At 65.8% G+C, this 57671-nt stretch carries 52 protein-coding genes and 5 pseudogenes (1 of these 57 running past the window's edge); 18 read left to right on the top strand and 39 right to left on the bottom strand.

All coding sequences use genetic code 11. The features are described from left to right. The first annotated feature begins 172 nt into the window (after positions 1–172). Positions 173–595, top strand: a complete 423-nt coding sequence (locus CFB82_RS33225; protein WP_089486753.1) for a type II toxin-antitoxin system HicB family antitoxin — start codon at positions 173–175, stop codon at positions 593–595. Positions 596–790: 195 nt separating this feature from the next. Here the strand turns inward: CFB82_RS33225 and CFB82_RS33230 are convergent, their stop codons facing one another. From CFB82_RS33230 to istA, 6 genes and pseudogenes are all read right to left on the bottom strand, one after another. After that, positions 791–1000 (bottom strand): hypothetical protein, encoded by a 210-nt coding sequence (locus CFB82_RS33230; protein ID WP_226217510.1) that lies wholly within the window; start codon positions 998–1000, stop codon positions 791–793. 230 nt (positions 1001–1230) lie between these two features. Then, positions 1231–1962: a Crp/Fnr family transcriptional regulator gene (locus CFB82_RS33235; protein WP_089486742.1), complete on the bottom strand. Its 732-nt coding sequence runs from the start codon at positions 1960–1962 to the stop codon at positions 1231–1233. Positions 1963–2329: 367 nt separating this feature from the next. Beyond that, complete coding sequence (locus CFB82_RS33240; protein WP_089486743.1) at positions 2330–3928, bottom strand: SagB/ThcOx family dehydrogenase; 1599 nt, start codon at positions 3926–3928, stop codon at positions 2330–2332. 91 nt (positions 3929–4019) lie between these two features. Further along, positions 4020–4286, bottom strand: a complete 267-nt coding sequence (locus CFB82_RS33245) for a DUF1488 domain-containing protein (RefSeq protein ID WP_089486744.1) — start codon at positions 4284–4286, stop codon at positions 4020–4022. Positions 4287–4441: 155 nt separating this feature from the next. After that, a pseudogene (gene istB / locus CFB82_RS33250) lies at positions 4442–5239 on the bottom strand (IS21-like element helper ATPase IstB). Then, positions 5232–6710, bottom strand: coding sequence for an IS21 family transposase (gene istA, locus CFB82_RS33255; protein WP_373558879.1), 1479 nt, complete (start codon positions 6708–6710; stop codon positions 5232–5234). The pseudogene istB and the gene istA overlap by 8 nt, the downstream one beginning before the upstream one ends. 492 nt (positions 6711–7202) lie before the next feature. Here istA and CFB82_RS33265 point away from each other — a divergent pair, with 492 nt between their 5' ends. Then, entirely contained in the window at positions 7203–7385 is a 183-nt protein-coding gene (locus CFB82_RS33265) for a hypothetical protein (RefSeq protein ID WP_089486745.1), read from the top strand. Between the two features lie 68 nt (positions 7386–7453). Here the strand turns inward: CFB82_RS33265 and CFB82_RS33270 are convergent. Then, positions 7454–8098, bottom strand: a pseudogene (locus CFB82_RS33270) (AMP-binding enzyme); the annotation flags it as partial. A 64-nt stretch (positions 8099–8162) separates the two neighbouring features. Between CFB82_RS33270 and CFB82_RS33275 the strand changes: the two are divergent. After that, on the top strand, positions 8163–9323 hold the full coding sequence (locus CFB82_RS33275; protein ID WP_089486746.1) for an IS30 family transposase: 1161 nt from the start codon (positions 8163–8165) through the stop codon (positions 9321–9323). 7 nt (positions 9324–9330) lie between these two features. On the opposite strand, the pseudogene CFB82_RS33280 reads toward CFB82_RS33275, so the two are convergent. Continuing rightward, positions 9331–10352 (bottom strand): annotated as a pseudogene (locus tag CFB82_RS33280) (AMP-binding protein); the annotation flags it as partial. A gap of 357 nt (positions 10353–10709) precedes the next feature. Here CFB82_RS33280 and hchA point away from each other — a divergent pair. Further along, positions 10710–11591: a glyoxalase III HchA gene (gene hchA, locus CFB82_RS33285; RefSeq protein ID WP_069250425.1), complete on the top strand. Its 882-nt coding sequence runs from the start codon at positions 10710–10712 to the stop codon at positions 11589–11591. 72 nt (positions 11592–11663) lie between these two features. On the opposite strand, the gene CFB82_RS33290 is transcribed toward hchA, so the two are convergent. From CFB82_RS33290 to CFB82_RS33385, 20 genes and pseudogenes are all read right to left on the bottom strand, one after another. After that, a complete protein-coding gene (locus tag CFB82_RS33290) occupies positions 11664–12953 on the bottom strand; it encodes an acyl-CoA dehydrogenase family protein (protein WP_069250424.1) in 1290 nt (429 codons plus the stop codon). 180 nt (positions 12954–13133) lie between these two features. Beyond that, positions 13134–13808: a TetR/AcrR family transcriptional regulator gene (locus CFB82_RS33295; RefSeq protein ID WP_179255484.1), complete on the bottom strand. Its 675-nt coding sequence runs from the start codon at positions 13806–13808 to the stop codon at positions 13134–13136. A 154-nt stretch (positions 13809–13962) separates the two neighbouring features. Next, entirely contained in the window at positions 13963–15459 is a 1497-nt protein-coding gene (locus CFB82_RS33300) for an NAD(P)/FAD-dependent oxidoreductase (protein WP_069252810.1), read from the bottom strand. Between the two features lie 11 nt (positions 15460–15470). Then, on the bottom strand, positions 15471–16712 hold the full coding sequence (locus CFB82_RS33305) for a thiolase family protein (RefSeq protein WP_069250422.1): 1242 nt from the start codon (positions 16710–16712) through the stop codon (positions 15471–15473). Between the two features lie 25 nt (positions 16713–16737). Further along, positions 16738–18291, bottom strand: coding sequence for an AMP-binding protein (locus CFB82_RS33310; RefSeq protein WP_069250421.1), 1554 nt, complete (start codon positions 18289–18291; stop codon positions 16738–16740). Positions 18292–18333: 42 nt separating this feature from the next. Beyond that, on the bottom strand, positions 18334–19464 hold the full coding sequence (locus tag CFB82_RS33315; protein ID WP_069250420.1) for a saccharopine dehydrogenase family protein: 1131 nt from the start codon (positions 19462–19464) through the stop codon (positions 18334–18336). 172 nt (positions 19465–19636) lie between these two features. Beyond that, positions 19637–20326: a c-type cytochrome gene (locus CFB82_RS33320; protein ID WP_069250419.1), complete on the bottom strand. Its 690-nt coding sequence runs from the start codon at positions 20324–20326 to the stop codon at positions 19637–19639. After that, on the bottom strand, positions 20327–21805 hold the full coding sequence (locus CFB82_RS33325; protein WP_069250418.1) for a flavin monoamine oxidase family protein: 1479 nt from the start codon (positions 21803–21805) through the stop codon (positions 20327–20329). A gap of 41 nt (positions 21806–21846) precedes the next feature. Further along, complete coding sequence (locus CFB82_RS33330; RefSeq protein ID WP_069250417.1) at positions 21847–22815, bottom strand: WD40/YVTN/BNR-like repeat-containing protein; 969 nt, start codon at positions 22813–22815, stop codon at positions 21847–21849. A gap of 32 nt (positions 22816–22847) precedes the next feature. Continuing rightward, positions 22848–25208, bottom strand: coding sequence for an efflux RND transporter permease subunit (locus tag CFB82_RS33335; RefSeq protein ID WP_069250416.1), 2361 nt, complete (start codon positions 25206–25208; stop codon positions 22848–22850). A 62-nt stretch (positions 25209–25270) separates the two neighbouring features. Continuing rightward, a complete protein-coding gene (locus CFB82_RS33340; protein WP_069250415.1) occupies positions 25271–27115 on the bottom strand; it encodes a DUF1302 domain-containing protein in 1845 nt (614 codons plus the stop codon). Positions 27116–27193: 78 nt separating this feature from the next. Beyond that, on the bottom strand, positions 27194–28561 hold the full coding sequence (locus CFB82_RS33345; RefSeq protein WP_069250414.1) for a DUF1329 domain-containing protein: 1368 nt from the start codon (positions 28559–28561) through the stop codon (positions 27194–27196). A gap of 215 nt (positions 28562–28776) precedes the next feature. Next, positions 28777–29190, bottom strand: coding sequence for a RidA family protein (locus CFB82_RS33350; RefSeq protein ID WP_069250413.1), 414 nt, complete (start codon positions 29188–29190; stop codon positions 28777–28779). Positions 29191–29207: 17 nt separating this feature from the next. Then, the gene (locus CFB82_RS33355; protein ID WP_069250412.1) at positions 29208–30041 is read right to left on the bottom strand and encodes a phytanoyl-CoA dioxygenase family protein; all 834 of its coding nucleotides are present in this window, start codon (positions 30039–30041) and stop codon (positions 29208–29210) included. A gap of 244 nt (positions 30042–30285) precedes the next feature. Beyond that, entirely contained in the window at positions 30286–30909 is a 624-nt protein-coding gene (locus CFB82_RS33360) for a TetR/AcrR family transcriptional regulator (protein ID WP_069250411.1), read from the bottom strand. A gap of 73 nt (positions 30910–30982) precedes the next feature. Further along, complete coding sequence (locus CFB82_RS33365) at positions 30983–31657, bottom strand: hypothetical protein (RefSeq protein WP_069250410.1); 675 nt, start codon at positions 31655–31657, stop codon at positions 30983–30985. Positions 31658–31692: 35 nt separating this feature from the next. After that, on the bottom strand, positions 31693–32352 hold the full coding sequence (locus CFB82_RS33370; protein WP_089486747.1) for a c-type cytochrome: 660 nt from the start codon (positions 32350–32352) through the stop codon (positions 31693–31695). Between the two features lie 10 nt (positions 32353–32362). Next, complete coding sequence (locus CFB82_RS33375; RefSeq protein WP_069250408.1) at positions 32363–33838, bottom strand: flavin monoamine oxidase family protein; 1476 nt, start codon at positions 33836–33838, stop codon at positions 32363–32365. A gap of 461 nt (positions 33839–34299) precedes the next feature. Next, positions 34300–34653, bottom strand: a pseudogene (locus CFB82_RS33380) (IS21 family transposase); the annotation flags it as partial. Positions 34654–34817: 164 nt separating this feature from the next. Then, entirely contained in the window at positions 34818–35111 is a 294-nt protein-coding gene (locus CFB82_RS33385) for a hypothetical protein (RefSeq protein ID WP_089486748.1), read from the bottom strand. 569 nt (positions 35112–35680) lie between these two features. Here CFB82_RS33385 and CFB82_RS33390 point away from each other — a divergent pair. Further along, positions 35681–36295: a LysE family translocator gene (locus CFB82_RS33390; protein WP_069250406.1), complete on the top strand. Its 615-nt coding sequence runs from the start codon at positions 35681–35683 to the stop codon at positions 36293–36295. Positions 36296–36405: 110 nt separating this feature from the next. After that, the gene (locus CFB82_RS33395) at positions 36406–36654 is read left to right on the top strand and encodes a hypothetical protein (protein WP_069250405.1); all 249 of its coding nucleotides are present in this window, start codon (positions 36406–36408) and stop codon (positions 36652–36654) included. A gap of 60 nt (positions 36655–36714) precedes the next feature. Here CFB82_RS33395 and CFB82_RS33400 read toward each other — a convergent pair whose 3' ends face one another. The 7 genes from CFB82_RS33400 to pobA all read right to left on the bottom strand — a co-directional run bounded on the left by CFB82_RS33400 (position 36715) and on the right by pobA (position 43657). Then, positions 36715–38073 carry an MFS transporter gene (locus CFB82_RS33400; protein ID WP_089446782.1) on the bottom strand — a complete coding sequence of 453 codons (1359 nt, stop codon included), beginning with the start codon at positions 38071–38073 and terminating at the stop codon, positions 36715–36717. 172 nt (positions 38074–38245) lie between these two features. After that, on the bottom strand, positions 38246–38632 hold the full coding sequence (pcaC, locus tag CFB82_RS33405; protein WP_034206288.1) for a 4-carboxymuconolactone decarboxylase: 387 nt from the start codon (positions 38630–38632) through the stop codon (positions 38246–38248). Positions 38633–38642: 10 nt separating this feature from the next. Beyond that, on the bottom strand, positions 38643–39428 hold the full coding sequence (gene pcaD / locus CFB82_RS33410) for a 3-oxoadipate enol-lactonase (protein WP_039344475.1): 786 nt from the start codon (positions 39426–39428) through the stop codon (positions 38643–38645). Beyond that, positions 39428–40801: a 3-carboxy-cis,cis-muconate cycloisomerase gene (locus CFB82_RS33415; protein ID WP_089486749.1), complete on the bottom strand. Its 1374-nt coding sequence runs from the start codon at positions 40799–40801 to the stop codon at positions 39428–39430. Before CFB82_RS33415 ends, pcaD begins: the two co-directional genes overlap by 1 nt. An 88-nt stretch (positions 40802–40889) precedes the next feature. Then, positions 40890–41546 (bottom strand): CoA transferase subunit B, encoded by a 657-nt coding sequence (locus tag CFB82_RS33420; protein WP_069250402.1) that lies wholly within the window; start codon positions 41544–41546, stop codon positions 40890–40892. A gap of 19 nt (positions 41547–41565) precedes the next feature. Further along, positions 41566–42282 (bottom strand): 3-oxoacid CoA-transferase subunit A, encoded by a 717-nt coding sequence (locus CFB82_RS33425; RefSeq protein WP_069250401.1) that lies wholly within the window; start codon positions 42280–42282, stop codon positions 41566–41568. A gap of 142 nt (positions 42283–42424) precedes the next feature. Then, entirely contained in the window at positions 42425–43657 is a 1233-nt protein-coding gene (gene pobA / locus CFB82_RS33430) for a 4-hydroxybenzoate 3-monooxygenase (RefSeq protein ID WP_069250400.1), read from the bottom strand. A 116-nt stretch (positions 43658–43773) separates the two neighbouring features. Here pobA and CFB82_RS33435 point away from each other — a divergent pair, with 116 nt between their 5' ends. The 3 genes from CFB82_RS33435 to CFB82_RS33445 all read left to right on the top strand — a co-directional run bounded on the left by CFB82_RS33435 (position 43774) and on the right by CFB82_RS33445 (position 46230). Further along, positions 43774–44700, top strand: coding sequence for a LysR family transcriptional regulator (locus CFB82_RS33435; protein WP_069250399.1), 927 nt, complete (start codon positions 43774–43776; stop codon positions 44698–44700). A 94-nt stretch (positions 44701–44794) separates the two neighbouring features. After that, a complete protein-coding gene (gene folE, locus CFB82_RS33440) occupies positions 44795–45427 on the top strand; it encodes a GTP cyclohydrolase I FolE (protein WP_069250398.1) in 633 nt (210 codons plus the stop codon). Then, a complete protein-coding gene (locus CFB82_RS33445) occupies positions 45427–46230 on the top strand; it encodes an SDR family oxidoreductase (RefSeq protein WP_069250397.1) in 804 nt (267 codons plus the stop codon). The genes folE and CFB82_RS33445 overlap by 1 nt, the downstream gene beginning before the upstream one ends. A gap of 38 nt (positions 46231–46268) precedes the next feature. Here the strand turns inward: CFB82_RS33445 and epsC are convergent, their stop codons facing one another. Beyond that, on the bottom strand, positions 46269–47189 hold the full coding sequence (gene epsC / locus CFB82_RS33450) for a serine O-acetyltransferase EpsC (protein WP_069250396.1): 921 nt from the start codon (positions 47187–47189) through the stop codon (positions 46269–46271). 137 nt (positions 47190–47326) lie between these two features. After that, entirely contained in the window at positions 47327–47560 is a 234-nt protein-coding gene (locus tag CFB82_RS33455; RefSeq protein ID WP_069250395.1) for a hypothetical protein, read from the bottom strand. Positions 47561–47838: 278 nt separating this feature from the next. On the opposite strand from CFB82_RS33455, the gene CFB82_RS33460 reads away from it, so the two are divergent. From CFB82_RS33460 to fnr, 3 genes are all read left to right on the top strand, one after another. Then, positions 47839–48249, top strand: a complete 411-nt coding sequence (locus CFB82_RS33460) for a DUF3005 domain-containing protein (RefSeq protein WP_069250394.1) — start codon at positions 47839–47841, stop codon at positions 48247–48249. 570 nt (positions 48250–48819) lie between these two features. Continuing rightward, complete coding sequence (locus tag CFB82_RS33465) at positions 48820–49287, top strand: universal stress protein (protein WP_069250393.1); 468 nt, start codon at positions 48820–48822, stop codon at positions 49285–49287. A 103-nt stretch (positions 49288–49390) separates the two neighbouring features. Then, positions 49391–50137 carry a fumarate/nitrate reduction transcriptional regulator Fnr gene (fnr, locus tag CFB82_RS33470; RefSeq protein WP_069250392.1) on the top strand — a complete coding sequence of 249 codons (747 nt, stop codon included), beginning with the start codon at positions 49391–49393 and terminating at the stop codon, positions 50135–50137. Between the two features lie 53 nt (positions 50138–50190). On the opposite strand, the gene CFB82_RS33475 is transcribed toward fnr, so the two are convergent. After that, positions 50191–51084 carry a LysR family transcriptional regulator ArgP gene (locus CFB82_RS33475; RefSeq protein WP_069250391.1) on the bottom strand — a complete coding sequence of 298 codons (894 nt, stop codon included), beginning with the start codon at positions 51082–51084 and terminating at the stop codon, positions 50191–50193. A 110-nt stretch (positions 51085–51194) separates the two neighbouring features. Between CFB82_RS33475 and CFB82_RS33480 the strand changes: the two genes are divergently transcribed. The 3 genes and pseudogenes from CFB82_RS33480 to CFB82_RS33495 all read left to right on the top strand — a co-directional run. Beyond that, complete coding sequence (locus tag CFB82_RS33480) at positions 51195–51815, top strand: LysE/ArgO family amino acid transporter (RefSeq protein WP_089428680.1); 621 nt, start codon at positions 51195–51197, stop codon at positions 51813–51815. 384 nt (positions 51816–52199) lie between these two features. Then, entirely contained in the window at positions 52200–53147 is a 948-nt protein-coding gene (locus tag CFB82_RS33490; protein ID WP_089486751.1) for an aldo/keto reductase, read from the top strand. Between the two features lie 38 nt (positions 53148–53185). After that, a pseudogene (locus CFB82_RS33495) lies at positions 53186–53749 on the top strand (GMC family oxidoreductase); the annotation flags it as partial. Between the two features lie 82 nt (positions 53750–53831). Here the strand turns inward: CFB82_RS33495 and CFB82_RS33500 are convergent. Further along, the gene (locus CFB82_RS33500) at positions 53832–54812 is read right to left on the bottom strand and encodes a helix-turn-helix domain-containing protein (RefSeq protein WP_089446776.1); all 981 of its coding nucleotides are present in this window, start codon (positions 54810–54812) and stop codon (positions 53832–53834) included. Positions 54813–54990: 178 nt separating this feature from the next. Here CFB82_RS33500 and CFB82_RS33505 point away from each other — a divergent pair, with 178 nt between their 5' ends. The 3 genes in view from CFB82_RS33505 to CFB82_RS33515 are tightly spaced (at most 18 nt apart) and all read left to right on the top strand, a layout consistent with a single transcriptional unit that may run on beyond the window. After that, a complete protein-coding gene (locus tag CFB82_RS33505; protein ID WP_043186175.1) occupies positions 54991–55524 on the top strand; it encodes a 2,4'-dihydroxyacetophenone dioxygenase family protein in 534 nt (177 codons plus the stop codon). An 18-nt stretch (positions 55525–55542) separates the two neighbouring features. Then, positions 55543–56847, top strand: a complete 1305-nt coding sequence (locus CFB82_RS33510; protein WP_089446775.1) for an MFS transporter — start codon at positions 55543–55545, stop codon at positions 56845–56847. 1 nt (position 56848) lies between these two features. Further along, positions 56849–57671, top strand: partial view of a 2,3-butanediol dehydrogenase gene (locus CFB82_RS33515; RefSeq protein ID WP_089486752.1) — the 5' portion only. 299 nt of this gene lie beyond the right edge of the window; 823 of the gene's 1122 nt are visible here — the first part of the coding sequence; it begins with the start codon at positions 56849–56851; the stop codon falls past the right edge of the window.

Genomic DNA, 57671 nt, shown 5'->3' on the forward strand with positions numbered 1-57671 from the left:
ACAACCAGGCACTCATCGCGCTGGCACGGCGACGCTGCGACGTCCTGTTCGCCATGCTGCGCGACGGCACCATTTACCAACCCAAGTCAGCCCCTAACGCTTGACGAAAGACATAGGGGCACCCCCCTGGGAGCGACAATGATCGACGTCACACAGGAATCCGGAGTTGATCGTGGAATACCCCATCTTTATCACCCGACAGGAAGGCTCAGGCTATCGCGGATGGCTGCCGGATTTTCCCGGCGCGCACGTGGAGGGCCACACATACAGCGAGTTGGCAAACACCGCAAACGACCGGGTCAATGAACTGTATGACCAATGTGCGCGCCTAATTCCGTCCCCGACAACGGACATGGCGGCATTGCATGCGTCGTGCATCGACGATGGCGAGGGAATCTGGAGGTTCATTGATATCGCCCGGCCGACGTCGTGTTCGGTGCTGGTCTTGCTATGCCTCCCCAAGCAGCTCGTCGAAAAGATCGATGCAGTGGCGAAATCGCGCCATATGAGCCGCGAAGCGTTGGTGGCCGAGTGTACGGAAGGAATTGGCCACCCAGCGTTGCGGTCCTCCTGCCACGAACTTGTCTTGGCGTAGCTGCCGAACGCGACTCAGCGAATTCAACTGCCCGGGTTGCGTCGCTTCACCGATGCGAGAAAGTGATGCATGCGCCATTTGTCGTCACAAGCGACGCGCCAAAGTAAAAAGCCGGCGCTTGGCCGGCTTCGAGTTCCGCCTTGCTGGGGCGGCTCCACGTTCTGTTTGAGAGCGAGGAGTTTTGCTACACATGCGCTATAGGTTCGGCAGAAAACCCATGCCCAGACGTTTCCTTGCATCGGAAATACGTTGCTTGGGTGTAACGGCTTTCCACGAATGGGCATGGCTTCTCTGCCGCTCCGGGTGAACCACGGGCATTCCATCGTCGGTCGCGCGTGCCTCCGCCTGTTCTTGTTGCTCGTCCTTCACATTTTTTTCCCATTTCGGGTAATCGTTCATCAACATGCTCCCTCCACAACCCCAGTTTCGTCATTGATTGGCTCGCGCCGCCCGAGTCGAGATAAAACTGCGCAAGCGATACGGATCGCGACGGCCCACTTCGATCACGGCGTTTACATCTCGATGAAGTCTGCGGCCGATCTGCAGTCTGTGCGTCATGTGTCAGCCTGCTCGTGCGAGCGTCTGAAGTCGGTACGCTGCCGTACGGGCGGGATGGCATGGATGCGGGTCTGGCATCAGCGCCGTTTCTCAAGGCGCTTCAAATCAGGGAGCAGGCGGTCGAATTCTCGCCTTACAACGCCGTAGCATTCGCACACGCGCTTCTCAAGCCCGGAGCGATCCAATACCTCGATGTGCCCATAGTTGTACCGGATCAACCCGGCATCCTGAAGTTTCAGCGCAGCTTCCGTCACGCCCGACCGGCGGACACCGAGCATGTTGGCGATCAGTTCCTGCGTCATTTTCAGTTCGCTCGATGGCAGGCGATCGAGGCTGAGCAGGAGCCACCGACAGAGCTGCTGATCGATCGAGTGATGTCGATTGCATACGGCTGTTTGCGCCATCTGTGTGATGAGCGCCTGGGTGTAGCGTAGCAACAGCCGCTGCATCGAACCGCCTCGACAGAACTCGTCTTTCAGGATGCGCGCATCGAGTCGGTAAGCGTGTCCCGCGCTTTGGACGATCGCGCGGCTCGGGGTTGTTTCGCCCCCCATGAATAGCGCGATGCCGATCAACCCATCGTTGCCGACGATGGCAATTTCGGCTGAGGAACCGTCTTCCATCACGTACAACAGCGACACGATGGACGTCGTCGGAAAATAGACGTGACTGAGCGCACCACCCGACTCGTACAGCACCTTTCCCAACGGCATGTCGATCAGCACGAGCTGCGGCGAAATATGCGCCAGATCTTCTACCGGTAATGCTGCCAGCAGATGATTTTCGATCATGGATGGCTGACCCGACATATGTCACTCCTCCAGTGGCTGCAGCCTCTACCCAAGACGCCCCAACGACACGAAGCGTCATCGGCTTGAGACTCGAACTCGCGAAGCAGACCTTGCGCGAGAATCCTGGCGTCTTCGAGCGCGAGACCGTACTGCTCTCGATGCGATATCGTCCAGAATGACTTTCTGCGTGTATTCGATCATCCTAGCACTCCGGGTGAAATCGAACGGATGCGGTCGACTCCGGACAGGTCGACGGAAAGCTGGCAAGGACGATCCGGCGACATCGGACCAATATGCCCCGTCGATTACTACTACACGCGATGTTCGGGCAGCGAGCGATCCTTTCGGATATTCCCCCGCCAGGATCGATGCCTGGGCTTTCGCGTCAAGGCTGATTCTCGTACGGCGGAAATGCCGACAGGCGTGGATCGTCCACCGCGCCACCGACGGTGAAATGATACAGGGATTGCCAAGCATGATCCTTCGCGCCGAGCAATGCGTGCATTTCATCATCGAAAAAACAGCCGATCCCCGTCGCGCGTACTCCGGCGGCTTCTGCTTCGAGATAGAGCGCCTGGCCAAGCATGCCGCATTCCCAGAACAGATGGCGATAACGCCATGGTTGCTTCAACGCGATTTCGAATCTCGCGATCATCCCAAGCGCAAAGCAGGAATCAGCACCGATATCCTGGTGGCAGCAAATCAACTTTGCCGCCACGCGCAAATCGTAAGGCAGCAGAAAATAGAGCGGCAGATGGTCCGGCCCGATCTTTTGCCACAGCCATTCCGGACGCAGAGACCGCTTGAGATCCGGCAGTGCGCCCGGCGTTCTCACGAGCATATAGAGGCCCGGCTCCAGGCCGTCGACGCGGTGCACCAATAGCGCCACATGCACTGCGGCCGGAGACATCAGCGCATTCCACGGCGGCGTGTCGGGATGTGTCAGCAGGCACGCCAGCATGCTGAAAAGAGCCGCGTCGCTGATGCGCGTCGTGCCATCGAAATTCACGGCGCTGCGACGCTGTCTGGCGATTCGGGCGAAGCTGAGATCGAGGGCTGGCGTCGCCGGCGCTGCACACTGCTCCGGGTTCGGCGAGGGTGATTCGCGAGTATGGGTCTTGTGTGTGGCGCGATGAATCGAATCGATGTCCAGCCACGTCACATGTCCCGAACTCAGTTGATTGGCGCGTCCGTGCCACTGTGCCCTGTCCAGAGCGATCAGCATGCGCTCGAGATCGGGCCGCGTGTCAGGGTTGCCGATCCAGAGCAAAAGATCCGGCGCCTCCGTTTCGGCATCCTTGAAATCTTCGCGGCGGTCCACTCCAAGCAAGCCGGCCACTGCATCATCCGCAGCCGACTCCATCAACCGCGTCTGCCAGCCGAGCGCCGCGGCTGCGTAACTCATCGCAGCGATGACATGACCGCAATCCTGCTGGCAGTAGCGCCATGCGCGCATGCCGTATTTCCACGCCTCGCGCCAATGGATCGAGCTTATGCCGACCAGGACACCACTTTCCGAAAACGCCTCGGTCCATTGTGGCTCGTCCACCGCAGCGCGATGTTCAAGCGCATGATCCCGGCTCAGGTAGTGGTAGACGCCTGCGGACAAGCCGGGCAGAGCCGGACATAGAAGATAGCCCTCGGTCGGATGCAGATTTCCACTCGAAGGGTTGCAGCGCAGTGCCCACCGCTGGGCGCCATAGGATTTCCACGCCGACAGGCCGAGTGAGAGTTCGAACAGGATTGCCAGATGGGACAGATCGAATCCCTGCGCGGGCGGCAAGGTGCCGCAGCGTAACGCGTTGTAGCGCGTGGCCAGGGTGTCCGCGGCTAACGGCAGAGCAACGCGCGGTGCGCCGTGAAATACCCGAAACGGATCCGGCTGGGTTGTCCAGTCGAGCCCCCCAGGGCCAGGAGCGTAGAAGTTGAGACGGTGCTTGCTGCGTTCGTGATAATCAAGCAGCGCATGCTTTGACCGATCCATGCCCCCTCTCACCCCGGAATACCCGCACACGCGGCTAGTGCAGGTCAGAATGAAGGCGCACGTGGAGTGCGGGCGCAAACGAGGGCCACTCTCACGAGATCGTGTACCAGTTCTGGGAACCACCCTTGTAAAGGTCTCTGGCAAGTCCCAGAATCCGGTCGCGATTACGGTCGAAGGCCGCAAGCAAGGCGAGCTCGCCAGAACCCATGTCGGAGTTCAGTTTCGCCAGCATCGCATCGTCGACCAGAAAGGTAATCTCGCGAGAATTGTCGTAGCCCCAAAAGCATACACAGTGCCTGGAAGCGTCGTAGGTGCGACTGGGATTGGGAAAGTTGAGTGTCACGGCGCTATTCCCCATCTAACCCTCCTGACAGATATAACGCCACTTGCTCGCGTTGACATTGATGCGAGCGTCATTTTCGCGCCGCTTCTCGGCACGCTTGTTGATTTCCACCGAGTCTTAACCCACCGATTTCATCTAAATCTGACCCACCCCGAGACAGCGTAGTACATCTATTCCGGTGTGGATAACTCTTCGTTACCCGCTGGTTTTGCTGCTCTCTTTCTTGTCGTCTTCGCCTTGGCAGAACTGGTCCTGAAGCGCCACGATTCATTGCCCGTTTCAACGATGTGGCAGTGATGGGTGACGCGGTCCAGCAGCGCTGTCGTCATCTTTGCATCCCCGAACACGCTCGCCCACTCGCCGAAGCTGAGATTGGTCGTGATCGCGACGCTCGTGTGCTCGTAAAGCTTTGAGAGCATATGGAACAGCAATGCACCACCGGTCTGGCTGAACGGCAGATAGCCCAGCTCATCGAGAATCACCAGATCGACGTACATCAGCTTGTGGGCGATCTGGCCTTGTTTGCCGATGGACTTCTCCTGCTCCAGGGCGTTGGTCAGCTCGACGGTCGAGAAGTAGCGCACACGCTTGCCGTGGCGCTGTACGGCTTCGATTCCGATCGCTGAGGCGAGGTGCGTCTTGCCAGTGCCCGGACCACCGATGAACACGACGTTGTGCGCGCTTTCGAGGAACGACAGCTCGCTCAGTTCGCGCACCAGCGCTTCGTCGACGTGTGCCTGCGCGAAGTCGAAGCCCTTCAGGTCGCGGTGGGCCGGGAAGCGCGCAGCGGTCATTTGATAGGCGATCGAGCGCACCTGCCGTTCGGCGGTTTCAGCCATCAACAGCTGCTTCATGAAGCGCTCCGGCTCGAAGTCCGTGTGGCGCGACTGCGCGAGCAGCTCCGGTCACGTGCTCGCCATGCCGTGCAGTTTAAGACCGTTGAGCTGGGCCGCGATATCGTTAGACATGACGATCCTCCGGTGGGTTGGCGCGCAGCGTCTCGTAACGGCTCATGTCGGCCGCGGGCTCTTCCTTGAGCTGGAGTTTCGTCGTGGCGAGGCTGCCATTCGTGACGGGCGCCTTCAGCCGGCTCAGCACGTTCAGGACGTGCTCTGCGCTGGGGCGTCCTGAATCCAGCGCAGCCTGTACGGCGAGCAGCACCGCATCGAGCCCGTGTTCGCGCACCGCAGCGAGCACCTGCGTCATGACGCGATCGCCGCCCGGGTGTTTCAGCAGATGCCGCTGCAGCAGTTGCAGCGGCTGCGGCATCGTGATGAACGGCGCGCCGTTGCGCAGTGCGCCGGGTTTGCGCTCGACCAACGTGACGTAGTGGCGCCAATCGTAGAAGGTCATGTGCCGCTCGAAGCTGCGTTCGTGGCGTGCGATCTCCTGGGCGTTGGCGACGACGCTGAGATATGCCGGATAGCAGCGCACGCTCACCAGCTGGTTCGTGTACTCGGTGGGCACGCTGTAGCGGTTGCGCTGGAAGTGAATCAGGCTGGTCGACGAGACTCGCAGGGTCTGCTCGATGTAGCCGTCAAACGGCCGTGGATTGGGCATCAGCCGGGTACGCTCGTCCTGCAGCACATCCTCGACCGTCAGCTCAGGCCACTGCGGGTGCCGCATGTGCCACGCCTCACGACACTGACCAGCGACCCATTCGTTCAGGATCTCCAGCGTTTCCCAGCGCCGTAGCGCTGCTTCGTGCCAGATCTGATGTCGCCGGTCCTGAACGTTCTTCTCGACGATGCCTTTCTCCCAGCCTGCAGCCCGGTTGCAGAACTCCGGCTCGAACAGGTAGTGACTGCACATCGCTTCGAAGCGCGCGTTGACCGCACGCTCCTTGCCGCGGCCAACCTTGTCCACGGCGGTCTTCATGTTGTCGTAGATGCCGCGCCGCGGCACGCCGCCGAACGCGGCGAACGCGCGGGCGTGCGCATCGAACAGCATCTCGTGACTCTGTGTGGGATAGGCGACGAGCCAGAACGCGCGGCTGGAGTTAAGTTTGACGTGGGCGACCTCCAGGCGTCGCCGCAGCCCGCCAATAAAAGCGTATTCGCAGCTCCAGTCAAACTGGAAGGCTTCGCCGGGTTCGAAGGCGAGCGGCACGAAGGCCTGCCTGCGAGGCGCCTCAGCCTGCTCCTCGTGCCAACGCCTCACGAACGCGCTCACCCGGCCGTAGCTGCCGGCGTAACCCTCGGCGCGGATCGCCTCGAACATGAACCGGGCGGTGCGCCGGTCACGCTTCGGGCGATGACTGTCGGCACGCAGCCAACCTGTCAGCTGTGCGGCCCAGTCGTCGATGACGCTCGGGCTGACGCGCTTCGGATACTTCGGCTCGACGGCATCAGTCTGCCGCAGCCAGCGGCGCACCGTGTTTCGGGACAGGCCCGTACGCCGCGCAATCTCGCGCAACGGGACCTTCTCGCGGAAATACATCCGCCTGATCTTGGCCAATATACCCACCGTGATCACCTTTGTATCCCCTGCTCAAAGATTGAGCAGAGCATTCAATCACGTGGGTCAAAATTCGATGAAAATTTCCAGCTCTAGTGGGTCAGTTCTGCGCGGACATCAACAGCCCTACCCGGCTGCCTTGGCTCTAATGTACTGGCGACCGGATCTGCGAGGAAACGTCGACGCAGGCGATATACGGTGGTGCAGTGAACGCACGGACGCAATCTTCGCTGCTCGAGCGGCCCGCTCTTCGATCGAAGCCATATGGATCCCTATCAATCCACGCGACACGTGCGCTAGCAGTATTAAAGAACACGTGCAACGTGCTAGCAACGTTAGTGAACATTGGCCAAGTTTCTGTTGCAGAAACGCAACGGCTAAGCAGCCGCCAGAAAACTTCAAAAAGTCCCTGTTCGCCGAGGCTTCTTTGAGAATTTCCGCTTGCAACGTTTCTGAACACGGCTAGCGCTAATAATGAACGCCTACAGCGGCACCCAGATGCGGGAATTCGCCGGCATCCAGAACCGCGGGCGCGCGTTCTCGCTCCGGCATGCGTTCGTGTTCGAGTTCGATGCCCACGGCCGCATCGTGCGGCTCGCCGCCTACTGGGACAATGTGCGCCTGTTCGAGGATCTCGGCAAGACGACGCTCGGATGAGGCCCTTCGGATGGCGCCCTTCAGCGCGGCGCCCGCCGGGTGGTGCGACAGGCCGCCGGCGCCGCCGCTCAGTCCGGCTGGTAGCGCTCGCGCAGTGCGCGCTTGTTGATCTTGCCGACGCTGGTCTTCTCGATCGAGTCGACGATCAGCAGGCGTTCCGGCACCGCATAGCGGGAAATCAACCCGCGATCGGCTACCTGCTTCACATGCGCCAGCAGCTCCGCCGGTTCGACGCGGCCGACATGCTCGTCGGCCAGCACGACGAGCGCGAGCGGCCGCTCGCCCCAGCGCGCGTCCCGCACGCCGATCACCGCCAATTCCCGCACGGCCGGATGGCGCGACAGGATGTCCTCGAGCTCGAGCGACGACACCCATTCGCCGCCCGTCTTGATCACGTCCTTGATCCGGTCGGTGATCTGCAGCCGGCCGTCGGGATCGATGACGCCGATGTCGTTCGTATGCAGGTAGCCGCCCGCCCACAGCGCGGCCGACGCCTGCGCATCGCCGAGATAGCCTTGCGTCGCCCACGGCATCCGCACGACGACCTCGCCCGCCGATCGCCCGTCGTGCGGCACGTCGCGAAACTGCGCGTCGACGATGCGCAGGTCGACGAGCGGCAGCGGCAACCCGGCCTTCGTCCGGCGCGCGATATCGTCGCCCGGTGCGTCGGCGGCCGCGCGAGGCGGATCGATCTGCGCGATCGTCATCAACGGGCGGCGGATTCAACCGGTCAATGCAACACACTAGACGCTGCGTAAGCAGTGGAGGGTGTTGCAAATGAAACAGCGGCGCAGGATTTACTACACCGAGACTCAAAAGGCACTGATGTGGGAGCGGTGGCGCAAGGGTGACACGCTTCATCAGATTGCCCAACTGTTCGATCGCCACCATTCCTCTGTTCAGGGGATTCTCGCCAGGACTGGCGGAATACAGCCAGCGCCTCGACACCGCTCCAAGCTTGCCTTGACGCTTGCCGAACGCGAGGAAATATCGCGCGCAGTCGTCGCAGGCCAGTCGATTCGATCGATAGCGGCGCGGTTAGGACGTGCGCCATCTACTATCAGCCGCGAGGTGCGGCGAAATGGCGGAAGGCAGTACTATCGAGCGAGCCAGGCCGACGAGCTCGCCTGGGACCGCGCACGGCGCCCAAAGACATGTAAGCTGGTCAGGAATCGGATACTCGCCCAGGTTGTGGCAAGCAAGCTCCGATTACAGTGGTCGCCGGAGCAGATTGCGGGTTGGCTCAAGCACGTGTATGCGGTCAACAAGGACTATCAGGTGTCGCACGAGACTATCTATCGGAGCCTCTATATCCAGGCCCGTGGTGCGCTGAAAAGAGAACTGCTGGAACACCTGCGCCGTTCTCGGGCCATGCGTCGATCGCGTCAACACACACTGAAGACTGAGGACCGCACGAACATCCGCGATGCCATATCAATCAGTGAGCGCCCGGGCACAGCCGAGGATCGAGCAATTCCCGGACACTGGGAAGGCGATCTGCTGTTCGGCAACGCCAACAGCCAGATTGCAACACTCGTCGAACGCCAGACCCGGTTCGTGATGCTGGTGAAGATTGCCAGCAAGGACTCTGAGGCTGTCGTCAATGCTCTGATAAGACACGCCGGCAAGCTTCCGCAGGAATTGTATAAATCGCTGACGTGGGATCGGGGCACGGAGATGGCCGGCCACAAGCGCTTCACTGTTGCGACGGACATCAAGGTCTACTTCTGCGATCCCCAGCATCCCTGGCAACGCGGCACGAACGAAAACACGAATGGGCTTCTGAGACAGTACCTCCCAAAAGGAACGGACCTCTCTGCCTACTCGCAAGCCAAGCTTAACGCTATTGCACGACGGCTCAACGAACGTCCACGCAAGACACTAAACTTCGATACACTGGCTGAACGATTCCATCGAGCTGTTGCATCGACCGGTTGAATCCGCAGCACGTTTCCGACATTCCGTATCCGGTGTGCAGACCTCGATGCCGCGCGCGAGCGCCGCCCGTGCCAGTCCTTCCGGCAACGGCGAGCCGCCGACGATCACTTTCCACGACGACAGGTCCGTCGCAGCCGACGCCCGGCTGTCGAGAATCATCGCGAGCAGCGTCGGCACGCAGTGCGAATACGTCACCGCTTCGCGCGCGATCAGCGCGAGCAAGCCTTCCGGCGAATAGCGCCCCGGATAGACCTGCTTGAGGCCGAGCGCAGTCGCGATATACGGCATGCCCCACGCATGCACGTGGAACATCGGCGTGATCGGCATGTAGACGTCGTCGCGATGCACGCGCCCGCGATCGCGAGCGCTCGACAACGCGGCCATGCCGGCCAGCGTGTGCAGCACCAGCTGGCGATGCGTGAACGCGACCGCCTTCGGTAGCCCGGTGGTGCCCGTCGTATAGAACGTCGTCACGCGGGTCTGCTCGTCGAAATCGGGAAACTAGAAATCGGGCGAGCCGGCCGCGACGAGCCGCTCGTATTCGTCGGCGAAGCCATCGGGCAGGTCGACGTCGTCGCCGTCGGCGATCAGCACGAAGTGCGTCACCGCGGTCAACCGGTCGCGCATGCCCGCCAGCAGCGGCAGGAAATCGCGGTGCACGAACAGAACACGCGCGCCCGAATGGTTGAGCGTGTACAGCAACTGATCGGAAGACAGCCGCACGTTGGCCGTCATCAGCACCGCGCCCATCATCGGAATCGCGTGATAGCACTCGAGGTAGCGATGGCTGTCCCAGTCCATCATGGCCACGACGTCGCCGGTATCCACACCGAGCGCCGTGAGTCCGCTCGCGAGCTGACCGATGCGATGGCGAAACGTCCAGTAGTCGTGCCGGACCCGGTCGCCGTACACGATCTCCTGCTCGGGCCGCGTCGCGAGCGGCGCATGTAGCAGTTGCTTGATCAGCAGCGGATACGCATGCGCGGCCGGAGCCGCCTCATCGTCCGGAAGCGGGTATGACGAATTCATGAATGCCTCCATAAGCGACCTGGCCGGTCGTCGCGATTGCGGTCACGATACCGGACGGGTCGGGTTTCGCGCCCCCCCTGTTCAGGGGGAGGGACGCCGGCGGAACGGCCGGGCGTTCGGCCTTTCGTACGAACATCGCGGGGGCCGCGGCGCGCGACCCACCTGTTCGGGGGGGCGTTCGCCGCAACGCGGCGTTGTAGGATTCATCGCAGCGCGGATCCTCGTCGTCGGGTCCCCGTCCACACGACGAGGCATGAACGGAAGGCCGGCGCGGCTGGTTCCGCCATGCGCATCGAGACCGGCCGCCGGCGAACCCATGCCGTCACCCCCGAACCCATCCCCGAACAAGGAGCAGCCATGACTTCCGACACGACGCAGACGGACCGAACGCCCGCCCCCGATCCCGCCGAGAACAACGCGTTCTTTCCGTCGCCGTATTCGCTGTCGCAATACACGTCGTCGAAGACCGATTTCGACGGCGCGGACTACCCGAATCCGTACACCGGCGGCAAGTGGAAGGTCCTGATGATCGCGACCGACGAGCGCTACGTCCTGATGACGAACGGCAAGATGTTCTCGACCGGCAATCATCCGGTCGAGATGCTGCTGCCGATGCATCACATGGACAAGGCCGGCTTCGAGATCGATGTCGCGACGCTCTCCGGCAATCCGGCGAAGCTCGAGCTGTGGGCGATGCCGAAGGACGACGAAGCGGTGCAAGGCACGTACCGGAAATATCTACAGAAGCTCAAGACGCCGCTGAAGCTGTCCGACGTGCTCGAGAACCACCTCGGCGCCGATTCGCCGTACATCGCTGTGTTCATTCCCGGCGGCCATGGCGCGCTCGCCGGCATTCCGCACAGCAAAGACGTCAAACGAACGCTCAAGTGGGCGCTCGACAACGATCGGTACATCGTCACGCTATGCCACGGCCCCGCGTGCCTGTTGTCGGCGGCGATCGACGAGGCCCCGGAAGACTACCCGCTCAAGGACTACGAGATCTGCGTGTTTCCCGACGCGCTCGACACCGGTCCGAACCTCGACATCGGCTACATGCCGGGCCCGCTGCCATGGCTCGTCGCCGACCGCCTGGAGAAACTCGGCGCCAAGGTGCTGAACAAGGACATGACCGGGCGCTGCCATCAGGACCGCAAACTGATCACGGGCGACAGTCCGCTCGCGTCCAACGGTGTCGGCAAGCTCGCCGCCGCCGCGTTGCTGAAGGAAGTGGGGAACTGACGTCGTGCGCGCCGCGCACCGGGGCGACGTTCTGCCAGGGCGCGCGGCTTGCCGCATGACGGCACGCGCCGCTTACTCGCGCGTCCACCCGTTCTGATAAAGCTCGCCGGCCAGCACGCCGAGACGCGACGCGAGGATGTAGTTCTCGCCATCCTCAATCAGCGCCGAACGCACGTCGCGGAACAGCTTCTCGATCGGAAACTCGCGCGTGGTGCCGTTGCCGCCGAACAGCTGAAACGCCTCGTGCGTGATCTTCATCGCTTCCTCGGTCACGCTGACCTTGGCCTGCGCGGTCGCGTACGGATGACTCTGCGGCGACATCCGCGAGAACGCGAGGCTGCGCCGCGCGATCGCGCGCGCCATCTCCAGCCGGCGCAGCATCTCGCCGATGCGCAGGTGCGTCATCTGGTGATCCATCAACAGCGCGCCGCCCTGCTTGCGCTCGTGGCAATACGCGAGCGCGAGTTCGAACGCCGCGCGCGCGACACCGACGAACACCTGGCACATGTGCGTGCCCGCATACGACCACGTCGACGCGAGATTGCCGAGATAGTCGTCCTTCAGCGCGATCGCGAAACGCTTCGGCACCTTCACGTTGTCGAAATAGATCTCGCCCTGCGGTAGCGAGCGCTGGCCGATCTTGTCGAGCGGCTTGCCGCGCGAGACGCCCGGCAGATCGAGCGGCAGGATCATCGCGATGCCGTTGGTGAACTGGCTGCGTTCGCCTTCGCCGTAGAACCCGTCGCCGTAGTCGGCGGCCATGTACGCGAGCGCGACCTGCGCGACCGACCCGTTCGAGATCCAGGCGGAGCTTTGCCCGTTGATCGCGATCTCGTCGGCGCCGACCTTCGCGGTCACGTTGCCGACCGGCTGCCGGCCGTTCGCGCCGAGTTCCTGCCGATACAGGATCGCCGCATCGGAGCCGCGATCGGGCTGCGTGTTCATCCAGCAGCCGACCTTGCCCGCGCACATCTCGACCAGCTCCGGATTGCCGACCGAATGCGCCATCATCAGCGGCATCGTCGCCGCGCCGATCGACACGGCCAGCCCCGCGTCGCCCCAGCCCAGCTCCTCGCCGATCAGCGACTCGATGCGCACCGCGGTTTCCGGCGGAAACTGCGCGATCAACTGCGGATCGAGACCGAGCTTCGCGCTCTCGACGATCGCGGCCCAGTACGGCGAACCGGGCGCGATCACCTCCTCCGGCGTCATCCGGTCGAGCTCGCGCCCGATCGGTCGCAGCACGTCGCGCGCAAAGCGGTGAACCGTGTGCTGGATCGCGCCTTCCTCTTCGCTCAGCGGCGTCTCGAAGCCGGTCAAGCCGACCAGCGGCAACGCCGCGGACTTGTTCAGACGAATCATTTCCGTTCTCCTCCTGGACTCCAGTCATGTCGACCAGGGCAGCAGACACGCCCGGCTGCCCATATCTAGTAATACATACCAAACATAGGTCATCATGACAAATACAGGAAGCAAAAAAAAGACAGGGTATTCCCCTGTCCGTTCATACGCCGTTTGCCGTGCGCAGCGCGGCGCTATTCGCTATTTTCCGGCCGGTGCCGCCAGCGTGCCGTATGCGATCGCGCGTGACGTCGCGGCGAAATACGCGTCGAGCGCCTGTGTCTGGCGCCCGGTGCCGTACTGCATCGCGAGACCGTCGGCGAGCGCGATCAGCATCGTCGCAGCATGCCGGCTGTCGGCCGCGCTGAATGCGGGATTGACCGCACGCAGCAGTTGCGCGAGGTCTCGCGTAAGCGTCGCGTACCACTCGTCGTAAAGCTTGAAGCACTCGGGATCGGTGGCCGCGAACGACAGGAAATGCCGGAACAGTGCGTTGTACTTCGCATCCTTCGCATCGGAGATCGAACGCTGGAGCATCTCGTCCAACACGTCGCGCGGCGACGCATCGCTGCCGAGCGCGCGCTTCATGTCCTCGAGATACGTGTCGATGACCGGCTCGATGACGGCCCGCAGCACGGCGATCCGCGTCGGGAAGTAGTACTGCAGATTGCTGACGCTGATGCCTGCTGCGGCGGCGACCGCGCGCTGCGAGAATTCCAGCGGGCCGCCTTCGAGCAGCAGCTTGCGCGCGACGCGAATGATCGTGTTGCGCGTGCGCAGGCCTTGCGCCCGCAGACCGTCGGGGTTGCTCGCTGCTGCAGCGGCAGTCGAAGTGCGCCGCTTTCTCGTGCTGCGCTGCTCGTTGGACACTGTCATCGTGTTCGTCGTGAAGATGGCGTTTCGGCTTCGTCGAATGGACGCTCCGTACCTTACGGAGCGCAAACGACTATACCCGATGCGAGCCTCATTTTCCATCGAGCCGCCAGGCGGTCCGGCTGGATCCGCGCTCCCGCGCCGCGCGCATGCATCGCTACATCGGCTTCACCTTGCGGTTCACGCGTGCGTCGAGCAGGTTCGCGACGCCGAGCGCCGCGGTCATCGCACACCATCGCAGCGGCTCGGGCGGCACGGTAGGCGTCCTGTGCGTCAGCGCATCGAGCAACGTCGATTGTCCGTCGTGAATGCGCTCGGCCAGCACGCGCCCGATCAGCGACTGCGTGCCGACACCATGTCCCGAACAACCGGCCGTGTAGAACACGTTGCGGTGCGCGCCGGCCGCGCCGACCACCGGCAACGCGTCGCCGGCGAACGAGATGTAGCCGCTCCAGCATGCGCGCACCGGCACGTTGCCCAGTTGCGGAAAGCGTGCGTGCAGCGTCTTCGCGAGTGCGCGATACGCATCGTCGTCCCGCACGTTCGGCGTCTGCGAGCCGTACACGTAGTGCAGCCGCTTGGTCGTCAGCAACAGCGTGTTGCGCGCGGTGAGGCGATGGCTCTCCATCGTCAGGTGCGACGTCACGATGCCTTCGCGGTTCGGCCAGCCCAGCGCGTCGAGCTGTGCATCGGACAGCGACTCGGTTTCGAGCGCCGATACGCGCAGCGGCATCACCTTGTCGCCGAGCAGGCCGAGTTGCGGCGTGTATGCGTTGGTCGCGAGCACCGCCACCGGCGCGCTCGCGCTGCCGCACGCGGTACGCACGCGCACGGTCGGGCCTTCGTCGAAGCCGAGCACCGCGGTGTTCTCGTAGAGCTTCACGCCGGCCGCCAACGCCGCGCGCCGCAACCCCGCCACGTACTTGCCGGGATCGAGCGTGCCGCCACCCGGCACGTATGCGCCGAACAGGAAGGCCGGCGGAATGCCGCGCGCGCGCATCGCCGCGCCGTCGAGAAACTGCGCGGGCGAGCCGAGTTCGATGCCGGTTTTCATGCTTTCGCGCAGGCGCTTCTCCTGCGACGGATGCACGCCCGCGCGGAGGATGCCCGACGCGCGGTAGTCGCAATCGATCGCGTATTCGGCGAGCTTGCGCTCGACATAGGCGACGCCTTCGTCGTAGAAAGCGACGATCCGCCTGGCCTGCTCGTGGCCGACGCGCTTGACGAACAGGTCGTATTCGAGCCCCTGGCCACCGGCGAGATAGCCGGCGTTGCGTCCGCTCGCGCCGAAGCCCGTGAACTCGCGTTCGAGCACGACGACGCTCGCGCCGCGCGCCGCCAGCTCCAGCGCGGTCGACAGCCCGGCGAAGCCGGCGCCGACCACGACCACGTCCGCGTGCACGTCGCCTTCGAGCGGCGGCTGCGCGCGATCCGGCGCGTCGATCCAGCCGCCGATCGCGCGATACTTCTGCAGCGCGGCCTCCGCGCGGATTTCCTCACCCCATCGCGCGAGCGGGCCCGCCGGGTCCGTCCCGGCCGTCTGCATCGCCGCCGCCGCGCCGACGCCGCCCGCCGTACGCGCTGCCGCCGGCCGTTCCACCGGCCCCACCGGTCCCGTCTGCCCGGCCGTCCCCGCACCGTATGCGCCGCTCATGTCCGTCTCCATCAGTCCTTGCGGAGTATGTGAATCGCCAGCGCGGCCTCCTCGATGCCCTGCAGGCCGCCACCGTTCTCCTGGATCGCATGGCGCGCGCCTTGCACCTGACGCGCCCCGGCCTCCCCGCGCAACTGGGTGACCAGTTCGTAAAGCTGGCCGATGCCGGTCGCGCCGAGCGGATGACCCTTCGATTCGAGCCCGCCCGACGTGTTGATCGGAATCCGCCCGCCGAGCGTGAACTCGCCGCGCTCGGCGGCCGGGCCGCCTTCGCCGAACGGCACGAAGCCGAGGTTCTCGGCCTGGATGATCTCGCCCATCGCCGACGCGTCGTGCACTTCGGCGACGTCCATGTCCTCCGGGCCGACGCCCGCCTGCTCGTATGCCTGCAGCGCGGCGAGCCGGCCGATGTGCTTGTGCGGCTCGTCGAGGCGGCGACGCGTGAAGCTGCGCATCACGCTCGCTGCGATCCGGATGCAGCGGCTGCGATCGGCGCCGATGCGCTTGAGCCCTTCCTCGGTACAAAGAATCGCCGCGGCCGCGCCGTCCGACAGCGGTGCGCACATCGGCAGCGTGATCGGATACGTGATCGGCGGCGCCGCGAGCACCTCGTCGATCGTGAACGACTGACGGAACTGCGAGTACGGGTTGTGCACCGAATGCGCGTGGTTCTTCGCGGACACGGCCGCGATCTGCCGCTGCGTCGTGCCGTACGTGTGCATGTGATGCCGGCACAGCGCCGCGTAGATCTTCATGAAGCGGCTGTACGGCCGCTCGGATTCGGAGCCGGGCGGCGGCTCGATCCCTTCGCCGAGCCGCGCGAGCGTCGCGAAGTTCTCGTCGACGCGCGCGACGTCCCAGCCGGCCTCGAACAGCGCGAACGATTTCGCCTTGTCCGCGACGTTCATCTTTTCCGCGCCGAGCGCGAGCGCCACGTCGCAAGCGCCGGCCTGCAGCTCGCGCACCGCGAGGTGCACGGCCGTGCTGCCGGACGCGCACGCGTTCTCGACGTTGAACATCGGAATGCCGTCGAGGCCGATCTTGCCGAACACGACCTGGCCGGGAATCGACAGCTGCCCCTGCAACGCGCCGTTGGTGATGCCGGAGTAGAACGCCGCGCGGATCGCATCCGCATGGCAGCCGGCGTCGCGCAACGCGCGCTGCAGTGCCTCGCGCGCGAGGTCGTCGACGCTGCGGTCGGGGTGCTTGCCGAACACGGTCATCGCAATGCCGGCGATGTAGATGTTGCTCATCGTCTGGAATCCCTGTCGATGCGGATCAAATCCTGCGTTGCTGGCCCTGCCAGTACTGTTCGCGCAGGTCCTTCTTCAGCACCTTGCCGGCCGTGCTGCGCGGCAGCGCGGCGATGAAGTCCACGCTCTTCGGCGCCTTCACCGAGCCGAGTTGCGCCTTGCACAGCGCGATGAGTTCGTCGGCACTCACGTGCTGGCCCGCATTGAGCTCGACCACGGCCTTCACGGCTTCGCCCCACTTTTCGTCGGGCACGCCGATCACCGCGCAGTCCTGCACCGCCGGGTGCGACCAGATCACCTGCTCGACTTCGCTCGGATACACGTTGAAGCCGCCGCTGATGATCATGTCCTTCTTGCGGTCGGTGATGTGCAGGTAGCCCTCCCGGTCGAGATGGCCGATGTCGCCGGTGTGCAGCCAGCCGTCGACGATCGTCTCGGCCGTCTTGTCCGGCGCGCGGTAGTAACCCTTCATCACGAGGTCGCCGCGCACGCAGATCTCGCCGGTCTCGCCCTGCTTCAGCACGTCCCCGCGTTCGCCGACGATCTCGACGCGCACGAGCGGATTCGGGCGGCCGACCGACGCCAGCCGTTCGTCCGGCGCCAGCTTTCCGTCGATGAAATGTTCGGCCGGCGTCAGGTACGAGATCGACGCGGGCGCCTCGGTCTGGCCGTAGCCGCCCGTCATCACCGGGCCGAATACGTCGATCGCGCGCTTGAGCTTCTCGACCGACATCGGCGCGGCGCCGTACAGGAAGTAGCGCAGCGACGAGAAGTCGACCTTGTCGATGCCGGGGATGTCGAGGAGCCGGTAGATCACGGTCGGCGGCAGGAAAAACTCGGTCACGCGGTGCTTGACGATCGCGCCGAGCAGCAGCGCGGGATCGGGCTTCGGCAGCACGACGACCGTGCCGCCGCGCGCGGTGCACGGCAGCGACATCATGCCGGCGGTGTGCGTCATCGGCGCCGCGGCGAGGTTCACCGACCGCTCCGCGCCGTACGACATCGCGATCATGAAGTTCGCGAAATACGTCTGGAACGAGCGGTGCGTGTTCATCACGCCCTTCGGCAAGCCGGTCGTGCCGCCGGTGGCCGACAGCGTGACGACGTCGTCCATCGCGTAGTCGACGGCCGGCGGCGTGGCCGGCTGCCCTTCGCTCCACGTCGCGAGCGACGGCGCCCACGGCAGGTCGGCGTCGATGCACACCCACAGCCGCACTTTCGGCAGGCTCGGCCGCAGCGCGTCGATCGCATCCGCGAACGCATGGTGGAAGAACAGCACCTCGCAGTCGAACGCGTCGAGCACGTACTGGTTCTCGGCCGGCGCATTGCGGCCGTTGACCGGGATGTACGCGAGCCCCGCGCGCCACATGCCGAGCGCGCAGCTCCAGCCGGTCACGTCGTTGTCCGCCCACACCGCCGCCTTCGCTTCCTTCGCGAAGCCTGCGGCGAGCAGCCCGTTCGCGATGCGGCACGACAGCTCGCCGATCTCCTGGAACGTATAGCTGCGCTCGTCCTGGATGTACGCGATGCCGTCGGGATTGATGCGCCACCCGCGGTCGTAGAAATCGATAATGGCCATTTCACATGTCCCGTTGAATCTGTACCGGCAACGCGGCGGCCGTCACAGTTGCGTGACCGTGGCGCGCGCGAGCCCGCGCTGTTCGAGGAAGCCGAGCATGTAGCGATGGCCGAACGCCTTCGAGCCCGACGCGAAGCCGGCGCGCGCGAACTCGCCGTCGAGCAGCTTGAGCGCGCCCGCCGCATGGATCGCGCCGGTCGAGATGTACGGCGTGATGCCGTGCACGGTCGCGCGCACCGACGCGAGCTGGCCGCGGCCGATCGCGACGTCGACGCTGCGCTGGATCGTCGTGCGCTCGCGCGGCGGCATCGTCGGCGTGGTCGAATCGACGACCTGCTTCAGCACCGCGTCCTGATGCTCGCGCGGCAGGTGCTTGTATTCGGCTTCCCACTTCTGCCCGAACTGGTGCACCAGCTTCATCACGTTGTTGTCGTAGAAGCCCACGCACGAGATGCAGCTGCGCACGCGCGGATCGCGCTCGAAGTAGACGGGCAGCGACGTGCCGCCCCACGGCAGGCAGAACACCGGCTGCATGAACTCGGGCGTCGCGACGGTGAACGACGCATCGGCCGTATGCGGGACGAGCTTCTTCTCCCACAGGTAACAGGACTCGTGGCGCACGCCGTCGAAGATCGTCGCGGTCGAACCGATGCTCACGCCAGCCGCGTTGCGCGGGCCGCGCGTCAGCGTGGCAGTCTCCAGCGCATCGATGCCCGGCGTTTCGAGCGCGAGTTCGGCGGCGATCTCGGCAAACGTGTACATGTACGCGTTCGACGACGACACCAGCAGGCCGGCCTGGCGATACAGCTCGCCGAACTGGTCGCGCACCTCGCGGATATACGACTGCTCGCCGGTCGTGTCGAGATGGTGGCAGCCGGCCTTCAGCGCGGCCTCGACGCCGACGAGCCCGAAGCTCGAGAACGGCCCGACTGTATTGCACACCACCTTCGCGCCGCGAAACGCCTTCACGAGCGCATCGACGTTGTGCTCCGCCTCGATGATTTCGTATTCCGCCGATTCGAGGCGCACGACACGCTGCGCCATCATTTCCTTCGCGCGGCCCGCGTTGCGCGCGACCGCGGTGAACGGGATGTTCTGATCGATCAGCCAGTCCATGATCAACATGCCGGTGTAACCGCTTGCGCCATATACGACGACGGGGTGCTTAGCCATGGTTGTCTCCTGAAACGTGAGTTGTTGAAAACCGGTTCGGCCGAACGGCCGCTACTGCCGCTTCACATTCGGGTACTTCTTTGTAGAACACATTACCGATCTTAGGTCACTATGACAAAGCAAACAGCGAAGAAAAAGACAGGGTATTCCCGGCCCCGGCGCGCCGTCCGCATCATCGGGCCGTACTCCCCGCACCACCCGCGCCGTCCGGCGACAGGCTGGCCAGATAGCGTGCAATGGCCCGCGTGTCGTCACCGGACAGCGTCGCGGCCATGCCGTTCATTGCGCCGGTCGGATCGCGGCGCTGGCCCGAGCGGAATGCCGCCAGCTGCGTCTCGAGGTATTGCTGCCCCTGGCCCGCGAGGCGCGGCATGTGATCCTTGCCCGTCAATGCCGCGCCGTGGCACGCCTGGCAGCTTCGTGCGGTGACCAGCGCCCTCCCGCGCTGCGCGAGCGCCTCGTCCGCCGGTACCGCTTCGTTGCGCTCGGGCGCCTGCCGCGCGAAATAGGTCGCGAGCGCGTCGATCTTCGGGCCGTCGAGTTCACGCGCAAGCGGCCCCATGTACGCATTGCGACGCTCGTCGCTCGCGAACGCACGCAGCTGCGCGGCGATGTAGGTCGCGGGCTGCCCCGACAGCGACGGATACCACGCGTTGCGCGACTGTCCGTGCGTGCCGTGGCAGAACGCACACGTCTCCTGCGGCTGCGGCCACGCGCCGCCGTTCGCGTTGTCCGCGCCGCCGATCGCGGCCATCGCCTTCTCGTAACGCATTCCGTCGACCAGGTCGGGGCCGTACAGCGTGCCGGCCGTCGCGACGCCCGCGATCACGAGTGCGGTGCCGATCATCCAGGTTCGTTTCATTCACGCCTCCTTGCCGCGGCCGGCCAGCTTGCCGAGCGCCTGCAGCGCCGCGCGGTGCCCGGAGCGCACCGCACCGTCCATCGCGCCGGCCCACAGGTCGGCCGTTTCGGTTCCCGACCAGATCAGTCGGCCGGCCTCCGGGCGCAGGAACTTGCCCCATTTCGTCCAGAAGCCGGGCGGCAGCGGATGGATGCACTGCAGCGTCCATGGATCGACGCGGCCCCAGTCGTAGTCGTGGAACTGAGTCGGATGCAGCGCCTTGTCGCCGAGCGCGCGCGCGAACACGGCCGACAGCGTTCGCTCGGCGGCCTTCGGCTCGGACGGCAGCGCGCCCGGCGCGACGAATGCGGCGAGCACGCCGACCGAGCCGTCCGGCGGCGAGTTGTCGTACGCCATGAAGACCGGGCCGCCGACCTCGAAGATCTGGCCGTTGTAGCCGTCGTCCCGCCAGAACGGGCAGTCGTACACGTGCACCGTCTTGCGCATCGGCGCGTTCGCGGGCCAGTTGCGCTGCAGCTGTGCGCGACCGGCGGGCAGCGGCGGATCGAACGCGATCTGCTCGCAGAGCGCCGGATTCAGCGCGACGATCACGCGCCGCGCGCGGAACACGCCGCGATCGGTCTGCACGTCGACGACGTCGCGATCCCAGCCCGAGATCCTGCGCACCGGGCACGACAGCCGCACCTTCGTGCCGAGCTCGCCCGCCATCCGCAGGCTCAACACCTGCGAACCGCCGACGAAGCGTGTTTCCTGCGCGCCGCCCTTGATCGATTCGAGCTTCGCGTAGTCGCACTCCGCGCTGTTGATGATCGACAGGTAATGCAGCAGCCCGAGCTGCGCGGGCGCGCCGCCGAGCGACAGCTTCGCCGCGAGGCCGAGGAAGTAGCCGTCTTCGTAGGTCACGCCCTGTCGCAGCAGCCAGTCGCCGTAGGTCAGCTTGTCGAGCTCGGCCGCGTGCTGCGCCGTCCACGGTTCGCGGGACGGCACGCCGCGCGCGAGCGCGCCGAGTTTCGCGCCGATCGCATCGTCACCGCCCGAGCCGCCGTGGAAATCCTGCGCGACGCGCGTGTCGCCGGCGAGCACGACCGTCTTGCCTTCATAGAACGTCGGAAACGTGTCGACGCCGAGTTCGCGTGCGAGATCGGCGATCGCCGTCTGGCCGGGGCCGATCCACTGGCCGCCGGCTTCCGACACGACACCGTGCCCGAGGTCGTGGTTGAAAGTTCGGCCGCCGACGCGGTCGCGCGCCTCGACGACGACGAACGATTCGCAACCGGCGCGCTTCAGGTCGCGTGCGGCGGTCAACCCGGCGAGCCCGGCCCCGATGATGACGACATCGAACACGCCGCGCTCCGCCGAAGCCGGCGCCGTGCTTTCCGCGAACGACATGTCTCCGGCCGCGAGCGATGCGGCGCCCACGGCCGCGACGCGCAGTATTTGCCGCCGGGCCTGCGTGTCCGGCTTGTGCTTGCGATTCATCTTGAGTACTCCATCCTTCCTGGCTTTTTTGTGGATTCAACTCACGGCGCGGCCAGCACGCCGTCCTGCGAAAACAGAAGCGGCTTGCCGCGCGCATCGATCAACGCCGCGGTGAGCGTCGCGCGATCGGCGCGCTGCGCGACGTCGAACGGGCCGCCCGCGACCCGCTGCGCCAGCGTCATCCCGTCGAGCCCGACGCCGACCAGCCCGCGGCTGGTCGCAACGAGAGCGGTGATCGAGCTGCGCGTGCCCGTGTTCAATGCGGCCCACGTCGTTCCGCCGTCGCGGCTTTCGAACAGGCTGCCGAGCAGCCCGCCGACCACGATCCGGCCGTCCGGCATCGCGACGCCCGACCACAACGTGCCTTTGCCGCCCGTTGGCAGATAGGTCCAGTTCGCGCCGCCGTCGGCCGATTTGAGCACCATCCCTTGTTCCGACACGACGTAAAGCGCGTGCGCGGGGTCGGAGAACACGTGATGGAGATTGCGGTCGGCCTTGCCGCCGCCGGGCGGCTTCGGCAGCGTCGTGCGCGTCCATGTGCGGCCGCCGTCATGGGTCTGCAGCATCAGCGACCACAGTCCGACCGCAATACCGTCCTGCGCGCTCGTGAACAGCACGGAGAACAGCGGCTGGTCGACCGACGTATCGACACGTTGCGTAACCCACGTGTCGCCGCCGTCGTCGGTCGCGAGAATCGCGCCCCACTGGCCGACTGCCCAGCCGTGCTTCGCGTCCGCGAACGACACGGCCGACAGCGTCGCCGACACCGGCACGCGCTGCGCCTGCCGCCAGGTCTTTCCGTCGTCGTCGGACAACAGCACGATGCCGTGCTCGCCGACCGCGACGATCCGCGAACCGGCGTGCGTCGCGTCCATCAGCATCATGCGGGTCGGCGCGACCCACGCGTGCGCGGGCTTCGCGGCCCAGGCCGCGACGGTTCCTTCCTGCGGTTGCGCGAGAACCGCGGCGGCAACGCAAAATCCGATAGAGGCAACGAGCGTCTTGATCATGGCAAGGATCTCCGTGAGGGTGGCCGCAGCCGTCAATGGCTGAACAGGCCGGGCGCGCGGGCGGGCTTGCGGCGCGGGAACCCGCGCTCCAGCAGCGACGCCAGCGCGGGCAGCGCCGTCATCGCCATCGCCAGGTTCACGATGAACATGAACGCGAGCAGCTTGCCCATGTCGGCCTGGAACTTGAGCGCCGAGAAGCTCCACGTCGCGACGCCGATCGCCAGCGTGATCGCGGTGAAGATCGTCGCCACACCCACTTCGAGCATCGCGTGCTGCACGGCCTTCACGATGTCCTGCCCGCCCGCGAGATGCACCTGCAGCCGGTTGTAGATGTAGAACGCGTAGTCCACGCCGATCCCCACCGCCAACACCATCACCGGCAGCGTCGCCACCGTCAGCCCGATCTGCAGCTCCTTCATGAACCAGTAGCCGATGAAGGTCGCGACCGACAGCGGCACGCAGCAAGCCAACATCGCGCGCCAGTCGCGATACGCGAGGAATACGAGGATCAGGATCGCCGCGTACACGTAGAGCATCATCGGCAACTCGCTTTTCGCGACCTCGTCGTTGGTCGCCGCGAGTACGCCAGCGTTACCCGCTGCAAGCCGCACGGTGATGCCCGGGAACGGATGCGACGCGCGGTACTGCTTCACGTCGTCGAGGATCCGGTTGATCGTCGTCGCCTTGTGGTCGGTCAGGAACAGGTGCACGGCCGTCATCCCGCAATCGCGGTTCATGAAGCCCTTCACGCGCGACACGTCGACCGACACCGCGCCGTAGTTCTCCGCATCGATCGGCACGACGTTCATCTTCGGGTAGTCCTCGTTGTAGCCCTGGTTGTAGGTCCGCAGCATCGCCGAGTACGACTGCGCCGACACCACGCCCGGCTCGGTGCGCATCGCGGCCGAGAAGTCGTCCTCGTACAGGCCGACTGCCGGGTTGTCGCACGCCTTGCCGGTCGATTCGATCGCGACCGTCAGCCAGTCGAGGCCCATGTCATAGTTGCCGGCGATCGACGTCGCGTCGCGGTTGAAGCGCGCATCGGCCCGCAGCTCCGGCGCGCCGGGCTGCAGCGTGCCGATCACGCGGTCGCGGCTTTGCCACGCGGCGAGCGCGAAAATCGCGACGGTCAGCGCGACGGTCAGGCCCGCGTACTTCGGTTCGGCCACCCGCGCGAGCACACGCAGCGGCTTCGCGCGCTGCTGCGCACGCTTCAGCGAGTTGTCTGCATAGGCCTTCGTGAAGTTGAAGCAGGAGGCGGCGACCGGCAGCAGGATCAGGTTCGTGACGATCTTGTAAGCGACCCCGAGCGACGCGGTGATCGCGAGTTCGCGCACCATCGGGATCGGGATCAGCAGCAGCGTGATAAACGACACGAACGCGGTGATCAGCGCGAGCACGCCCGGGATCAGCAAGCCGCTGAAGCTGTGGCGCGCCGCATCGAACGAGCTCTGCCCGTGCGCGATTTCCCGGACGATGAAGTTCACCTGCTGCACGCCGTGCGACACGCCGATCGCGAACACGAGGAACGGCACCAGCACCGCAAGCGGATCGAGGCCGAAGCCGAGCAGTTTCAGCGTGCCGAACTGCCACACGAGCGACGTCAGCGAACACGCGATCAGCAGCACCGTGAAGCGCACCGAATGGCAGTACCAGTACACCGCCAGCGCGGTTAGCAGCAGCGCGACCGCGCAGAAGCCGAGCACGGCCGTCGCGCCGTCGGCGACGTCGCCGATCTGCTTCGCGAAGCCGATGATCTGGATCTCGTAGCCGGCATCCTCGAACGGCTTGCGAATCTTTTCTTCGAGAAGGTGGTTGAACGCGACGTAGTCGAGCACCTTGCCCGCGCTGTCGCGCTCGTTCAGCTCGGCCGTGATCATCGCGCTGTCCTCGCCGTGCGACACGAGCGTGCCGACGTAACCGCCGAGCGTCGTCGCGCGGCGTACGCGAGCGACGATGTCCGGCGTCAGCTGGCCGGGCGTGATGGTGCCGGGAATGATCGGCTCCGCGCGAAAACCTTCGTCGGTCACTTCGTTGACGAACGCGTTCGGCGTCCACAGCGAGCGCACGCCGATGCGGTCGACGTTCGGCAGATACGTGACGGCCTGCGTGACGTCGTACAGCCGGGTCAGCCCTTCCTTCGACCAGATCGACCCGTGCTTCGCGCGCACCACCACCGTGATCCGGTTCGCGCCGAGCAGGTCGTTCCGATACTGCTGGAACGTGCGGATGTACTCGTGCCCGATCGGCATCTGCTTTTCGAAGCCGGCGTCCATGCGCAGCTGCACGGCGAACACGGCCATCGCGACGGTGAACAACGCGATCGCCGCGAGCACGATCGCGCGATGACCGAAGAAGAGCCTTTCGAGGCGGCTGACCAGACGATTGAGCACGACATGACCCCTTGATGATTGGCGGAGGCGCACGGCGCCGACCGCCCGTAAGCACGTCACCGTCAGAAATTGCGAGTGACGAACAGCCCGACGAAATTGCGGTCCGCGTACGGCTGGCCGACCGTGTTGTGCCCGCCGAAGAACGCGGTGAAATTGATGCCGGCCTGCCAGTTCGGCGGGTTCTGGTTGAACAGCACGTAGACGTTCAGCGACTTCGCGCCCTGCATGTAGTTCGCGGTGAAGGTCGGCGTGTAGCCGTACAGTCCATCCGAGAACGTCACGCCCGGCGTGACCTGCCAGCCCGGGATCAGCGTGCCGTCATAGGTCCAGTTGAAGTCGATCGTCGCGCCGACCGAGCTCGCGGTGCCCTGCCCCTTCCCGATCGGGTAGCCGAGCGCCGAGCCGTTGTTCAGCCACGGCAGGTAGCCGGTCTGCGGCGCCTGCGTGACGGTCTGCCCGTTGATCGTGCGCGTGACGCCGCTCGGACTCAGCCCCGGGTAGTAGATCCACGTGAGCTCCCACGTGAGCGCGGCTGAATCGGCGCCGAGCCATTTGAGGAACGGATACTCGCTGCGCGTGAGCGCCAGCAGCCCGTTGATGTCGTACTGGAACTTCTTCTTGTCGACCCATTGCGGGCAGTCGATGCCGGCGACGCCGTTCGTGTTCAGGTCGAGCGGGCCCCCCGCGCCATAGCAGGCCGACAGCGCGACCGCATCGCGCGGCCGGTACGACAGCTCGGTACCGATCGCCCAGGGCCCGAGCCCGAAGTTCGCGCTGACGCCGAACAGCTGGCGGCGGCCGAGATACGACCACTGCTCGGTGCCGTTCGCGAGCGACGCGAGTACCGGCGACTTGTCGGTGTAGTTCAGGTAATAGAACGCGAAGTTCGCGTCGAACGAGCGCGGCGAGTAGTTGAACTTCACGCCGAACTGCGGCCGGTATTTCGCCGGCAGGTTCGTGACGGACGGCAGCCCGATGTCGTTGAACGGCGGCCCCGCATAGTCGCCGTTCACGAGCCCGTTCTTGATCGCGTTCAACGTGCCCTGGTTGCCCGCGGCGGCCCCGCCGCCGATCGCATTCGCGATCGAGCCGGCGCTCGGCCCGGTCACGTTCAGGTTGGTCGTGTTGAGCGTGAACGGCTCCGCGCCGCGGCCGAAGCCGTTCGTCACCGACCAGTACGAGCCGACCGGCGGATAACGGTTGCCGTTCCACTGGAACTGATAGTAGGCCTCGGTGCTGAATCCGTGCGACAGGTCTGCAGCAACGCTCACCATCGGTGCGGGCAGCAGCGCCTGCTTGAGTTGCGAGCCGGGAATCAGCAGTTTCTGCACGTCGAGCGAGTTGGTCGCGTTGATCCCGCTCTGCGCGAACATGCTCTCACCCCAGTTGATCACCTGGTTGCCGAGCCGCACGTGTGCGTTGCGTCCGCCGATCCTGAAGTCCTTTTGCGCCCACAGGTCGAGCAGTTGTGCGTTGTAGACCACCTGCGCGGAAGCGGTGCTCGACAGCGGCGTTCTCGCCGTATTGCCGGCGAGGAAATCGTACATGCCGGTGCCGCGCACCATGAACTTCAACCCTTCGCTGGGCATCTTCAGCAGCAGCTCGCTGGTCGCGCTGACGTAGGTGCTGAACGGCTGGCTCTTGCGGTAGTTCAGGTCGCCGTTGTCCGCATAGCCCCATTGATTCGTGTTCGCCGCCGCGCCGCAGCCGTATGCGTTCGGATCGCCGGTGAGCGAGCAGCTCGGGCTCTTGGTACGGATGCCGGCGCCGGCCGTCAGGTTGGTCACCCACGAGCCTTGCAGATCGTTGATGCCCGTCGTGAAGTCGTAAGCGTGTGCGTTCGACGCCGCGGCACCCGCGAGCACGACCGATACCGTAGTATTCCTGATCAACCTTGCCGATTCCATGATCCGTCTCCCACCCCTTTGCGATGCCGGCGCGCGGTCGTTGCGCGCGCCGGTCCCTTGTGCTTCAGCCGATGACGGTCAGCGTTCGCTGACCGAGCGCAGCGATTCCGCCGTGTAGAAATCCTGCTTGAAGCGCGGATCGTCGGCCTGTTCGAGCCAGCGAACGTCCTTGCCCTGCCCGATCGACGTCGCATCGAGCACGTAGCGGCCGTTGTTCATGTCGTACTGCGCGAGCGGTTCGTTGTCGCACGTGCCGCCGAGCTCCCACACCGGGATCGGATAGCTTTCGCGCACCTTCCACAGCTTGCCCTGCGCGTCGTAGTCCTCGCCGACCAGCGCGAGCCAGCTGTCCTCGTCGAGATAGAACACCTTCTTCGATGCGACGTGCCGTGCGCTCGGCTTCAGCGTCGCCTCGACGACCCACACGCGGTGCGTCTCGTAGCGCCGGCTCGTCGCCGCGACACCGTCCGGCGTCGCGACGTCGTGCAGCTTGCTCTTGAACTTGTACATGCCGAATGCGTTGTACGGGACGATCATTTCCTTCTTGCCGACCAGCTTCCAGTTGAAGCGGTCGAGCGAGCCGTTGATCATGTTCGCTTCGTCGATCAGGTACTGGTTCTCGAAGCCGATCAGCGGCGCGTCGTGCGTATAGGCCGGCATGCGCCGCACGCGGCGCTGGCCGGGGAAGTAGTAGTACGTCTCCGACGGCTTGTCGAAATACTGGCGCTGCACGAACGCCTGGCCGGCCAGCGCAGCCGGCGAGTTCATCTGGAAGTACACGGCCGTGCTGAGCTGATCGACGTCCTGCGGAGAATGCTTGCCGAGCTTGCCGGACGGGAAGAAGAACGTCTGCGGGCCGACCGCGTCGATCCATTCGCTGCTGCCCGGACGTGGCGACACGGTCGTCGCCATCTGCCCCCAGTCGACACCTTCGCCGCGATAGCGCATCTCGTAGTTGAGGATCGCCTCGACGCCGCTCTTCGGCTGCGGGAACGGCACGCCCGGCAACATGGCCGCCCCGAGCGTGTCGCCCGCCGGCCCGAGCTTCGCGGCGCTCAGGTTGGCCTTCGAGTTCTGCTCGACGACATCCGGCAGCTGGCATTCGCGGTGGGACGGATAGACGTCCATCCGGTAGCCCTTCTTCTGCTTGATCAACGCGACCTGTCCGGGCGACAGCTTGTCCGCGTACTTGTCGACGTTCGCCGCATCGATCGAGTACAGCGGCTTCTCGTTGCGATGCTTCCAGAAATCGGCGCGCACCTTGCCCCATTCCCAGCCCGCGTCGGGCGACTGCTTGCCGGTGTAGGCCGGCACAGAGCCGTCCTTGCTCGCCGCGCGATCGGCGCCGGCCGGCGTCAGGTCGTCCGCCGCGACGGCCGTGCCGAGCGCGAGACATGCAGCGGCCGCGAGTGCGGACGCGGCCCAGAATTGATGCTTGCTCATCATGGTTCTCCTTCCCACTGCGCGTTCGCTCGCCCGTCCCGGGTGCGACGCATTCAATCCGCTCGCGATCACCGACCGGCGATCGCATCGCTCCCTGATGACGGTCGTCCGCGATGACGGACGGCCGCCTGCCTGTTTCGATACGCTTTCGCCATTCCATCAGGACTGCGATTCATTACGAACGCCCGTCTGGAAGGAATGACGCACTGCCGTCTGTCTCAGTCCCTGCCCGACCCGGCCACCGCGACCGCACGCACTTCGACGCACAGCCCCGGCAGCGCCAGTTGCGACACGCCGACCGCCGTCCACGACGGGTAGCGGTCCGGGAAATATGCGTCCTTGATCGCCGCGAAATCCTGCGTTTCCTGCTGAAGGTTCGTATGGAAGGTCGTCAGTTCGACGACGTCGGCGAGACTCGCGCCCGCCGCTTCCAGGATCATCTTCAAGCTCTCGAACGCGATCCGCGCCTGCGCCGCCACGCCGTCGGCCGGCTGCATCTGCGCGTCGAGTCCGACCTGGCCCGACACCCAGATCGTGTCGCCGACGCGCGTGGCCGGCGAGAAGTGGTATGCGTCGTACCACGGCTGGAACGGCGGCGGAACGATCGATTGCCGCTTCGGGGTAGCTGACATGATTGAAGACTCCTTGCTCAGACGAGTTGACGGAAACACGGTGCGCGGAACGGATCGCCGGCCTTCAGCCCGGCGAGCTCGTCGACGAACAGCACGCCGGCCGGCGTGAAACCCGAACGGCTTTGCTCGGGCAGCGGGCTGAACGTCGCGTCGTCGCCGAAGAAGCGCAGCACGAGCGTGTGGCGGTCGGGGAACGCGGCATCCACCGCGCCACCGCCGTGCAGCACGCCCGGATGGAGCAGCACCACGTCGCCAGGCTTCGTTTCCCACGAAATGATGTCGTACGCGTCGGGCGCCGCGCGGCGCTCCGCTTCGATGTTCGGCAGCCGCGGCCACACGTCGCCGCCGTGCAGCGGATCGGTCGGGTCCTCCGCGTTCTGGAACGTGGTGCCGTCGTGGCGCACGCCGCGATGCGAGCCGCGCACGATCTCCAGCGCGTTGCGCTTCGGCACGTGCTCGAAGCTGATCCACGCATTGCCGAAGTGCATGCCCTCCCACGGCAGGTACGACGTGTCCTGGTGCCACGGCGAGCGCGCGCTCTTGCCACCGGCCTTCATGAACAGTTCCTCGGCGAAGTACCACACGTGCTTCGAGCCCCACAGGTCGGCGAACAGCTTGCCGAACGGCAGCGTGCCGACCAGTTCGTCGAGCCGCGCCTTCGCGTACGGGTTCGCGTTGTCGTTGTGCGACCGGTATTCGGTGCCGTCGAGCAGCGCCGTCGCCATCGGGCCCGGGTTCTCCATCCCCCAGTCGAACGCGGCGCGGCACTGCTCAAGCTGCGCCGCGTCGAGTACGCCTTCGACGAGAACCGCGCCGTCCTCGAAGAAAGCCTTGCGTGTAAGTGCATCCATCGTAGATCTCCTGATTCGTCCAACCACTGCCGGCCGTGATCGGTCATTGCCGGCACCTTCAGTAGAACATGGTGACAATGTTAGGTCATCATGACAAAAATACGAGAAAGAAAAAGAGGGGGTATTCCCTGTTTCGTCTGCTTGTTCGAACGTGCGTCGTGGCGGTTTGCCGTCCCGCCATGACAACCTGCTTTCAGCTTTCATACAGTCGGGCGGCGACGCCGGCCGCGGCGTCGCCGACACGTCATCCGCGCATGCGGTCGAACACCGTATGCGTGACGAAGCCGACCAGCACGGCATCGGCCAGCGTGTCCACGGTGCCGCGCGCGTCGGCCGCACAACACGCGTGCACGCCGTCGCACAGCGCGGTCAGGCCGAGCGCCAGCAGCCACGCGGGCAATGGCAGCGACACGCCGGCACGCGCCGCGAATGCATCGATGCATGCGGTCGCGAGCGCTTGCCGCTCATGCAGCAACGCACCGAACTGCGCACGGAACTGCGGATCGCGCGCCGCCTGCAGTTGCGCTTCCAGCCATATCAGCCGCGACGCATCCCGCGCGGCACGCCGCCGCCAGCAGGCGAGCAACGTCCGCTGCGCGTCCTCCGCCGAACCCGCCGGCATGCCGGCGATCCGTTGCAGCGCCGTCGCGGCATCGTCGTGATCGCGCCGCAGCAGCTCGAACAGCATCTCCGTCTTGCTGCGAAAGTTCGAATAGAACGCGCCGCGTGTATGCCCGGCCGCCGCGGCGATATCCTCGACGCTCGCGGCCGCATAGCCCTTCTCCGCGAAGATCGCGCGCGCGGCGCCGAGCAGGCGTTCGCGTGTCGCATCGCGTCGCTGCGCGCGGGTCAGCCTGACCGGAGCCATCCGCGCGCTCCGCGGTCTCCGCGGCCGGGTTCGCACTTCGTCCGGATCATCTCCTCTTCCTCAGTACGACTATTCATTTCGGATACGACAATACGTTCGCGTTCACCTTGCCGCGTCCGGCGTCGCGCTCCAATGCGCCATACGCGTAATAGAGCGTGACGGTCAGGTACGACCAGGCCAGCAGCGCAAGCACGTAGAAATTGAACACCACGTTGGTTTCCTCGCCCGGGATCTTGTAGAAATCGTAGATGCACGCGATCGCCTGCGAAGCGACGAGCGCGATCGTCGTCGTCAGCGCATGGAACACGTGGCCGGCACGCGCGAGCCGCAGCACGAAGCCGGCGAGATAGATCGACATCAGCGTCCACATCGCCACATAGAAGTACGGCAGCGCGTTCTGCAACACGCCGGCCACGAGCGCGATCGTCCCGAGCGTCGCGAGCACGAACAGCGTCACGTCCTGCCGCATCGACGGCCGGTAGCCGTGCGTGACGGCCATCAGACCGGCGACCGCGATCACCGGCATCCCGAATCCGCGCGAGAACGCGTCGAGGAAGTGCGAAATGGCGTACGACACCGGTAATTCGGTCGCGAAGAAGATCACCGCATTGGATGCGGAGATCGTCACGATCCACCACTCGAAGCCGAGCAGGAAATTGCGCTTGCGGACGAACTTGAGGCCGTACAGGCCGGTCGTCGCCGCCAGCGTCGCGCTGGAAAGACAAAGTACAAGTGATCTGTGATCCATGGTTCGAACTCCGGAGGTCGATTGCTACCGTTGATTCACTGCGTGACCGGGCTGACGCTCGCGAGATAGGTGGCCACCGCCGCCCGATCGTCCGCCGACATCGCCTGCGCGACGCGCTGCATCGTGCCGGTCGCCTCGCTGCGCGTGCCGTTCGCGAACGCGTCGAGTTGCACGCGCAGGTAGTCGTACCCCTGCCCGGCGAGCCGCGGAAACTGCGCCTGGCCCGTCAGTCGCGCGCCGTGGCAAGCGACGCACGCGCCGCCCGTCACGAGCTGCTCGCCCTTCGCGCGCAGTCGCGCATCCGGTTTGAAATAGCGGTTCGCGAACGGCGCCTGCTTCGCGTAGTAGCCGGCCACACGCGCGATCTCGGCTTCGCTCATCGTCATCGCGAGCGGCCCCATCGTCGGGTTCGCGCGTTGTCCGCTCGCGAACGCGTGAAGCTGCGCGGCCACGTACTGCGCGGGCTGGCCGGCGAGGCTCGGATACGCGTCGTTCAGCGACGAGCCCTTCACCACGTGGCAGCCCATGCACACGTCGGTCGTGCGCGGCCACGGGCCGCCGTCGGCCTCGTCGGCCTGTGCCGTCTCGTCGATATGGCGCTGCAGGCGATAGAAGCCGAGCAGCGTCGGGCCGTAGACGGCCAGAAGCGCGCCGGCGACCACGAGCACGGCGAGCAGCACGATACGTTTCTTCATTTCCGGTCTCCTACGCGCGGCGCAGTTTGTTGAGCGCCTGAAGCGCGGCCTGGTGACCCGAGCGGACGGCGCCGTCCATGTAGCCGGCCCAGATGTTCGCGGTCTCGGTGCCCGACCAGATCAGGTTGCCGCACGGCGTGCGCAGCGCGTCGCCGTGTGCGGTCCAGAATCCGGGCGGAATCGCGGAAACGCACGTGATCGTCCACGGGTCGGCGAGCCCCCAGTCACGATCGTGGTACGACACCGGCTGCAGCGCGTCGGCACCCCACGCCTGCGCGTAGAGCTCGGCGAGCATCTGCTTCGCCGCCTGCGGGTCCGACGGCAGCATCGCGTTCTTGACGAACGCGTTGATCACGCCGATCTCGCCGCCGGGCGGCGAATTGTCGTAGGCCCAGAAGATCGGCCCATTGGTCTGGAAGATGTGGCCGTTCAGCCCCTTGTCGCGCCAGAACGGCCGGCGATAGACCATCGCCGTCTTGCGCGCCGGGGAATGCGCGGGCCACGCACGTTGCAGTGCCGCGCGCGGCGCCGGCAGAGGCGGATCGAACTGCATCCGGTGACACAGTGCCGGGTGGAGCGCCATCACGACCTGTCTCGCGCGCACCGTGCCGCGGTCCGTCTGCAGCGTGACGACATCGCGATCCCAGCCGACGATCCGGCGCACCGGTGCCGACAGGCGCACCTTGTCGCCGAGTTGCTGCGCCATCCGAAGGCTGAGGGCCTGCGAGCCGCCGACGAAGCGGGTTTCCTGCGCGCTGTGCTTGATCGAGTCGAGCTGCGCGTAATCGCAATCGGCGGAATTGATCATCGACAGGAAATGCAGCAGCCCCATCTTCGCCGGCGCGACGCCGCCCGACAGCGCGATCGACGCGTTCCAGCCCATCCGGTCTTCGGGTTGGATGCCCTGCTGCGCGAGCCAGTCGCCGACCGACAGCCGGTCGAGCTCGGCCGCCTTCTGCGAGGTCCATGGCGTGGCCGACGGCACGTCGCGCGACAGCCGGCCGAGCTTCGCCGCGACGGCTTCGTCGGTGCCGAGCGTGCCCTGCAGGTCGATCTCGGCGCGCCCGTCGCCGCCGAGAATGACCGTCTTGCCTGCGTAATAGCTCGGGAACGTGCCGACTTCCAGCTCGCGGGCGAGATCCGCGACAGCCGTCTGGCCCGGGCCGATCCACTGGCCGCCAACTTCCGTCACATAGCGGCCGCCCACGTCGTAGTTGAGCGTGCGGCCGCCCACGCGATCGCGCGCCTCGAGCACCGCGAAGGATTCGCAGCCCGCGTAGCGCAGGTCGCGCGCGGCCGTCAGGCCGGCCAGCCCGGCGCCGACGATCGCGACGTCGAGCACGTCGCCCGGTACGGGCGCCGCATCGGCGCTCGCACGCGACGCGCTCATTGCAAGGCCGCCGATCGCGACGGAGGCGCCCGTGGCCTTGAGCCACTGCCTGCGCGACAGGTTGGCCGCGCCGTTGGGGGATGACTTCCTGGACATGATGTCTTTCCGGGTTACAGCCTGAAATGACGCGGGCGGCGGCCGCCTGGGCGGCACGCGCATATCGCACGCGCGGAATCTGACGACTGAACAACCTCAAGCAACTTCCCCTGCCGCCGGCTCGGGCATCGAGCCCGATGCGCGAGCCGGTTCGCGAACACCCGCGCCCGCATGCGGCCGAGCCATCGGTCGCATGGCACTCGACGTTCGCCATTCGCAGTCCTGCCTGTCTCCATGCCGATCGTCCTTTTTCTGATAAGGAATCGTCGATCTTTGTAATTAGTACATGTTGCAAAAGTTAGGTCATGATACATAAAACAGAAACAGAAAAAAAAGACAGGGTATTCCCCTGTCCCGATGACGATCGCAAGGCTCCAGAAAGGTTGCTGCGCGGTATCGCGTTCATGGCGATCGCGTGCGCGGTCCCGCATGCCGCGCATCGGGCAACGCCGCGCGCCGGCAACCTTGTCCACGGCGGTCTTCATGTTGTCGTAGATGCCGCGCCGCGGCACGCCGCCGAACGCGGCGAACGCGCGGGCGTGCGCATCGAACAGCATCTCGTGACTCTGTGTGGGATAGGCGACGAGCCAGAACGCGCGGCTGGAGTTAAGTTTGACGTGGGCGACCTCCAGGCGTCGCCGCAGCCCGCCAATAAAAGCGTATTCGCAGCTCCAGTCAAACTGGAAGGCTTCGCCGGGTTCGAAGGCGAGCGGCACGAAGGCCTGCCTGCGAGGCGCCTCAGCCTGCTCCTCGTGCCAACGCCTCACGAACGCGCTCACCCGGCCGTAGCTGCCGGCGTAACCCTCGGCGCGGATCGACGTCGTCGCTTTGACCCGCACACCCGATGCACTTGATTTGCCACCGGGAGCCGGCTGTAATTTGAGGTGCAATCGCCTGCAAATGCGGAAAGCTCTTCACACGTGCATTGTTCGATAACCGCTGAAGAGCACCCGCATCGTCAATTTGTGGTTGCGGTAGCTTATTCATCTCGCACCCCTGACTCGAGAGCAATGCGCAACGACCCAAGCATCTCAGGTGACAGTTGGTCTTTGTAGTCCGCGTATAACTTGTCCCAAGTCTGATAGCGTGAAGCATCACCGCTCAATGCCGCTCGCGCAATATTTCCCAGAGCTTGGCTCTTGCCGACTCCGTTCTTACCTATGACCACCGCGATGCGTTTTGGAAGCTCGTGTTTGTGTTCGAATCGAAACTCCAGTCGATGTTGATTCTTCCGCCCGTCAAGTTGGAAGCTAACCTCGATGTCGTTGGACATTTCTCCAAATCGTTCAGACTCCAATCCCCTCAAAATAGGACCGGCATGCTACCCGGAATCTTGGATCGAACGTCTCGCTGCTTTTTTTCGTTGTCATCGTTGGATGTTCACAAAAGCCTTGTCACGGGTTAGCTGACTATCATCAGACTGGCACCTTACCATTTTAGAAGCATCGGCCGCCTCACCGCATAACCACCCACACAACGCCCCTCTCATCGCCCTCAATCCCCTTGCCCCTCGCCCCCTTGTCATTTCCATCACTCGCGACGCACTTTTTCACTTCGACTCAGCGATAAATTGCGCATTTCATTTAATTTTAGAATAAAAATCTCATGATCAGCGCAGATTCGTGAATACAATGAAAATTCTCCATTGATATGAATTTTTATTCAAAGACAACTTATTGAGACTGCGGACATCTTTTCTGAGAGACAACAAAACAAGCCCGCAGCCCCATCCCACCACTTCCCCCGTACCGGCATTCGTCAACCAAACTGTACCGGTACTGTACAGAAAACCGTCGCTAAACTGACCTCCATCCCAGTCCAGAACCGAATGGAGAATCCGCGATGGAATTCCTCACCCTCAGCGCGTTGCCCGCCGGCATGCTGTTCGCGCTCGTCACGTCGATCACGCCGGGCCCGAACAACACGATGCTGCTCGCATCCGGCGTCAATTTCGGTTTCCGCCGCACCATGCCGCACCTGTTCGGCATCAGCATCGGCGTCGCGATCCTCATGCTCTGCGTCGGCTTCGGCCTTGGCGAAGCGTTCAAGCGCATGCCGCTGCTGTACACGATCCTCGAAGCCGCGAGCGTCGCGTACCTGCTGTACCTCGCGTGGCGCATCGGCACGTCGGGCGAAGTGAAGGCGCACGGCGGCAAGCCGCGCCCCATGACGTTCATCGAAGCCGCCGCGTTCCAGTGGATCAACCCGAAGGCCTGGATGATGGTGCTGACCGCCGCGACGACGGTCCGCCTGTCCGCCGACTACGGGATGAACGCCGCATGGATGGCCGTCGTGTTCATCCTGATCGGCTTCCCGTGCATCTGCCTGTGGGCCGCTTTCGGCCTCGGCCTGCGCCGCTTCCTGTCGAACCCCCGCGCGCTGCGCATGTTCAACATGACGATGGCCGTGCTGCTGATCCTGTCGCTGTATCCGCTGGTCGCGCACCTGCTGGCATAGTGAGCGCTCACCGCGCGCCCGTTGAGATTCGCCCGATGCAGGCGTACCCTTTTGATACGGGCGCGCGCCGCCGTTTCGCCGGTTGCGCCGCTGCAGCCGGGAGAGTATCGATGAAGCTACTGCTGAGGGCGGGCGAACACATCGAGGGGATGCACTGGATCGCCGAGTATCACCCGCTCACGCACGAGATTCGCGTGCTGCGCGAGGACATCGAGATCGGTATCTACAGCGCGCCGCCGACGATGTTTGGCGAAGAGGAAGACATGGGCGCCGCGAACCTCGCCGATCATCGCAGCCGGGAGGCCGCGCTGCGCGCGTATCTGCGCAACTTCGTGCGGGAACACGACACGGAAGAATAGCCGGCGGCCCGCCGGCCGCCGTATCGGCGGGCCGGCGCATCGCACCGGCCCGCGCTTCGCTCAATGCCCGAGCGATTCGATCTTGCCTGCCGGCTGCGTGACGCCATGCGGCCGCGCCATCTGCTTGATCAGCAGCGCGACACACGCGAGCAAGCCCGCGACGGCGATCGTCGCGAACACGCCCGCGAACGAGAAATGCCGGCGCGTCAGCTCGGCGACGAGAAACGATCCCGCAATCCCGCCGAAGCGGCCGACGCCGAGCATCCACGCGACGCCCGTGCCACGCCCTTCGGTCGGATAGAACGCGGCAGCCAGCGCCGGCATCGACGATTGCGCGGTATTCATCAGCACGCCGGCCACGAACACGACCAGCACGAGCAGCCCGACGTTACCAGCCGCCTGCCCGATCGCATAGACGCTCACCGCGGTCAGCGCGTAGCACACCGCGATCACACGGTTCGCGTTGAAGCGGTCCATCAGCACGCCGCACAGCACTGCGCCGACGCCGCCGAGCGGGAACAGCGCGGAGATCAGCGTCGCGCTCTTCGGCGTCAGGCCGGCATCCTTCAGCAGGATCGGCATCCAGTTGATCGACGCGTAGAAGATCACGAGGCCCATGAAGTACGCGAGCCACAGCATCACCGAGCCGACGATGTACGAGCGCGACAGCACGACGCCGAGGCCCTTGCTGCCGGTCTGCGGCGCGGCTTCGGTCATCGCGAACGAGCCGGCGTTCAGCGCATCGCGCGAGATGCGCGCGAGCGTCGCGCGAACCTTGTCGACAGCGTGGTTGTTGGCGACCATGAAGCGCACCGACTCCGGCATCTTCAGCAGCAACAGCACGCCGAGCAGCAGCGGCGTCACGCCGCCGAGGATCAGCACGCTGCGCCAGCCGAAATGCGGAATCATCCATGCAGCCAGGAAACCGCCGAACGCGGCGCCGAGCGGAAAGCCGCAGAACATCAGGTTGATCACGGTCGCGCGGCGCTTGTCCGGGCAGAACTCGCCCATCATCGTGACCGCGTTCGGCATCGCCGCGCCCAGCCCGACGCCGGTGATGAAACGCAGGATCGTCAGGTGTCCGATGGTCGTCGAGAATGCGGACATCAGGCATGCGACGCCGAACAGGAATACCGAGCCGAGCAGCAGCGAGCGGCGCCCGAGCTTGTCGGACAGCGGGCCCGACACGAGCGCACCGCACGCGAGGCCGAACAGCGCGGCGCTCAGCACCGGTGCGAGATCCGGTTTGGTGAGGTTCCATTCGCCGAGCAGCGACGGCGCGATGAAGCCGATCGCAGCCGTATCGAAGCCGTCGAGCAGCACGATCACGAAACACATGAGGAATACGAGCCATTGAAAACCGCCGAACGGCTGCTCGTTGATGAAGGTCTGGACATCGACCACGGGTGCGCGATTCATCGCAAGTCTCCTGATATATAAGCGACGCGGCCTCGGAACCACGTCTTGCCCTTGTTCGCGCACCAGCCATCCGGTGCGCCGCGCGCCGATGCTCTGCCGGCGCGTTCATTCATCGTCGAGGCCCGCCAACCATCAGCGGGCCCCGACTTCAACATCGCACTACAGCCGGCACTTAACCAGCCGCATCCTGTTCCTTGAAGATCTTGTCCGCGAGATGAAACGCGGAATTCGCGGCCGGCACCCCGCAATAGATCGCGGTCTGCAGCAGCACTTCCTTGATCTCGTCACGCGTCACGCCGTTGTTGCGCGCGGCGCGCAGGTGCAGCGCCAGTTCCTCGCCGCGGTTCAGCGCCACCATCATCGCGATGGTCAGCAGGCTGCGCGTATGGCGCGGCAAGCCGTCGCGCGTCCAGATCTCGCCCCACGCATAGCGCGTGATCAGGTTCTGGAATTCGTCGGTCACCTCGGTGCGGTTCTCGAGCGAACGGTCGACGTGCGCGTCGCCGAGCACCGCGCGACGCACCTTCATCCCTGCTTCATAACGTTCCTGGTCATCCATCGCCGGTGCCTCACGCGGTCAGGAAATCGAGCAGCGCGCGGTTGAAGCCGTCGGTGCACTCGATGTTCGAAATATGCGCGGCGTCGAATTCGACGTGCTGCGCACCCGGAATCGCGGCAGCCAGCGCGCGGCCCTGATCGGGCGGCGTCGACATGTCCTTCGCGCCGGTCACGACGAGCACCGGCAGCGCGATGCCTTTCACTTCTTCGCGCAGGTCGGCCGCGTTCAGCGCGTCGCAGTTCGCCGCGTAGCCGTCCTTGTCGGTATGCACGAAAGTGTCGCGGATCGCGTCGAACAGGCGCGGCTCGCGTTCGACGAACGCGTCGGTGAACCAGCGCGGCAGCACGGCGTCGGCGAGCGCGGCCATCCCTTCGGCACGCGCCTTCTGCGCACGCGGCGCCCACACTTCCGGCGAGCCGATCTTCGCGGCGGTGTTCGACAGCACCGCGCGAACGATGCGCGACGGGAAGCGTGCGGCCAGCGCAGCCCCCGTCAGCCCGCCCATCGAGATCCCGCAGAAATGCGCGCGTGCGATGCCGACGTGGTCGAGCAGGCCGATCACGTCGCCGGCGAGCTGCTCGATCGTGTACGAACCGGCCGGCGCGTCGGAATGGCCGTGGCCGCGCGTGTCGTAGCGCAGGATGTTGAAGTGCTGCGTGAGCGGGCGGATCTGCGGCGCCCACATCTGCAGGTCGGCACCGAGCGAGTTCGAGAAGACGAGCCACGGCGCGTCGTCGCGCGCGGCACGGTCGATCCGGTAATGCAGTTTCACGCCGTTGACAGTGGCGAAAGGCATCAATGTTCTCCTGGTGATTGCGCGCCCGCATGCAGCGCGAGCACGGCGTCGACGTAGGCCTGCGCCTCGCCGACGTATTGAGCGGGATCGAGCAGCCGCGCGAGCGCGTCGCGCGACAGATGCGCCGACACGGTCGCATCGGCGGCGAGCACGTCGAACAGCGTCGCGCCCGTGCGCACGGCTTCCTTCGACGCCTGTTCGACGACGTGATGCGCGTCGAGCCGGCCGATCTTGTCGCCGAGCGCGAGCATCACCGCTTCGCCGAGAATCAGCCCGCGCGTCAGGTCGAGGTTCGCGGCCAGGCGTTCGGTGTTCACGTCGAGGCCCGCGACGATCTGCGCGATCTGCGCCAGCGCGCCGCCGGTCAGGCGCGCGAGATCGGGCAACGCATCCCACTCGGCCTGCCAGCCGCCGAGCGCGCGTTCGTGTTCCTGGACCATGCCCGCGAACACGGTCGCGACGAGGTTCGGCGCACGTACGGCAGCCGTCAGCACGGCTGCGCAGCCGACCGGGTTGCGCTTGTGCGGCATCGTCGACGAGCCGCCCTTGCCGGCGGCGGCCGGCTCGCCGAGCTCGCCGACTTCGGTCTGCATCTGCAGCGACACGTCGCGCGCGATCTTGCCGAGCGTGCCCGTCAGCATCCCGAAGCAGGACGCGGCTTCCGCAATGCGGTCGCGCTGCGTGTGCCACGGCACGGCCGGCGCCGCGAGCTTCAGGTCCGCCGCCAACGCGGCCGTGACGCCGGCCGCCTGCTCGCGCAGGCTCGCGAGCGTGCCGGCCGCACCGCCGAACTGCAGCACGAGCGCACGCTCGCGCAATTCGGCGAAGCGCGCGCGATGGCGCAGCAGCGCATCGAGCCATTGCGCGAATTTCAGGCCGAGCGTAATCGGCAGCGCCTGCTGCAGCCATGTGCGGCCGATCATCGGCGTCGCGCGATGCGTGCGCGCGAGCGCCGCGAGCGATGCGCAGGCTTCGTCGAGCATCGGCTCGAGCACATCGAGCGTGTCGCGCAACTGCAGCACGGTGGCGGTATCGATGATGTCCTGGCTCGTCGCGCCCCAGTGCACGAACTTCGCGGCCTCGGGATCGTCGGCCTTCACCTGCGCGGTGAGCTGCTTGACGAGCGGAATCGCGAGATTGCCGCCGAGCGCCGCACCGTGCGCGAGCGCGTCGGCGTCGAGCCGGCTGGCGTCGCATGCGCGTTCGATCGGCGCGACCGCAGCGGCGGGAATCACCTGCTGCGCGGCGAGCGCACGCGCGAGCGCGGCCTCGACGTCGAGCATCCGCTGGATCGTCTCGCGGGGCGACCAGATCCGGTTGAGCGGCTCGGCGCCGCAGATGAGGGAGGTCAGGCGGGCGCTGTCTTCGAGCATGGCATCAGATTGGGGAAACGGCGTGCGCCTATTGTCCACCCAAGCGTGCCGGCATGCGCGCAAGCGCACGCGCCGGCACGCTCGGGGTTCAGGCAGCGGCCTTTTGCGTCGCGTCGATCAGCGGCACGCCGGTCAGCTTCTGCAGTTCGTCGAACGACAGGTCGGTGAAGATCTCGCTCACCGCGAGGCCGTCGGCCATCACGTCGAGCACGGCGAGATCCGTATAGATGCGGCTCACGCACTGCACGCCGGTGACCGGATACGAGCACTGCGCGACGATCTTGCTCTCGCCCTGCTTCGTCAGGTGCTCCATCATCACGAACACCTGCTTCGCGCCGATCGCGAGGTCCATCGCGCCGCCGACCGCCGGAATCGCATCGGGCGCACCCGTATGCCAGTTCGCAAGGTCGCCGGTCGCGGATACCTGGAACGCGCCGAGCACGCAGTAGTCGAGGTGGCCGCCGCGCATCATCGCGAACGAATCCGCGTGGTGGAAATACGCGCCGCCGGTGAGCAGCGTCACGTGCTGCTTGCCGGCATTGATCAGTTCGTCGTCTTCCTCGCCGGGCGCGGGCGCGGGGCCCATGCCGAGCAGGCCGTTCTCGCTGTGCAGGAAGATTTCCTTGCTCGGGTCGAGGTGGTTCGCCACCAGCGTCGGCACGCCGATACCGAGGTTCACGTACGCGCCTTCGGGGATGTCCTGGGCGACGCGCTTGGCCATTTCATCGCGGGTCAGTCGTTTCATGTCGAATTCCTCGAGGCAGTCAGGCGGCTTGGGACGTGGCGTGTTCGGCGGCCAGCTCGGCCGCGTGCGCGGCCTGCGGCACCTCGACGACGCGCTGGACGAAAATGCCCGGCGTCACGATGTGTTCCGGGTTCAGCGCGCCGAGCGGCACGACTTCCGACACCTGCACGATAGCGACCTTCGCGGCGCTGGCCATGATCGGCCCGAAGTTGCGTGCCGTCTTGCGATACACGAGATTGCCCCAGCGGTCGCCCTTGTACGCCTTCACGAGCGCGAAATCGGCGTGGATCGGCGTCTCGAACACATACGGCTTGCCGTCGATCACGCGCGTTTCCTTGCCTTCCGCGAGCTTGGTGCCGTAACCCGTCGGCGTGAAGAAGCCGCCGATGCCGGCGCCCGCCGCGCGGATGCGCTCCGCGAGGTTGCCCTGCGGCACGAGCTCCAGCTCGATCTCGCCCGCGCGGTACAGTCCGTCGAATATCTGCGAGTCGCTCTGGCGCGGGAACGAGCAGATGATCTTGCGCACCTGCTTCGCCTTCAGCAGCGCCGCGAGGCCCGTCTCGCCGTTACCCGCGTTGTTGTTGACGATCGTCAGGTCGCGCGCGCCCTGTTCGATCAGCGCGTCGATCAGCTCGGACGGCATGCCTGCCGTGCCGAAGCCGCCGATCATGATTGTCGCGCCGTCGTGGATGTCGGCCACCGCCGACTGAAGCGATTCGAAAATCTTGTTGACCATGTCTCTTCCTGATACGAACCCGCGGCTCGATGCGCGGCCTGTCGAGGGGACACGCGCGTGCCGCGTGCCGCGCCGGGGCCGATGTCGATCCCTGTTTTGTTCGCTATTCGAACCTAGATTCGATTAGCGAACGATGGGCCGATCATAGAGTCGCGCAGAGCGCGTTGTCAAGGCGGGTTGCCTCGGGGGCCGCTGCGTCGTCGAACGGCAAGCCGACGTAGTTTTCGGCGAGCGCCTGCGCGGCGGCCCGCGAGCGCGTCACGTATTTGAGCTCGGCAAACTTCAGGCGATTGACGAACGGCGAGTCTTCCGGCGACGAATGCAGCATGTTCGTCATGAAGTATGAGAAGTGCTCGGCGCGCCACACGCGCTCGAGGCAGGTCGCGGAATACGTGTCGAGCAGCGTCGCGTCGCCGTTGCGGTAGCGTGCACCGAGCGCGCGGGACAGTGCGCGGACGTCGGCCACCGCCAGGTTCATCCCCTTCGCGCCGGTCGGCGGCACGATATGCGCGGCGTCGCCGGCGAGGAACAGGCGCCCGTGCTGCATCGTCTCGGACACGAAGCTGCGCATCGGCGTCACGCTTTTCTGCGTGATCCGGCCCTCGGTCGGCGTCCAGCCCGTGTCGTTCGAGAAGCGCGTGTGCAATTCGTCCCAGATCCGCGTGTCGGACCATTCGGTGAGGTCTTCGTCGGGCTTGCACTGCAGGTACAGGCGCGTGACCGTCGGCGAGCGCATCGAGAACAGCGCGAAACCGTTGTCGTGATGCGCGTAGACGAGCTCGTCGAGCGACGGCGCCGCGTCGGCGAGGATGCCGAGCCACGCGAACGGATAGACGCGCTCGAACGTGTTCAGTCGTTCCGCCGGAATCGTCTGGCGCGCGATGCCATGGAAGCCGTCGCAACCGGCGATGTAGTCGCAGTCGATGCGGTCCTCGCGGCCGTCGGCGTGCTTGAACGTGACGAACGGGTGCTCGCCCTCGACGTCGTGCAGCGCGACGTCGCTCACTTCGAAGTGCATCGCGTGGCCATGCTCGACGCCGGCCGCGATCAGGTCGCGCACCACCTCGTGCTGGCTGTAGACGGTGATCGCGCGCCCGCCGGTCAGCTCCGACAGGTCGATGCGGTGGCGCTGGCCCGAGAACAGCAGTTCGATACCGTGATGTTCGAGCCCTTCGCGGCGCATCCGGTCGCCGAGGCCGGCTTCGTTCAGCGTGTCGACCGTGCCCTGCTCCAGCACGCCGGCGCGGATGCGGTTCTCGCAGTATTCGCGCGAACGCGCTTCGACGAGGATGGAATCGACGCCTTGCAGGCGCAGCAGATGAGAAAGCAAAAGGCCGGACGGGCCGGCGCCGATGATGGCGACCTGGGTGCGCATTGTTCGTCTCCTGAACATTGGTTCGAGTAATGGAACACATTTGAGCGCTTTCCCGACTATGCGGCAACGCGATTCAGGAGATATGTTGTATACGTTTTGACGATACTGGCCCGGCGATGGATGCGCTCGATCTGAACCTCATTCCCTACCTCGTCGCGCTCGACGACACGCGCAACGTGAGCCGCGCGGGCGACCTGCTCGGCGTCAGCCAGCCGCGCGTGAGCACCGCGCTCGGCCGCCTGCGCGAGTACTTCGGCGATCCGCTGTTCGTGCGCACGTCGCGCGGGATGGAGCCGACGCCGCGTGCGCTCGCGCTGCTGCCGGCCGCCCGCGACGCGCTCGCGCAGATCGAGCGCGGCCTCGTCGCGCCGCACGATTTCGACCCGGCCGCGAGCACGCACACGTTCTCGATCGCGCTGTCGGACGTCGGCGAGATCGTGTTCCTGCCGAAGCTGCTGCAGGCGTTCGCGACGCGCGCGCCGCACGCGAACCTGCGCTCGGTCTCGCTCGCGCACGACGAAGTCGGCCGTGGCCTCGAAGCCGGTTCGATCGATCTCGCGGTGGGCTACTTCCCGGATCTCGACGGCAACAACTTCTTCCAGCAGCGCTTGTTCACGCACCGGTTCGTGTGCCTGATGCGGCGCGGCCATCCGTTCGAGCAGGCGCCGCCGTTCACGGTCGAGCAATTCCTCACGTGCGGGCACGCGGTGGTGCGGGCCGAAGGCCGCAGCCAGGAAGTGCTCGAGAAATATCTCGCGAAGCAGCGCATGCAACGCCGCGCGGTGCTCGAGACACCGCACTTCATGAGCCTGCCGTTCATCCTGAGCCGCACGGACCTGATCGCGACGGTCCCGCATGCGATCGGCTACGCCTATGCGGCCGAGCATGCGTTCATCGTGCCGGTCGAGCCGCCGCTGGCGCTGCCGCGCTTCGACCTGAAGCAGCACTGGCATCGCAAATATCACAACGATCCGCGCACCGCGTGGCTGCGCGGCGTCGTCGCGTCGCTGTTCAACGACGAGCAGGACGAATGGCCGAAGTGAAGTGAGTGCCGGGCCGCACACGCGCCCCGCGAAAGCATGAAACAATGCCCGGATTCCGCGCCGCCCCGGCGGCGGCATTCAATGGAGCAGATAGATGGCTAAAAAGAAGTCCGCGCGGCCCGAGCCGGCCGCATCCCGCCCGAGCCGTGAAGAAGCGGAAGACGCCGTTCGCGTGCTGTTGCGCTGGGCCGGCGACGATCCCGCGCGCGAAGGCCTGATCGACACGCCCGCACGTGTCGTGCGCGCCTATGAGCAGTTCTTCGCCGGCTATGCGCTGGAGCCGCGCGACATCCTCGCGCGCACGTTCAGCGAAGTTGACGGCTACGACGAAATGATCGTGCTGAAGGACATCCGCTTCGAGAGCTACTGCGAGCACCACATGGTGCCGATCATCGGCCGCGCGCACGTCGCCTATCTGCCGAACCATCGCGTGGTCGGCATCTCGAAGCTCGCGCGCCTCGTCGACGCGTTCGCGAAGCGCCTGCAGATCCAGGAAAAGATGACCGTCCAGATCGCCGACACGCTGTTCGACGTACTGGAGCCGAAGGGCGTCGGCGTGATCCTCGAAGCCGCGCACCAGTGCATCTCGACGCGCGGCGTGCACAAGCCGGGCGTCGAGATGGTCACGTCGCGCATGCTCGGCTCGTTCCGCACCGATCCGTCGACGCGGCGCGAATTCCTGTCGATCGTCGCGAATCCGTCTTCAGTGAACCTGACGAATACGTAATGGAGCAGACGAAGCAAGCGGCGCACGCGCCCGTCGTGCTCGTGACCGGCGCCGCGCGCCGGGCCGGGCGCGCGTTCGCCGAGTATTTCGCCGCGCACGGCTATCGCACCGCGGTGCATTACGACCGGTCAGCCGATGCCGCGCAGGCAACGTCCCGTGCGATCGCCGACCGCGGGCACGATTCGGTAGCACTGCAGGCCGACCTGTCGGATGCCGCGCAGATCACCGCGCTGATCGACCAGGTGTATGCGCGTTTCGGGCGCCTCGACGTGCTCGTCAACAACGCATCGGTGTTCTGGCAGGACCATTTCCCGAGCTTCGACCTCGCGGCGTTCGACCAGGCGTGGGCCGTCAACTGCCGCGCGCCGATCCTGCTCACGCGCGCGTTCTACGAACGGGCTCGCGCGGCCGGCGCGCAGGGTGTCGTCGTGAATGTGGTCGATCAGAAGATCAAGGAAAACTTTCACCGCGACCATTTCAGCTATACGGTCGCGAAGGCCGCGCTCGGCAACCTCACGCAGATGCTCGCGCTGTCGTCCGCGCCGGTGCTGCGCGTGAATGCGGTGTTCCCCGGGCTGATGCTGCCGAGCGACGACCAGACGCAAGCCGACTTCGAACACGCGAGCCGCGCATCGACGCCGCTCGCGCGCATCGCGGGCCCCGACGATGTCGCGAGCGCGATCCTGATGCTGACGGGCAACGCGTACAACGGCGTGGATTTCGTCGTCGATGCGGGGCAGAACCTGATCCGCGTCGACCAGGACGTGCTGTACAAGCACCGCGCGCCCGACGGCAAGCACTGACCGGTGCGCGCCGAGGCAGCCGTCGGCCGCGCGCCGCGTTACGGCTTGTCGGCGCTGCCGCCTTCGCGAACCTTGCCCTGCGCGACGCTCGTGCCGGGCGGCACGCTGTGCGTGAGCCACACGTTACCGCCGATCACCGAGCCGCGCCCGATCGTCACGCGGCCGAGAATCGTCGCGCCCGCGTAGATCACCACGTCGTCCTCGACGATCGGGTGCCGCGCATTGCCCTTGACCAGCGCACCGTCGCCATCGGCGGGGAAGCTCTTCGCGCCGAGCGTGACGGCCTGGTACACGCGCACGCGCTCGCCGATGATCGCCGTCTCGCCGATCACGACGCCCGTGCCGTGGTCGATGAAGAAGCTCGGGCCGATCTGCGCGCCCGGGTGGATGTCGATGCCGGTAGCCGAGTGGGCGATTTCATTGATGAATCGCGCCAGCAGCGGCACGCCCAGCCGGTGCAGCGCGTGCGCGAGCCGGTGATGCATCATCGCCAGCACGCCGGGGTAGCACAGCAGGATCTCGGTGATGTGCTGCGCGGCCGGATCGCCGGCATACGCGGCCTGGATATCGCTGACGAGCAGCGCGCGGACCGCCGGCAACTGCCGGCCGAATTCGCGCGCGATTTCGAACGCGCGTTCGTCGAGCTCCGCGAACGGCGTATCGGCATGCTCGGGCAGGAACGGCAGCGCGCGGCGGATCTGTTCGGACAGAATGCGCAGCGTGCTCTCGAGCGTGTGGCCGACGTAGAAGTCGACGCTTTCGTCGGTCAGATCGGGGGCGCCGTAGTGCGTCGGAAACATCGACGCGCGCAGGCCGGTCACAATCTTGCAGATCGCATCGCGCGACGGCAGTTCGCGAATGCCGCGTGGATGGCGCGTGCGATGGAGTTCCTCGCGCGACTCGCGCAAGCCGGCAACGATTTCTTCAAGGCCCCACTGACGGGCGGGTGATGTCGACATATGCCATTGCAGGCGGCCGCGCTCGGTCGCACGGCCGCTAATAAAGTGACGGGTTCCGCAAGATTACCGCGTTTTCCGTCCGGGAGCGGCACGCCGGGGATCGGCCGGACGGCCGACGGCACTGGATCGCGACGGCGTCAGATCGTGATGCTGCTCGCGTCGATCCATCGCACGGCCCAGTCGCGCGCGTGCGCGATCGCGTCGCTTTCGTCGTTGAACTGGAGCTCGATCGGGAAAAATCGGTTCGCAACGAGTTCCCCGTCGCTCGATCGGGAGATCACGACATAGGGTTTGAACGAACCGTCACTGGTACGCGCGGGCGCGCAGTTCAACAGATAACCGCGGTGCGTGAAGGCAGTAGTCGCTTGCATGAATCCGCCACCTCTAGTCCCTTGCTTTGTTGTTCACTACCCGTCTTTAAGGGTGCTGCGGCCCCCCGGCGCGGGCAGAGGCGGCGCGACCGAATCCCCTGTCGCCGCTTCGCAGGAAAAGAATCATACTCTGTAGAAAACGGGTCTTCTAGCTGAAATAAATCATGACAAATCAGTGCGCGTCGCGCGACCGCGGCGATCGCCCGCGCGCCTTTTCCCGTCACACCCGGAACGGGATTTGCTTCGATCCGGAACGCTTCGCCGCGAGGAGAGCCGCGATGGAATCATCCGATCAAACCGATCGTTCGCGTCCGCGCAGCATCGAGCTCGACAACGACGACACGCACGACAGCACGGTCGACACCGACGGCAAGAACCGAGAGGCGTCGCGCCTTGCCGGCGGCGGACCGATCTCGCCCGACGAAATCACGCGCAGCAACGCGTCGCTCGTCAATGCGATGCCGGAAGCCGGCGACGGCTTCGCCGGTTTCGACAGCCGCCCCGGCGGCAATCATCCGGCGTTCGCGCTGCGTGCCGGCTACATGGTGATCGAGAAGGGCTTCGACGCGCCGCCACCCATGAGCGACGCGCTGTTCGGCCCCGTCCACCGGATGTACGGCAGCACGTACTGGCCCGGCCATCAGCGTCGGCCGGAGCGCGTCTTCGAGCTGACGGCCGTGCCGAGATAGCCGGCGCGGCGTTTGAATCGATCGTTCGATTGCGAACCGGTATCGGCCGACAGCCGATGGCCGGGGATCGGCATACGCGATCGTGTGCCGATCCTGCACCGGCAACCGCACGATGCACGAACGAACGATTCCACGCAGCGGCACCGGCAGTGCCATGCACGCCGTGAATTGCGCTGACGCACATGCGTTGATCGAGGTCATGTCGAAACGCCGCGGTTGCGATTGAATGGCGATGCGGGCAATGCATCCGCGTGACCGTCGTGCCGTGTCGATGCGATCGGCGTGCGCGTGTGCGTGCGCCACGCGCGACGCCGATGCGCGCGCATGCCTTCCCGTCGACGATGCAGACAACAGCGACCACCACGTCGCACGACACGCGTCGCGCGTCCCAGCATGCGCCAGATGCATGCCAGTGCGCCGCGGAAACGGAAGCGGCGCCGCCGCGCGGCACGACCGGCACCTCACTGCAAAGTCCCGGTCATTGGTTTACTCTGCCTCGCAGCCTTGCGCATTGCCCAGCCCGATCGGCCATCCGGCCGACTTCGTTTCAACCCGCCACTCGGAGACACTATGTACAAGCGTATTCTGGTTGCCGTCGACGGCAGCGACACGTCCCGCCATGCGTTCGATGCCGCACTGGCGCTCGCGAAATCGCACGGTGCCGAGCTGCAACCGTTCTACGTCGTCGAGAACGCCGCGATCTACTACAACGTGCCCGGCTACGATCCATCCGTGCTGCGCGATCAGCTCGTCGCGCAGGGCAACGCACTCGCGAAGGATTTCACCGCGCTGATGCAGGCAGCGGGCGTGAAAGGCGAGACGAAGCTGGGCGAAGCGACGTCGCTCAACGACGTGTCGTCACTGATCCTCGACGGCGCGAAAGCGTTCGGTGCCGATCTCATCGTGCTCGGCACGCACGGCCGCCGCGGGTTCCGCCGTCTCGTGCTCGGCAGCATCGCCGAGCAATGCGTGCGCCACGCGACGCTGCCCGTGCTGCTGATTCCGGCGGCCGCCAACGTCGACGAACCGGCCGCGTGAGCAGCGTTCGGCATGCGCGCGCAGTCGCGACGTTTTGTCACCCGACAGCGCCAAGTTGCGGTGGGACAATGATTCCGTCGATTCAACGCCGGAGTAAACGATCATGCTGACGCCCGTCGCCACACGTCCCGCCGCCACGCCTCATGCCGGTAGCTGGGCTCCTCGCCAGGCCGCGCACTGCTCGTCGTGCGCAATGCGGCACCTGTGCATGCCGCAGGGCCTGGCGCCCGAGGCGCTCAGTCGCCTCGAGTCGGTCATCTGCGCGGCGCGCCCCGTCAAGCGCGGCGAAGCGCTGTTCCGCGAAGGCGACGCATTCGACAACCTGTACGCCGTGCGCTCGGGTTCATTGAAAACCATCGCGACGCGCCACGACGGCCGCGAGCAGGTCACCGGCCTGCATCTCGCCGGCGAAGCGCTCGGCCTCGACGGCATCTGCGACGACACGCATCCGCGCACCGCGGTCGCGCTGGAAGACAGCTCGGTCTGCGTGATTCCGTACAGCGCGCTCAAGACGCTCTGCTCGGAAGCCGGTTCGATGCAGCTGCGCATGCACAAGCTGATGAGCGAACAGATCGTGCGCGAAACGTCGCAAACGATGCTGCTCGGTTCGCTGAATGCCGAAGAACGTGTCGCCGCATTCCTGCTCGACGTCTCGTCGCGCTACCTGAAGCGCGGTTACTCGCCGTCGGAATTCAACCTGCGGATGACGCGCGAAGACATCGGCAGCTACCTCGGCATGACGCTCGAAACGGTCAGCCGCACGCTGTCGAAATTCCAGAAGCGCGGCCTGATCGAAATGCAGGGCCGCCACGTCCAGATCGTCGATTTCGACGGTTTGCATCACGTCTGATGTGATGCCGCACGGCGCGCGCCTCTCGCGCGCCGCCTGCGTCACGCGATCGGTCAATCGAGAAACAGCGCGGCGCGCGCCTTCAGCGCCGCGCTGAAATCGTCGAGCCAGCCGATCGACAAACGCCAGCTCTGCCAGTAAAGGTCGATGTCGATCGTTCGCCCGCGCGACATGTCGACCAGTTCACCCGCCGCCAGCTGGCGGTCGACCATCCGGTCCGGACACATCCCCCATCCCAAGCCCGTTTCGCACGCACGCAGGTAGCCCGCGACGTGCGGTATCCAGTGCTGCGGCGGATCGAGATCCGCGCGCGTCACGCGCCGGATGAAACGCGCCTGCAGCCCGTCCTTCGGATTGAACATCACGCACGGTGCGCGGCGCAGCGCATCGCGCGTAATGCCCGCGTCGAAGTAGCGTTCGTAAAACGCCGGCGAGCACACCGCGCGATAGCGGATGCGCCCGAGCCGCTCCGACCGGCACCCCTGGATCGGCTCCGCCTGCGCGGTCACCGCGCCCTGCACGCTGCCGTCGCGAATGCGCGACGCGGTGTAATCCTGGTCGTCGATCACGAGGTCGAGCAACGTCTCGCGCTCCGTGCAGAACGGCCCGACCGCGTCGATGAACCACGTCGCGACGCTGTCGTCGTTGACGGCCACGCGCAACGTCGGCCACGCGCTCGCGATCTGGCCCGGCAACGCTGGCATCCGGCCCCCCAGTTCGGCCTCGAGCAGTTGCACGCGCTCGGTATGCCGGCACAGCAGCGCCCCCGACGTCGTCGCGACGCACGGCTGCCCGCGCTTGACGAGCACGCTGCCGACCCGCTCCTCCAGCAGTTTCACGCGCTGCGACACGGCCGACGCCGTGACGTTCAGTTCCTTGGCCGCCCGCTCGAACGAGCCGTGCCGGATCACGGCCGCGAGGGCATCGAGCAACGCGTAGTCGAGCATTAGATTTCCTTAATCCGCATTAGGTGATTTAGCTTCTCTTATTTTCAGGCTGACCGCAGACTAGCGCTACCCGATTCATCCGTCCACTGCTTCCACTGTTGTCACCCACCATGAACTGGCTCGCTTTTTCCCACGGCGCCGTACTCTGCGGATCGCTCATCGTCACCATCGGCGCGCAGAACGCATTCGTGCTGCGGCAGGGCATCATGCGCTCGCACGTCGGCAAGATCGTGCTGCTGTGCGCACTGTCCGACATGATCCTGATCGGCGCGGGCGTCGGCGGCGCATCGGTGCTCGTCGAACGCTATCCGACCTTCGTCCACGCGGTGCTGTACCTCGGCCTCGCGTATCTCGCGTGGTTCGGCATCAACGCGCTGCGCCGCGCGTTCAAGCCGGGCCACGAAACGCTCGACGTGCGCGGCGACGCGGTCGCGCCGCCGCCGCAGAGCGGCCTCGCGATCGTGCTGATGACGCTCGCGTTCACGTGGCTCAACCCGCACGTGTATCTCGACACGTTCCTGCTGATCGGCACGGCCGGCGCACGCGAGCCGGAAGGCGCGCGGCTCGCGTTCGCGATCGGCGCGATGTCGGTCAGCGTCGTGTGGTTCCTCGGGCTCGGCTACGGTGCGCGGCTGCTGGCACCGTGGTTCCGCAAGGCCATGGCGTGGCGCGTGCTGGATGGCGCGATCGGCAGCATGGTGCTGTTTCTCGCGGCGGTGCAGTTGCGCTGACCGGTTCACCGTCGCACGGGCGGCCGCTCGCCGCCCGTCGTCCCGCCCGCTCCGGTGCCACGCTGGAGCATCCCTTCCCGCCCTTCCACCCGCTCCCGCCCACGCGCGGTTCCGCGCCCCGCCGCGCCAACCGCAACAAAAATCGGTTCCTGATCGAACGCAGCCACGCGAAGCACTCACGCAACGGACGGGGTGTCCGTCAACTGCGTCAAACCGCCTGCCATCGCGACGGCGCGCCGCCTGCACGAATCGGAGCGATCGGCGAGAATGTCCAGCGTCCCGCGACAACGGCGTGACCGCACCGCGAACCCCGTCGTCTCGCCGTGATCGTTGCGGCCCATCCCGCAGTTCCATTCCGTCACCCCGCAGATATCGGAGCAGAACATGGCACTACGCACTCTCGGCACGTCGAACATCCAGGTTTCGCCGCTCGCGTTCGGCGGCAACGTCTTCGGCTGGACCGTCGACGAGAACACGTCGTTCGCGCTGCTCGACGCGCTCGCCGACACCGGCATCAACTTCATCGACACGGCCGACGTCTATTCGGCCTGGGTACCCGGCAACCATGGCGGCGAATCGGAAACGATCATCGGCAAATGGCTCAAGCGTACCGGCAAACGCGAGCAGGTCGTGATCGCGACCAAGGTCGGGCTGCTGGGCGCGCGCGCGGGGCTGACCCGCGACAACATCCTGAAAGCCGCCGACGATTCGCTGCGCCGCCTCCAGACCGACTACATCGACCTGTATTTCTCGCATCGCGACCTCGCCGATACGGCCCCGCTCGAAGAAACGCTCGGCGCCTATCAAACGCTGATCGACACGGGCAAGGTGCGCATCATCGGCGCATCGAACTACAGCGGCGCACGCCTGCGCGAAGCCGCCGACATCAGCCAGCGCGACGGCCTGCCCGCGTACCAGGTCATCCAGCCCGAATACAACCTGCTGGACCGCGCCGACTACGAGCGCGATCTCGAACCGGTCGTGCGCGACCTGAAGCTCGGTGTCGTCAACTACTATGCGCTCGCGAGCGGCTTCCTGTCGGGCAAGTACCGCAGCGAGGCCGACCTGAAGAAGAGCGTGCGCGGCGATCGCGTCGCCGGGTATCTCAATGAACGCGGGCTGCGCATTCTCGCCACGCTCGATGCGGTGGCCGAGAAGCACGGCACGCAGCCGGCCGCGATCGCACTCGCGTGGCAGATCGCGCGGCCGACGATCACCGCACCGATCGCGAGCGCGACGTCGCTGGCGCAGCTGGCATCGCTCGGCGAAGCGATCCGGGTTCAGCTCGATCAGGATGACATTCGCCGGATCGACGAAGCCAGCGCGGGCTGAAGTCGCTGGTAGCAGGCCGGTCGATCGGATCGCACGTCGTCGTCGAATCCGGCGCGTTCGTCGACACCACCGGCAGCGGCCGCCCGGACATTCAGTTCCACGTGCTGCCGACGCTCGTCGGCGACGTCGATCGCGAACCGCTGCCCGGCCATGGCCTGTCGATCAACCCGTGCCTGCTCAGGCCGCGCTCGCGCGGCTCGGTGCGACTGCGCGGCAACGATCCGGCCGCGCCGATGCTGTTCGACAGCGGCGCGCTGTCCGACCCGGCCGATGTCGACGGCCTCGTGCGCGGCGTCGCGCTCGCGCGGCAGATCATCCGCGCGCCGTCGCTCGCGCGCATCGTACGCGAAGCCGAGACGTTGACCGATACGGCACTCGCCGACTACGTGCGGCACCGCGCGAAAACCGTCTATCACCCGGCCGGCACCTGCCGCATGGGCAACGACGAGCAGGCGGTCGTCACGCCGCGACTCGCGGTGCAAGGTGTCGACGGATTGCGGATCTGCGATGCATCGGTGATGCCGCGCATTGTGTCCGGCAACACGAACGCGCCGACGATCATGATCGCGGAGCGCTGTGCGGAGTTCATGCTGACGGAATAACGCAACGCCGCACGCAGGCGCTTTCGTTCACGACAATAAAAAACGGCGCGTGAGACACGCGCCGCCACATCAACTGCCGGAATCAGCCCCTGTCCGCCCGCGCCGCGTCGCGCAGCGCCATCGGCGACGCGCCATAGCGATCTCGAATCGCACGGCTGAAGTGCGCCTGGCTCGAAAAGCCCCAGCGAAACGCGATTTCGCCGACGCTCGTCTTGCGCAGCCGCGCATCGGTCAGCTCGCGATGCGCATGCGACAGCCGCTCCGACCAGATGTGCTGCGTGATCGACTCGCCTTCGGCCGCAAAGAGCCGGCTCAGATGCCGCAGCGACAGCCCGACCGCGTCGGCGACGGCCTGGGGCCCGAGCTCCGGGTCGCCGAGATGCGTCGCGACGTACTGCTTCGCGGTCAGCAGATACGACAGCGACGCACGCGACGCGCCTGCACCGTTCACCTCCGCATCGATGAGTTCGGCGATTAGCGTGCGCGTGTGTTCGGCGAACCGCGCAGCGTCACGCTCGACCGGATCCTTCATGAAGCGCACGACGCTCGCGCGCAAGGTCGTGCCGAGCATCGCGCCCGCGCCGGGTTTCGGCGCGATCCGCAGCGGCAGCGCCGCCAGTTCCGCATCGAGCCGGTCGTCGAACGTCGTGATCGGAATATCGATCAGCAGCTGCCGCATCGGCGTCAGGAATCCGAACAGATAAGGGACGCGCGTGTCGTAGACGACGACATCGCCGGCGTCCGCGAGCAGGCAACGATCCCGCTGGATGAAATACGCACGCCCGCTCAGGATCTGGCACGCGAACAACGACTCCTTCGGCAACTGGCGCACCAGCGCGGGGCTGCGCTCGATCACGTGATCCTGGCCGCTGATGTCCGCGATGCCGAGGCCCGGCAGTGCGATATCGGTCTTCTCGACCTCAAGCCCGGCCGGCGACAGCGACGAGCAGCGCAGCCCGACCAGCGTCGCCGCATTGAACGCATCCCAGTACGCCATCCTGTCGCGCGCCGGCACGTCGGCCGTCGAGCCTCGCGTGCGGGAAAAAACGGTCGTATTCGTCACGTCGCCTCCTGCTGGCGCCTGTCGTGCGGAGCAGCACGGATTGGGGGATGGTTCGTCCGGAATTTGTTGCGATGCAATGTCCGGCGCGATCAAGCAATGCGTCCAGCCCAGTCAAGAGCGGCGCGCACCGGCTGGCTAAAGTCGAGCCCACGACACCCCCTATACCAGGAGACAAACCGTGGTCGACAAAGCCGTAGCCGAATTCTGGCAAAACATTCCGCCGATTGCCAATCCGTTCAAGCCCGATGCACTGCCCGAAGCGTACATCGCGAACGCGGCCACCGACGACGAGCGCTATTACGTTCCGTTCACCGAAACGGTTTCGTCGCGGCCGCTGTGGATCTCGCCGTCGCAGAACAAATGGTGCGACATCCTGATGGCCAAGGAAGCAGGGCTCGTGAACCGGCACTATCACCCGCACGAGGTGTTTGCTTACACGCTGTCGGGCAAGTGGGGTTATCTGGAGCACGAATGGACCGCGACGCGCGGCGATTTCGTGTACGAAACACCGGGCGAAGGCCACACGCTCGTCGCGTTCGATCACCCGGAGCCGATGCGCGCGTTCTTCATCGTCAAGGGGCCGCTGATCTGGCTCGACGAAGCAGGCAATCCCGACGGCTACTTCGACGTGCATTCGTACATCGCGATGTGCAAGGCGCATTACGAGAAGGTCGGCCTCGGCGCGCAAGCGATCGAGAAGCTGTTCCGCTGACGCGCGGCGAGGCTCACCATGACATCCCCTTCCTCCTCCCGATCCGCGTGGACGTACGAGAACAGGCTGCTGCTGATCCTGTTCATGACGTTCGGCTTCGTGTTCTTCGACCGCCTCGCGCTGTCGTTCCTGTTCCCGTTCATGTCGGCTGAGCTGCACCTGACGAACACGCAGCTCGGCATGGTGTCGTCCGCGCTCGCGCTCACGTGGGCATTGTCCGGCGCCGCGACGGGCGCGTGGTCCGATGCACGCGGCACGCGCAAGCCGCTGCTGATCGCGGCCGTGCTCGGCTTTTCCGTGTGCTCGGCGCTGTCAGGGCTCGTCGGCGGCTTCGCGAGCCTGATCGCGTTCCGCGCGCTGATGGGCATCGCCGAAGGCCCCGTGCTGCCGCTGTCGCAATCGCTGATGGTCGAAAGCTCGACGCCGAGCCGCCGCGGGCTGAACATGGGCCTGCTGCAAGGCTCCGCCGCCGGCCTGCTCGGCGCGATGATCGGCCCGCCGGTGGTCATCGGCATCGCGACCAGGTACGGCTGGCGCGAGGCGTTCTACGTGTCGTGCATTCCGGGCTTCCTGATCGCGTTCTGCATCTGGCGCTGGGTGCGCGAAGTGCCGCCCGGCGGCGTGCGGCACGCGCAGGCCGAACCCGCCGGCGCACCGGCCGCGAGCGGCGCGGCAGTCAGCCGCTGGGCGTTGCTGAAGGAGCGCAACATCCTGCTCTGCATGCTGATCAGTTGCTTCTTCCTGACGTGGTTCATCGTGATCATCTCGTTCGCGCCGGTGTTCCTCGTGGAAAGCCGCCATCTGTCGCCATCCGACATGGGCGTCGTGATGACCTGCCTCGGCGCCGCGTGGGTGTTCTGGGGCTTCGCGGTGCCGGCGATCTCCGACCGGATCGGCCGCAAGCCGACGATGATCGCGTTCGCGCTGATCGCGGCCGTGTGCCCGGTCGTGATGATCCATGCCGGCTCACTGTGGGCGCTCGGCGCGCTCGTGTTCGCCACGTACACGGGCCTCGGCTGCTTCACGCTGTTCATGGCGACGATCCCGGCCGAAACGGTGCCGCCGCGCGCGATCGCCAGCGCGCTCGGCCTGATCATGGGCGCCGGCGAACTGATCGGCGGCTTCGTTGCACCGACCGTCGCCGGCTTCGCCGCGGACAAGTACGGCCTGCCGTTCGCGATGTGGACGTCGGCCGCCGGCGCGATCCTCGCGTGCGTGCTGTCGTTCGGCCTCGTCGAGACCGCACCCGCCGTGCTGCGCAAGCGCGCGCTCGCCGGCTCGGCCGCGAGCCGTCTCGATGCACAAAACCTCGGAGGCCACTGACATGCGGGCACTTCAATGGCATGGTCCGCGCGACGTCCGTCTCGTGGAAATCGACACGCCGCGCGTCGGCCCCGGTGACGTACGCATCGCGGTCGCGTACTGCGGAATCTGCGGCAGCGACCTGCACGAATATGCGGACGGCCCGCACGCGATTCCGGTCGACACGCCGCATCCGCTGTCGCGCCGCACCGCGCCGCTGACGCTCGGCCACGAGTTCTGCGGCACCGTCGTCGAAGTCGGCGACGGTGTGACGGCGCTGCGCGCGGGCGATCGCGTCGCGGTCGAGCCCGAGTATCGCTGCAGCCAGTGCGCGTATTGCCGCTCGGGGTCATACAACCTGTGCGTGTCGATGGGCTTCGCCGGGTTGATGGGCGACGGCGGCATGGCCGACTTCGCGGTCGTGCCGGCGTATATGCTGCATCGCCTGCCTGATGACGTGAGTCTCGAACAGGCCGCGGTGATGGAGCCGGCGGCTGTCGCGCTGCACGCGTTGCGGCGTGGCGAACTGCGGCTCGGCGAGACCTGCGCGGTATTCGGGCTCGGGCCGATCGGCCTGCTGCTGATCATGCTCGCGAAGCTGCAGGGGGCGACCACGATCGTGGCCGTCGACGTCTTGCCCGAACGGCTCGCGGCGGCCGTGCGCTTCGGCGCCACGCACACGTTCGACGCGCGCGCACTCGGCGCATCCGCGCTGCAGGACGCGATCCGCGCGGCCACGGGCGGGCTCGGCGTCGATGCGAGTTTCGAAGCGGCCGGGCTGCCGGCCACGTTCGAATCGGCGATGCAGGCACTGCGCAAGGGCGGCCGCGTCGTAATGGTCGGCC

Origin of the sequence: Burkholderia sp. HI2714 (assembly GCF_002223085.1) — a bacterium.
Taxonomy (GTDB): domain Bacteria; phylum Pseudomonadota; class Gammaproteobacteria; order Burkholderiales; family Burkholderiaceae; genus Burkholderia; species Burkholderia lata_D.

Bases quoted from the DNA above. Each gene is read 5' to 3' on its own strand.
- CFB82_RS33230 (WP_226217510.1), bottom strand. From the start codon at position 1,000: ATGTTGATGAACGATTACCCGAAATGGGAAAAAAATGTGAAGGACGAG.
- CFB82_RS33235 (WP_089486742.1), bottom strand. From the start codon at position 1,962: ATGTCGGGTCAGCCATCCATGATCGAAAATCATCTGCTGGCAGCATTA.
- CFB82_RS33240 (WP_089486743.1), bottom strand. From the start codon at position 3,928: ATGGATCGGTCAAAGCATGCGCTGCTTGATTATCACGAACGCAGCAAG.
- CFB82_RS33245 (WP_089486744.1), bottom strand. From the start codon at position 4,286: ATGGGGAATAGCGCCGTGACACTCAACTTTCCCAATCCCAGTCGCACC.
- istA (WP_373558879.1), bottom strand. From the start codon at position 6,710: ATGTATTTCCGCGAGAAGGTCCCGTTGCGCGAGATTGCGCGGCGTACG.
- CFB82_RS33265 (WP_089486745.1), top strand. From the start codon at position 7,203: ATGAACGCCTACAGCGGCACCCAGATGCGGGAATTCGCCGGCATCCAG.
- CFB82_RS33275 (WP_089486746.1), top strand. From the start codon at position 8,163: ATGAAACAGCGGCGCAGGATTTACTACACCGAGACTCAAAAGGCACTG.
- hchA (WP_069250425.1), top strand. From the start codon at position 10,710: ATGACTTCCGACACGACGCAGACGGACCGAACGCCCGCCCCCGATCCC.
- CFB82_RS33290 (WP_069250424.1), bottom strand. From the start codon at position 12,953: ATGATTCGTCTGAACAAGTCCGCGGCGTTGCCGCTGGTCGGCTTGACC.
- CFB82_RS33295 (WP_179255484.1), bottom strand. From the start codon at position 13,808: ATGACAGTGTCCAACGAGCAGCGCAGCACGAGAAAGCGGCGCACTTCG.
- CFB82_RS33300 (WP_069252810.1), bottom strand. From the start codon at position 15,459: ATGAGCGGCGCATACGGTGCGGGGACGGCCGGGCAGACGGGACCGGTG.
- CFB82_RS33305 (WP_069250422.1), bottom strand. From the start codon at position 16,712: ATGAGCAACATCTACATCGCCGGCATTGCGATGACCGTGTTCGGCAAG.
- CFB82_RS33310 (WP_069250421.1), bottom strand. From the start codon at position 18,291: ATGGCCATTATCGATTTCTACGACCGCGGGTGGCGCATCAATCCCGAC.
- CFB82_RS33315 (WP_069250420.1), bottom strand. From the start codon at position 19,464: ATGGCTAAGCACCCCGTCGTCGTATATGGCGCAAGCGGTTACACCGGC.
- CFB82_RS33320 (WP_069250419.1), bottom strand. From the start codon at position 20,326: ATGAAACGAACCTGGATGATCGGCACCGCACTCGTGATCGCGGGCGTC.
- CFB82_RS33325 (WP_069250418.1), bottom strand. From the start codon at position 21,805: ATGAATCGCAAGCACAAGCCGGACACGCAGGCCCGGCGGCAAATACTG.
- CFB82_RS33330 (WP_069250417.1), bottom strand. From the start codon at position 22,815: ATGATCAAGACGCTCGTTGCCTCTATCGGATTTTGCGTTGCCGCCGCG.
- CFB82_RS33340 (WP_069250415.1), bottom strand. From the start codon at position 27,115: ATGGAATCGGCAAGGTTGATCAGGAATACTACGGTATCGGTCGTGCTC.
- CFB82_RS33345 (WP_069250414.1), bottom strand. From the start codon at position 28,561: ATGATGAGCAAGCATCAATTCTGGGCCGCGTCCGCACTCGCGGCCGCT.
- CFB82_RS33350 (WP_069250413.1), bottom strand. From the start codon at position 29,190: ATGTCAGCTACCCCGAAGCGGCAATCGATCGTTCCGCCGCCGTTCCAG.
- CFB82_RS33355 (WP_069250412.1), bottom strand. From the start codon at position 30,041: ATGGATGCACTTACACGCAAGGCTTTCTTCGAGGACGGCGCGGTTCTC.
- CFB82_RS33360 (WP_069250411.1), bottom strand. From the start codon at position 30,909: ATGGCTCCGGTCAGGCTGACCCGCGCGCAGCGACGCGATGCGACACGC.
- CFB82_RS33365 (WP_069250410.1), bottom strand. From the start codon at position 31,657: ATGGATCACAGATCACTTGTACTTTGTCTTTCCAGCGCGACGCTGGCG.
- CFB82_RS33370 (WP_089486747.1), bottom strand. From the start codon at position 32,352: ATGAAGAAACGTATCGTGCTGCTCGCCGTGCTCGTGGTCGCCGGCGCG.
- CFB82_RS33375 (WP_069250408.1), bottom strand. From the start codon at position 33,838: ATGTCCAGGAAGTCATCCCCCAACGGCGCGGCCAACCTGTCGCGCAGG.
- CFB82_RS33385 (WP_089486748.1), bottom strand. From the start codon at position 35,111: ATGTCCAACGACATCGAGGTTAGCTTCCAACTTGACGGGCGGAAGAAT.
- CFB82_RS33390 (WP_069250406.1), top strand. From the start codon at position 35,681: ATGGAATTCCTCACCCTCAGCGCGTTGCCCGCCGGCATGCTGTTCGCG.
- CFB82_RS33395 (WP_069250405.1), top strand. From the start codon at position 36,406: ATGAAGCTACTGCTGAGGGCGGGCGAACACATCGAGGGGATGCACTGG.
- CFB82_RS33400 (WP_089446782.1), bottom strand. From the start codon at position 38,073: ATGAATCGCGCACCCGTGGTCGATGTCCAGACCTTCATCAACGAGCAG.
- pcaC (WP_034206288.1), bottom strand. From the start codon at position 38,632: ATGGATGACCAGGAACGTTATGAAGCAGGGATGAAGGTGCGTCGCGCG.
- pcaD (WP_039344475.1), bottom strand. From the start codon at position 39,428: ATGCCTTTCGCCACTGTCAACGGCGTGAAACTGCATTACCGGATCGAC.
- CFB82_RS33415 (WP_089486749.1), bottom strand. From the start codon at position 40,801: ATGCTCGAAGACAGCGCCCGCCTGACCTCCCTCATCTGCGGCGCCGAG.
- CFB82_RS33420 (WP_069250402.1), bottom strand. From the start codon at position 41,546: ATGAAACGACTGACCCGCGATGAAATGGCCAAGCGCGTCGCCCAGGAC.
- CFB82_RS33425 (WP_069250401.1), bottom strand. From the start codon at position 42,282: ATGGTCAACAAGATTTTCGAATCGCTTCAGTCGGCGGTGGCCGACATC.
- pobA (WP_069250400.1), bottom strand. From the start codon at position 43,657: ATGCGCACCCAGGTCGCCATCATCGGCGCCGGCCCGTCCGGCCTTTTG.
- CFB82_RS33435 (WP_069250399.1), top strand. From the start codon at position 43,774: ATGGATGCGCTCGATCTGAACCTCATTCCCTACCTCGTCGCGCTCGAC.
- folE (WP_069250398.1), top strand. From the start codon at position 44,795: ATGGCTAAAAAGAAGTCCGCGCGGCCCGAGCCGGCCGCATCCCGCCCG.
- CFB82_RS33445 (WP_069250397.1), top strand. From the start codon at position 45,427: ATGGAGCAGACGAAGCAAGCGGCGCACGCGCCCGTCGTGCTCGTGACC.
- epsC (WP_069250396.1), bottom strand. From the start codon at position 47,189: ATGTCGACATCACCCGCCCGTCAGTGGGGCCTTGAAGAAATCGTTGCC.
- CFB82_RS33455 (WP_069250395.1), bottom strand. From the start codon at position 47,560: ATGCAAGCGACTACTGCCTTCACGCACCGCGGTTATCTGTTGAACTGC.
- CFB82_RS33460 (WP_069250394.1), top strand. From the start codon at position 47,839: ATGGAATCATCCGATCAAACCGATCGTTCGCGTCCGCGCAGCATCGAG.
- CFB82_RS33465 (WP_069250393.1), top strand. From the start codon at position 48,820: ATGTACAAGCGTATTCTGGTTGCCGTCGACGGCAGCGACACGTCCCGC.
- fnr (WP_069250392.1), top strand. From the start codon at position 49,391: ATGCTGACGCCCGTCGCCACACGTCCCGCCGCCACGCCTCATGCCGGT.
- CFB82_RS33475 (WP_069250391.1), bottom strand. From the start codon at position 51,084: ATGCTCGACTACGCGTTGCTCGATGCCCTCGCGGCCGTGATCCGGCAC.
- CFB82_RS33480 (WP_089428680.1), top strand. From the start codon at position 51,195: ATGAACTGGCTCGCTTTTTCCCACGGCGCCGTACTCTGCGGATCGCTC.
- CFB82_RS33490 (WP_089486751.1), top strand. From the start codon at position 52,200: ATGGCACTACGCACTCTCGGCACGTCGAACATCCAGGTTTCGCCGCTC.
- CFB82_RS33510 (WP_089446775.1), top strand. From the start codon at position 55,543: ATGACATCCCCTTCCTCCTCCCGATCCGCGTGGACGTACGAGAACAGG.